Consider the following 57,671-nt stretch of genomic DNA (forward strand, 5'->3'; position numbering starts at 1 on the left):
CGGAGTATTTTTCTGTGTTGGTTGGAGTATTTGTTAAAGGGCTTACAGGAAAAGGATATTCAGACTAAAAATTATTTGCTGATTCTCGATAATGCCTCAATTCATAAAGGTCAAGCGATTGATGATTTAGCAGCAAAATATAAGACAAGAATCGTTTATCTACCTGCGTATAGTCCCGACCTCAATCCTATTGAAAAAGCATGGTCTGTCTTAAAAAGTAAAGTCAGGCACATCATTGCTCAGAACAATAAAACCATTCAGGAAGCTCTGGATATCGTATTTAAGATGATGTAGCTTATGTTTCATATTTGGCTATATATTGGAATTCATTCCAAGGAGTGTATTTATGCCGCATGTGGTTATTATCGGTTCAGGGATTACAGGTGTTACATCTGCCTATGAGCTGTCTCAACTGGGTTACCAAGTCACTGTCATTGATCGTCATCTATTCCCAGCGATGGAAACCTCCTTCGCGAATGGTGGGCAACTGTCCGCCTGCAACGCAGAAGTTTGGAATCAGAAATCGACTGTTTTAAAAGGCATTAAGTGGATGGCGCAAAAAAATGCACCATTACTGTTAAATCCATCTTTTAGTGTGCATAAATATGCATGGTTGATGGAGTTCCTGGGCAATATTAAACATTATGAAACGAATACCCATGAAACAGTGCGTTTGGCACTCTTGGCGCGTAAACGCTTATTTGATATTGCTGAACAAGAACATATCGATTTTGATTTGGAGAAAAGAGGAATCTTACATTTCTATCACTCAGAACAAGATTATATCTTTGCAACCCGTGTCAACGATCTGTTGTGTCATGGTGGCTTAGAGCGTCATGCCGTGACCTTAGATGAAATTCGAAAAATTGAGCCAAGTCTTACTGGGAATTATTATGGCGGATTCTATTGTCCGGGAGATGCCACAGGTGATATTCATAAATTTACAACGGGTTTGGCAGATGTCACCCAAAAAAATGGGGTCAATTACTTGTTTGGTATGGAAGTCATAGATGTTGAGCATACACCAAACAAGGTTTTCATTAAGTATCATCAAAGTACTGAAAATATGTTGCAAAACTCTGCTGTGGTTGAACATTTAGAAGTCGATGCTGTATTGGTTTGCGCTGGGGTAGGCAGTTATCAACTGGCGAATCAGCTGGGTGATCGGGTCAATGTTTATCCCGTAAAAGGATATTCAATTACAGTACAGTTGGAGGATCAGCACAGTATCGAAAATGCCCCTTGGGTCAGTCTGCTAGATGAAAGCGCCAAAATTGTAACGTCTAGATTAGGCGTTGACCGTTTGCGTATCGCAGGAACGGCAGAGTTCAATGGCTATAACCGTGATATTCGCTCAGACCGTATTCAACCATTAATTGATTGGACCAATAAGAACTTTAATATATCGACAGAATATTGTGTGTCATGGGCAGGACTTAGACCGATGATGCCGAATATGATGCCAGTCGTGCGTCGAGGCAAGCGGGAGCGAGTATTTTACAACACCGGGCATGGTCATTTGGGTTGGACTTTATCAGCCGCGACAGCCGCAATGATTAGTCAAGAAATTGCGACTGCTTATCCTATATAGGTCATCATTGCAATGTAAATGACCAATAGCTTGTTAAAAAGGCATCATGATGATGCCTTTTATGCTTTATTTAGTGCGATGATGCTTTTGAATTAGAGAACTGTAAAAATCTCTTCTTCCTTCAATCGTGATTTCGGCAATTTTGCATTGAAGTCATTTTCGCTTCGATAGCCTAAGGCTAGTAATACAGACGGAATTAAGCCTTTTTCGAATAATCCTAATTCCTCTGAAATGATTTCTTCATTGAAGCCACCAATGGGTGTGGCATCAATACCTTCAATACCAGCAGCCAATAAGATTTGACCTAAGGCAATAAAGGTTTGGTTTTCAGCCCAGCGTTGAATATCACCTTTTTCATTGCGATAAAAATCCACATAACCTGTTCTGGCATCTTGTTGAGCTTGTTTGGCAGTTTCATCTTTAAAGCGCCCACTTAGCTCATCTTGCTGAATTAGATTGTCCAAATGTTGTTCCGTAATATCAGCTTTGGTGCAGAACAAAATACTATGTGACGAATCTAAAATTTTAGGGGCATTGTAAGCATATTTGCCGACGAGTGATTTCGCGATGCGTTGTTTGGCTTGATTATTTTCTATAATAAAAAAATGCCAAGGCTGAATATTGATCGAAGATGGAGTAAGGCGAAGAATCTGAATGAGGCGATCAAATTGTTCTTGAGGAATTTTTTTTGAAGGATCGTATGCTTTTGTGGTGTAACGTGATTTAGAAATATTCAACAAATCCATGGTGATAATCTCAAGAAGAATGAGATTGATTTTACTGCATTATAAATGGCTTGCAATCAATAAGATTCAATATCGATATTCAATTTCTGTAGTCAAATGTTGTAATTAATTTTATGGGTAGATTGAGAAAGAATGAAGCCAAAAGATGGCCTCATTCTTACGACCTGATGGATTAGTACGCGTATTTTAAATCTGTGTATTGCTTCATCGCGGTTTGTACATTTTTGCTAATAAATTCTTGAATTTCTTCTGGAGTTAAAAGTTTACCCTGATTGGTAATCGCATTTTCCATCGGTGGTTTGCCTTCAGACGTTAAACGATAAACAAAATTGGTTTGAATTTTAAAATTAGATTCGGTTTTAATGATGCTGGTCACATAGCGATATTTATGTTCGAAATTATGGTCTGTGTGAGAAAAAATAAATTGATCAAAGAGTTGTAGTGCCTTGCCATCTTCTAGTGCTTTAAGCTCATCAACAATTGAACTCTCAAACTGTACGCCAAATTTTTCAGAAATGGGTTTACCATCGATCAGCAATGAAACTTTGTGGTCATCGTGGTTTTCAATAGTAATGTTGTTGAATTGAGACATAGCGTTCTCTGAAAATAAAAACTTCTGCAGTATGAACTGTGATCCGAAGATTTTAAAGCTCACAAAATGAGATTGATTAAATGCAATACAACTAGATTTGCAGATTGTCATGAAAAATGATGATAATTTTTGAGTTATAATATTCTCTAAACCTTCAAATATATAAATAGAATCTATGAAAAATATATTTATTTTATTTTTACTGTTCTTCAGTAGTTACACTCAGTCAAATGAACCTTCTCTTAATATTAACGAGGTTGAAGCGATGTTTTTAAATCGTGATAAAAATGTCAATGTGCTGGCATATAGTTCTAAAATTACGAATAAAGGTGAGGTATTTCAACAGATCGCGATTAGAAATAGGGATTTGGATAAAGGGCTGTCATTAGCATATAGCGTATATGAAAAGAATAAAAATAAGGATAAAACTGAGTATTCTAAAATTCAAAATTTTGCGAATTGTAAAACTTATAGCATGCTTTCGACGCGGACCAATTATAATGAAAAGGGCGGTTTTTTATTTAAACATAACCAAATTAATAAGTTAGCCTCAGATCATGATGTGGATTTCATTAAAAGAGGATGCCTGAATAGAAAGCTAAAAATTGAATAAATTTAAATTGAGGACATTGAATTAGTTTGATAAGAGGCAGTTTATGAGCTCAAATTTACCATGTTGATTAAATTCAAGAATCATTGCCTCCTGAGTACTTTCACGCCAATCACCGAGTACAATTCTCTTTTTTCCATGCACATCGTGAATCTCAGGACGATGCGTGTGACCATGGATCAAAATATCCGCATCATGAAGCGCATTTTCAACTGCATGTTGGTTTACATCCATGATGTCATAACTTTTCATTTGATTGGCTTGCTGACTTTTTTGTCGAAAACCATTGGCTAATGACTTGCGGAAAGAGAGAGGGGTGCGTTTGAGTAAACCCAATATAAACGGGTTCCGAATCACTTTGCGAAATCTTTGATAAGCAATGTCGTCGGTACAGAGCATATCACCATGTTCAATTCGAACTTTTAAATTGGCGATTGTTAAATAATCGACATCTGGAATCGATTGACCACCAAAGCGATTCAAAAATTTTTGTCCCAATACAAAATCACGATTGCCTACTTGGAAAAATATATGATTGCCAAACTGAGTAAATAACTGAAGTGAATTAACGATTTCATCTAGCCAATCTGAAGCGTCATCATCTCCGATCCATGCATTGAACCAATCACCAAGGATATAGAGCTGAGTGTTGCTGTTTTTATATTGTTCTAATAAATCTAAAAACCCCCGAACAAGTCGAGGGTGATCAGGTGACAAATGTAAATCTGAAATAAACAGATAGGTCACTTTTTTTCCTTTTTGAAATCGCTCCCAGCCTCCCTTTACGAAAGGGAGGAGAACCTAATTTTAAAAGAGGTTATTCCTTCCTTTATTAAAGGACTTGCGTAGCAGTGCTACTCAGGGAGGATTTACAATTATTCAGCAATAATTTTAGCAGATTCAATGACAACGTTTTCTAAAGGAACGTCAGCGTGATAGCCACGGTTACCAGTACGCACACCTTTAATTTCGTTCACAACTTCCATACCTTCAGTCACTTTACCAAATACTGCATAGCCCCAACCTTGTGCTGTTTTACCAGAATGGTTAAGGAAACCGTTGTTACCAACGTTGATAAAGAATTGAGCAGAAGCAGAGTGAGGTGCTTGAGTACGCGCCATAGCGATAGTACCCAAATCATTGGTTAAACCGTTGTCGGCTTCGTTTTCGATAGAATCACGCGTTGCTTTTTCTTTGAAGTTTTCATCCATGCCACCGCCTTGGATCATGAAACCGTCAATAACACGGTGGAAGATAACGCCATCATAAAAACCATCACGAACGTATTCTAAAAAGTTAGCAACAGTTTTAGGTGCTTTTTCAGAGTTAAGTTCAAGAACAATACGTCCTTTATTGGTGTTTAATTCGACTTGAGGAAAACTCATTCTATAATCTCCTGATCATGGACAAAAAAGCCATGGGTTTGTGGTTGAGAGAAGCATAAGCAAACTGTAAACTACAAGGCAAGCAAAAACGTTACTTTCTTTGTTAATAAACAAAAATTAGCGTTTTAATTATCCTATTTTATCTTATAGAAGTGATTTATCAACTATGAAGCCAAATGATGTTGTTTCATCCCTGCCAAATAACCCGACAACACAAAATCAATCTGTCGATGCTGCGCAGCAAGAACAACAGCCGGGCTTAGACTTTGTACGTCAAGTTATTACAGATGATCTAGCTGCAGGTCGTACACAACAAGTTGTGACGCGGTTCCCACCTGAACCTAATGGCTATTTACATATTGGTCATGTCAAAGCGATTTGCTTAAACTTTGGTATCGCAGATGAATACCAAGGCTTATGTAACTTGCGTTTTGATGACACCAATCCAGATGCAGAAGAACAAGAATATGTCGATGGTATTGCCAATGATGTGAAATGGTTAGGTTTTAACTGGAATGGCGAAACACGCTACGCATCGAGTTATTTTGACCAATTGTACACATGGGCGGTACAACTGATTCAACAAGGGGATGCGTACGTTGATTTACAATCTCCTGAAGAAATCAAATTGAACCGCGGTAACTTTGTAGAACCCGGTAAAAATTCACCACAGCGTGATGTCACTGTGGAAGAAAATTTAGCCCGCTTCGAGCAAATGCGTAATGGTGAGTTGGGTGAAGGGCAAGCAGTACTTCGCGCCAAAATTGATATGACGTCTCCAAACGTCCATATGCGTGATCCAATCATGTATCGTATTTTGCATTCTGAACATCATCAGACAGGCGATACTTGGAAAATCTATCCAATGTATGACTACGCACATCCATTGTCGGATGCGATTGAAGGTGTGACGCATTCACTGTGTACCTTAGAGTTCGTTGATCATCGTCCATTTTATGATTGGGTGGTTGAGAAAGTTAAATCTCCATCAGTACCACGTCAGTACGAATCAAGCCGTTTGAATATTGATTACACCATTACCTCTAAGCGTAAATTACGTAAATTGGTTGAAGGTGGCTATGTGAATGGTTGGGACGACCCACGTATGCCAACAGTTGTCGGTATGCGCCGTCGTGGCTTTACGCCAGAAGGTTTACGTGATTTTTGTAAACGCGTCGGTGTAACAAAGGTGGATGGTAGTATTGTTGATGTGGCAATGCTTGAGTTCTGTATTCGTCAGTCTTTGGAAAACACGGCAGCTCGTGGTATGGCGGTGTTAAATCCACTTAAAGTGACTTTGACCAATCTGCCTGAAGATATGGATTTAACCCATTCACGTCATCCAAACGTGGACATGGGCGAACGTATTATTCCATTGACCCAAGAAATCTATATTGATCGTAAAGATTTTGAAGAAATTGCACCGAAAGGCTTTAAACGCTTAATTCCAGAAGGTGAAGTGCGTTTACGTCATGCTTATGTGATTAAGTGCGATGAGGTGATTAAAGATGCTAATGGTGAAGTGGTTGAGCTGAAATGTTCAATCGATCCTGATACTTTAGGAAGAAATCCTGAAGGTCGTAAGGTCAAAGGCGTAATTCATTGGGTTTCAGCGACTAAAGGTGTCGAAGCAGAAGTGCGTATCTACGATCGTTTATTTAATGTCGCTGCGCCGGATGCTGACGATGATTTCTTACAACACTTGAACCCTGAATCTTTAAAAGTTGTTCAGGCAGTGATTGAGCCTGCATTAGCTCAAGCTCAACCTGAAGATCGTTTCCAGTTTGAACGTGAAGGGTACTTTGTTGCAGATCAGCATGATCATAAAGCAGAGAAACCGGTGTTTAACCGTATTCTAGATTTGAAAGATAGTTTTAAACCAGCGAAGTAAGTTTTAAACAGTTACATTGTCCAGAACCTCATCTTAGGATGGGGTTTTTTAAAATCTGATTTTTATACAATCCGATGCTTAGAAAGTAAATTTATGTAAATTAATTTTCTTGATTCATGTGAATATTCATTTTATTTTTTTAATTATGACACATCAATGACAACTAAGTCTTAGGGATTAAAGGATTTTATATTGCTTGTTAGGCATATTTAAATGATATTGTAGATCATTTAAATTGTTTAAAAACAGTAATTTGAGTTGACAATAGCGTCATCAGGACGCATATTGAAGTTGAACCGAAAGGTTTATTTTGAAACTATGTTTTCCTCGAAACCCTGCTTAAGCGGGGCTTTTTTTTGCAAATTTTTTAATTGTCTTTGTTTGAGTGCAACATAAACAGGTTTATTCAGTTTCTTTTGATCATTCAATTTTTTCTTAATATAAAACACCAGTGCAAAACAAGTTGTTGCTAGTGTGAGGAATAAGCTATTTAAATAGCTGACCAAAGAACTGATATAACCAATAGTGGTTAAACGGTTCATCATCTTAATCACTTGGGGACTAGATTCTACGCCTGTAATTGCCCAGCTACACAAGTGCTCACAATTATTAATAATCAGATGATAGTTATTTTCATGCATTCGGGAACGCATACGTCTAACCACAAGGCGGCCTTTATATTTGGGTGAATCATAATGTCTGACTGTGATTTTGCGGTTGCGAGCGAATTGTTGAATTGAAGTGATTTCAATGGGATGTTTTTTAAATAAATGTGCAAATCCTGAGTAGTGGATCACTCGTCCTTTACCTGCATAGATACCATGATGGCTATAGCCAAAATGATTGACAATTAAGTGATTGCCGACTCTAAACTTAGTGACGTGTTTGGATTGCATATTTGATTCCAATAAAGAGGGATTGCATAGTTTTATTGAAAAGTGAGTGTTGATTATAACAAATATATAAGCAGGATGATTCAAGAGAAGTGATTTCAGATTGGATGAAGGCTTATTAATTTCTTAAGACTGCTAAAGACAAAAAGGTATATTTGTCAATCTAAAAATTAAAATATAAATTTGTCCGAGATCGCTTTTAAATAATCAGATCAGGGTTATTGATCAGCTAGGTCTAAAAAGGAATTTTGCATTTTACAGGTTTCAATCGCTTGTTCTTTTGACATGCCTTTAATCTGGGCAATAAATTCATCTTTTTGAGCTTTCATTGCATCTTTAGGTATTCCACTGTCAATTGCCATTTTTTCGATCTTTTCCCAAGAGCTCTCACATTCAGATGGCATTTGACTACATGCACTTAAAATAAGTCCTGAAGTTAAAATTAAAACTAATAAATGTTCTTTCATAGTTATTCCTTAACGTTATAGTTATTTCCACATATGTATTTAAATATTTAATTTCTAAAGTAATTAATGAATGGTGACAATTTTCTCAATCATTTATAAAAAGAATAGCAATAAAAAAGCACTTATGAATAAGTGCTTTTTTAATTCAGTGACGACTTTGCAATTACTGAATAGGTGGTTTGGGTTGGATCAATGTCAATAAATCTTTACGATTATATCCTCTAGACATTAAAACTTTCTTGATCCCGAAAATCACATCTTCATCGGTCGCTTTTTGCAAAGCTGCAATGAGTTGATCATTCGTTTTACAAGAACAATCATTTTCAACACAAGCAATCTGATTTTTATGTTCATTTTGCTGTGGTGTGTTTAAAAACAACTTTTGCCAAAAACTCATATAGAGCCTTCACATACAACCTAACATAGAGTGAAATATAGCCAATCTAAAATATAAAACAAGTACCAAAATGTGCTGTGCGTCTCATTTCAACAGTTATTATTTCGATAACAAATATGAAGATAAACGAAATTATGACAATTTAATGACTTGATATTTTGTAGCTTATTGATTTTTCATTAGTAAATTTTATCGTATAAAAAAGCTACAAAATTATAGCTTTTTAAGTTAGGAAATAAATTGTTTAAATTTTAACTAATAAAACACCTGATTCCACATGATGGGTATAAGGGAATTGGTCAAACATCGCAAACTTTTCAATGCGGTGAGTTTGACTAAGTGTTTTGAGATTGTCATGTAGAGTATCTGGATTACATGAGATATAAATGATTTTCTCAAAACCTTGTAATAACTTTAAAGTATCCTCATCGATTCCTGCACGAGGTGGATCTACAAACACCGTTTCAAAGTCATAAGATTGGATATTAATGTCTGCTTCTTGTAAGCGTCTAAATTCGCGTTCAGCATTATAAGCTTGGGTAAACTCTTCAGCAGATAGACGTGCGACTTGAATATTGTCGATATTGTTTTGTTCAATATTCCATTGTGCAGCATACACAGAAGATTTTGCCAGTTCAGTTGCAAGTACGCGATTGAACTTCAAAGACAGAGGAAGGGTAAAGTTACCATTTCCACAGTAAAGTTCTAAAAGGTCTTTGTCCGATTTTTCTATGCTTGAACATGCCCATTCGAGCATCTTTTGACAGACCACAGCATTGGGCTGAGTAAAACTACTTTCGATTTGTTTGTATTTAAATGTACGATCAAAAACTTTGAGTTCTTCAACAACGAACTCGTCACTTAAAATCACTTTTTGACCGCGACTGCGACCAATCACTTTAATATTGAGTTTTTCAGCTAAGGTTTTAACCGCAATCTCCCAATCTTCTTTCAGTGTTGAGCGATAGATCATTGAAACCAGCATTTCGCCTTTTAAAGTGCTGAGAAAATGCACTTCAAATAATCGCTTGGACAGAATCTCTTGAGATTTCAGCTCTTCAAGCAAAATAGGCATTAAATCATTAATGCTTTTATCTGCGATTGGGAACTCATCTATACGAACAACGGTTTTGTGTTGTCCATCTTGGCTACGTTCAAACATTGCATAGAACATATCGTCTTCAGTATGCCAAATACGAAATTCTGCACGCATACGGAAGTTCATTTCAGGAGACGCAAATACCTCTAATTCAGGCGGATTATATTCGGCAAATTGTGAACGAATGCGATCAATTTTGGCATCAAGCTGTTGTTGGTAAGATGAATTCATAAAATAAAAAAACTAGCACAGAGCAGAGGCGATGGTATCAAAGATTAGCCATTTTTTCTGCATAAACTTAGCTTGAATTGAGTTTAGAATTATCTTTTGGTGAGATGTTCAACTAAATATTCAATGAACACACGCACTGCTGGGAGCAAGCCACGTCTTGATGGGTAAACTGCATGGAAAATACCATGCGGCGCTTTCCACTCTGGGAGAACTTTGACTAATTTCCCTGAGGCCACATAATCTTCTACGATATTGTCTGGTAATAATGAGATACCACAATTTTGAGATGCTAAATCTGCCAGCATCATCAGGTCTGAACCCATCAGAACAGGATTAATTTTCACTTTAATCGTTTGATTATTCTCGCCATTTAGAACCATCTGTTGATCAGTGAGTTCATCGACCATACTCAGGATGCGATGTTGAGTCAGATCTTCAGGTGTATTTAGCATACCAAATTCATTTAAATAGGCTTGGCTCGCGAATAAATGCTGTTCAATATTTTCAAACTTACGAACGATTAGGCTCGGATCATCATCCAAACTCGAACGTACACGAAGCGCAACATCAATCCCTTCATTGATAATGTCGACACGTCGATTACTCACGATCAATTGAACTTTAATCTCAGGATAAAGCTTTAAAAAATCGGGCAATACTTTCGCCATTTCACTTTGTGCAATGGTAACAGGTAGGCTAACTTTGATTAAACCACGCGGTTGTTCACTCAAGTGATCGACTAGATCATGTGCAGACTGCGCAGCATTCATCATGACTTTAGCATGTCTATAAATATTCATGCCGATATCGGTAACGGCAAAGTGTCTTGAGCTACGTTGAATCAATCGAACGCCTAGGCTTTCTTCTAGATTATAGACACGACGGCTGAGTTTTGACTTGGGAATATCTGTAGCACGTTCAGCTGCACTAAAGCCACCGTGTTCTACAACAAGCGCATAGCAATAAAAATCATCTAAGTCCGACAGCATTTCCCCATTCCATTGTTGCAACGATTTGGCTATTAAATGAAATATTGTCGCATGAGGTCAATATAAAGTTTGTTTTTAAATTCATATTTCTAGATTTGTTTACAGCTCTATCAGTTCTTGTATTAAATATTAGATCATTCAAATTAAAATCTATTTATTACTACTCTATGACAAGGGGAGTCGCTAAAATATCAAGCATTTTATTGATCATTTTAAAGTCCTGAATATGTCCTTTCAACTTGTCGAAGTTCAAACACCTCATGAAAATTTACTTTGCCCACACTGTCAGCGTGCTGTGTTGGATTGGGATCTAGAGCAATATATTCAGCCATGCGAACATACTTTATTTATTGCGATGGATTTAGGTTTTGAATATATCTCAGATGAGTTTGAGTCGACCATGCAAAAAACCGTCGATGAAATTCATGCCAATGATGAAATGATCAAGGTTATTGATGAAATCAAACAATCAACGTATTCTTCATTTTTGATTTATAAAGCTGATTTAGGTGTTGACGGTTATTATCGTTATACCGGTTTTAGTCAATGCGATTATCATTATTAAAACTTATTAAAAAAGCTTGATCGTTATTTCTATGGATCAAGCTTTTTTGTATTGTAATTTCAAAAGTGAAATTAATACTCAATTAACCAATCTGAATCTCAGTCTTGGGATGGCTTAAACGACTTTTCTTTGGTGTTGCAATCAAATAGGCAAGGGTTAAAGGTCCTAATCGTCCTGTAAACATGAGCAGCATGAGAATCATTAAGCTCATCGGCTGTAAGTCTGCTGTGATCCCACGCGATAACCCTACCGTACAAGCAGCTGATACTGCCTCAAACATGAGATCCAAAAAGCTTTTTTTCGGTTCTAAGATCAATAAACTAAAGAAACCTATAAAGATGAGCATTGAAGTAATCGAGACGACTGCGAAAGCTTTATAGGTAGTTGTGGCAGGGATGGAATGCTTGAAGACGCGTAATTCATCAGAACGTCTTAAGAAGGTTATTACACTTAAAACCATAATAATAAAAGTACCGACTTTAATACCACCTGCAGTACTCAGTGATCCACCCCCAATAAACATGAGTAACATCGTGACTAAGGTTGCAGGATCACTCATATTGTTCATTTCAATACTATTAAATCCTGAAGATCGTGGCACAGTGGCATGAAACCATGCATTTAAAGCTTGATCACCAAGGGACATGGGTGCAAGTGTTAGCGGATTACTGGCTTCAATACTCCATAACACGATAAAAGCAAATACGTTAATGCCTGCGATTGTTGATAGAATAAGTTTGCTGTTTGTGGAAAGCTTTTTCCAAGATTGAGAGCGCTTAATATCCATGAGAACTAAGAAACCGATCCCACCAATAATATAAAGTAGACTAATGGTGAGCGTCACCATATATTGCCCTGAAAAGCTCATTAAACTATTGGGAAAGAGTGAGAATCCACCATTATTAAAAGCTGAAACACTATAAAAAGCAGCATAGAACAGCGCTTGCTTAAACTCGTAAGTCGGCATCCACGCAATGGTTAAAATGATTGTTCCTATACCTTCGAAAAATAAGGAATAGAGCAGTACGCCTTTCATGGTAAATGTGGCATTGGCTAGGCTGGTTTGCCCGATGGTTTCTTGTGCCATCACTTGTTGTTTTAAACCGATTTTTGTAGACAGGCTAAGCGCAGCGAGAATCGCAAAGGTCATAAATCCTAAGCCACCACACTGAATTAACAGCATGATAATAAACTGTCCGAGTGTGGTATAGGCTTCACCGATATTGACGACAGACAATCCCGTAATGGTGACGGCAGATGTGGCTGTGAAGATTGCATCTAACCAACTGATGTCGCCATGATGTGAAAATGGCAATTTAAGTAAAAGAGATCCGATAATAATGAAGCTCAGAAAGCCCAGTGCCAATAAGCTTGGCGGGCTGAGATTGATACTATTGCTTTGTTTATTGACCAATCCCGCATAGAACTTCATCATTTTTGTTTAAATCTCGATGAAAGTTTACGCAATCGATCGACAGGGCCTTCGATAATTAAAATATCATCCGCTTGTAGTAACAGACCAGGGGCAACATCATAAATAATATGCGTACCGCGTTGTAGTAATAAGGGGTTAACACCATCGGTTTGATCGACAATTTCTTTAAATTCTATGCCTTTTAAATGTTCTTCAACTTCAATTTTAACAATAAAATGGTCATCGTTGAGTGCCATATATCGCCGCACCATAGGATAGCTTAAGGACTGTGCAATACGAATGCCCATATCTTCTTCTGGGTGGATAATTTGTTCAATCCCAAGATGCGACAGAATCATGTGATGTGACTTAGACTTAGCTTTGGCTAGAATTTTTTCTACGCCTAAATTTTTTAAATGTAGGACACATAAAATGCTGGCTTCAATATCATCACCGATAGCCACTACAACAGCATCACAATTTTGAACATTCAGTTCTTGCAAAACGTGCTCATCCGTCGCATCCGCAATCACTGCGTGGCTGATTTGTTCCGAGATATTTTCAACGAATTTTTTCTCAGTATCGATGCCGATAACATCATGTTTTAATTGAGTTAGCTCTAGGGCTACAGTTGCTCCGAAGCTACCTAAACCAATAACTGCAAACAGGGCCATAACTAAAATATTCCTGAGCTAAATTCGAGGTGAGTTTATATTTTGTCGTGATTTTATATTTTTGGCTGATAATTTGATAGATTGAGCACTGACTTTTATAAATTAAAAATCAATATAGAGAAGATCATCATGTCACAACACATTTACAGCGTATTACAATCCCTTATTCCTGAACTAAAACAACCTTTAGAGAGCCAACAGGATGACTTTGATTATTTCCGAGATTGGCTCAATCAAGATGCTGAATATTTACATTATATTGAGCTTCAAGAGTATTTTGATAATGGTATTGATGAAAATTACTATTTTAAAAAATTTAATGTCAATACACAGCAATTGAACAAGGACATTGATCAGCAACTTTCGAATTTATTTGAACAAAGTGAAGAGGGCTTTGGTGGAGATTCATTTGATCAAGAAATGGATCTCATGGAGCAAACAGAAACCATCCTTTTTGATAATATTAAAAAAGTTGCAGATGAGCATCAATTGTCTTTATTGGTTGTATATCGTGAGAATCCCTACTGGCTACTCTTACCTAGCCAAAATCAGCAACAACTTGAGATGATCGTCCAAGAATTCAATCAAGCTTTTAATGATGATGGAGATCTCAATATGGCGATTTATGAGTAATTTCGCCATAAAAAAAAGAGCTTCGAAGACGAAGCTCTTTTAAAATAATCGTGATGATTTATTTTAGGAAACGCTGATAACCCAAATTATTGGTAATTTCATCATATGGATAAGTAATATTTTCTAAAGTCTGAATCAGACCATCTGGATTTTGCTGAGCATCCGTCGCTTCTAAACCGACAAGTACACGACCTTCGGCAGCACCATGGTTACGGTAATGGAAGAGGGTAATATTATGTGTTGGGCCAAGGCGTTCTAAGAAAGTCAGTAAAGCTCCTGGACGTTCAGGGAACTCCACACGGAACAAGCGCTCATTTTCAATATCCGCATGACCACCAATCAAATAACGAATATGGAGTTTTGCGACTTCATCATCAGATAAATCATCGACATCATAATGGAATTTTAACGTATCAAAAATTTCATGACGTTCTTTTTCGCCACCTTTTAAGCTGATGCCGACAAAGACTTGCGCTGCTGAAGAATGACTTGCACGGTAATTAAACTCAGTAATGTTGCGACCTTGTAAGGCACGGCAGAAGTTTAGGAAAGAGCCTTTTTCTTCAGGAATCGTTACCGCAAAAATTGCTTCCTTACGTTCACCAAGTTCTGTCCGTTCAGCAATATAGCGAAGACGGTCAAAATTCATATTGGCGCCGCAGACAATTGACACAAGATTTTTATTTTCCAAACCGTGTTCAGCGACGTATTTTTTAATTCCAGCAAGTGCCATTGCCCCTGAAGGTTCTACGATGCTACGGCATTCGTCATACGTGTCTTTAATTGCAGCACAGATTTCATCCGTATTCACCAAGACCACATCACGTTCAACGATCGGGCCTGAATTGTCAGATTTCATTAATTGAATCACTTCAAATGGTTTTTCACCGATTTGAGCAACAGCTGTACCATCGGCAAATAAGCCAACAGAAGGGAGGACAACACGTTCACCCGATTCAAAAGCCGCTTTTAAACATGCAGATTCATCATATTCAACAGGAATCACTTTGACATGTGGTGCAACATCACCAAGGTAGGCAGCAACACCACCAATCAAACCACCACCACCTACAGCCACGAAGACATAATCCACATCACGCCATTGACGTAAAATTTCATTGCCGATTGTACCTTGGCCCGCCATGACCAATTCATCGTCATAAGGAGGAATAAAAGTCATGCCTTCATCTTTGGCACGTTGAATCGCGTATTTATTGGCAACATCAAAAGAGTCGCCGTGTAGTACAACTTCACCACCTAAACGCCTTACGGCCTGAACTTTAATGTCAGGCGTGGTTTTAGGCATCACAATAATCGCGCGAATTCCTAGTTTTTGACCAGACAATGCCACGCCTTGGGCATGGTTACCTGCTGAAGCTGTAATTACACCACGTTCTAGTTGAGATTTTGGCAGTTGGCTAATACGGTTATAGGCGCCGCGTAGCTTAAAAGAAAAGACAGGTTGTAAATCTTCGCGTTTAAAGCGAATGTTATTATTAAGCTTTTCACTAATTCGTGGCGCTGCTTCGAGTGGAGTTTCGATTGCAACATCGTAGACTGTTGCTTGTAATATTTGTCGAACCAAACGAGACAGCATGTTAATTTTCCATCTAACAGTTTAAAATAGGGCTTTATTGTAACAAACCCCTGTGCATTTGGGCTGTAAAATCAGCATCAAATGTCAAAAAATAGTTGAGCCAAGTTATGAGTCTGTATGCAACCCAAGATGAAAAGAAACAAGCTGCTGCACAAGCTGCTTTAAAACACTTGCCTAAAGGCGGTATTTTGGGTGTTGGTACAGGAAGTACTGTTAACTTCCTAATTGAATTATTACCTGAGCTTCAACTTGAAGCAGCTGTAGCAAGTTCAGAAGCGACAGCGCAACGCCTTAAAAAATTAGGCATTGAAGTTGTGGATATGAACCATGTTGGCGGTTTAGATGCTTATGTTGATGGTGCTGATGAAATCGATCGTCATATGCACATGATCAAAGGTGGTGGTGCAGCATTAACACGTGAAAAAATTGTGGCATCGATTGCGAAGAAATTCATTTGTATCGTCGATGATTCTAAGTGGGTCGATCAATTGGGTCGTGGCTTTGCACTTCCAGTTGAAGTGATTCCAATGGCACGTTCTGCTGTAGCACGTAAAATTGTGTCTATGGGGGGTGATCCTGCGTATCGTGAAGGCGTGGTGACAGACAACGGTAACGTCATCTTAGATGTTCATAACTTGAATATATTAAATGCTTTACAGCTTGAAAAAGATATCAATGACATTCCAGGTGTGGTGTGTAACGGTATTTTTGCAATCAATAAAGCGGATGTAGCTGTGGTGGCAACTGACAATGGCATTGAAGAGCGTACTGCAATCTAATTCATATAAATAGTCATTTGACACTTTAAAACCTCCTTTTTGTAAAGGAGGTTTTTCAACCATAAGAATAGATTGAAAAAATAGGATTTTGAAAAATAATACGATGACTTTAGCAGACCTTCCTGAAATCCAAATCGTTCGTAATGTTCGATCTACCCGTTTAAGACTGCGAGTCGAACCGCATCAGATTCGCTTAACTGCTCCTGTATTTTGTACCAAATCCCAAATTCAGAAGTTTATAGATCAGTCTGAAAGTTGGTTGCTTGAAACATGGAATAAACAACAAAGTCGGGTAATTCAGAAGAGTGAGCCGAGAGTACTTCCGACTGAGTTAAAACTATTTAATCAAAATGTACCTTTACAGATTTCTTATACGACGCAAAAACAAAATTTTATCTTAGACATAGATGCATTACATTTGTCAGTTTCAGATCGACAACCTGAAGTTTATTTAAAAGCTTTTGTCATACAGTATGCCAAAGATTATTTGCCCAATTATTTAAGTCAGATTGCTCAGGAGTGTCATTTACCTTATGGAAAATGTTCGATTCGGCAGCCGAAGACACGTTGGGGGAGTTGTACCTCTAAGCATGACATTATGTTGAATAGTGGTTTAGTGCTTTTCCCTAAAGAAATCACGCGATACGTTGCTGTACATGAGTTGGCACATACGAAGCATTTTGACCATAGTCAGCGCTTTTGGATTGAAGTTGAAAAGCATGATGTGAATTATCAACAGCATCGAAAAATATTAAAAACAAGTTCGATGCCGTGGTGGTGGACGAAAAAATAAACATAAATATTGTGAGAAGAAAAATTGAATAATAAAAATAAGGAATATGTTGAAGATGAAAACAGCGGACTTAAATTGTCAGATCTTATAAAATTTTTTGGTTTTATTGTTTTTTTCCAAACAATGATTTTGTCTGGCTGTATTTTATCAAATATTAATCATTATAAGATGGTTGATAAAGGAACATATGAAGTTGTTACTTTTAAGCAATCAAAAGATACATCTTTGGTAAAGCATATTAATACTGTAAGAGGTGATGTATATGCACACTTTTATGTTCATGGTTATCAATATAAAAGCTATACCTGTGAAGGTATATTGAAAAAAAGGGATCAAATTGAAATTTGTAAATTAATACGTGATGAGAATAATAAAATTTTAGAGATTGAAACTGATCAGAGAATCAATCAGCAAAATAATAATGTAACTTATGAAATCAGAGAAATTATCTATCAAGATGCAACTAACAAAACTAAAAAGCTAGTAATAAAGAAAATTAATTATTCTGAACAACAGTTATTATACCAATATAAAAATAAAGTCATTCTTTATGTAATACTTGATTCAATTTTATTGTTACTTGCATGTCTTGTTTTTTATAAGTGTCGATATAGCGATAATTATAAAAAGAACAGTAAATTTACAGCAAAACTTTTTGATATTTGCCGTGTTCTGATCTTTATTTTTATTGCTTTTCAATTTGCACTGATTTGGCAGCTTTTGCTGAGTCTGTAATAATGATCACGACATTTAGGTTTAAATATCTTAATTGATAGTTCAGTTAACAGTTCAGAAAACACTAACTTCCTGTCATACTACGCGATGTAAATGGATACTTTTGATTAGAGGTTAAGATCGTGATTTCAGTTGGTATTGTAGGTGGTACAGGTTATACAGGCGTTGAATTGCTACGTATTTTGCTCAGACACCCAAACGTACGTGTAGATGTATTAACATCTCGAACTGAAGATGGTCGCCGTGTTGACGATATGTTCCCAAGCTTACGAGGGCATACAGATCTTTGCTATTCAGATTTAAATATCGACGCCCTTAAAAAATGCGATGTTGTGTTTTTTGCAACGCCTCATGGTGTAGCGATGAAGCATGCGGAAGAATTGGTCGCTGCCAATACCAAAGTGATCGACTTAGCTGCGGATTTCCGCCTACAAGATTTAGAGCAATTTGAAAAATGGTATGGCATGCGGCATGCTTGTCCAGAACTATTAAAAGATTCAGTGTATGGTTTATCTGAACTCAACCGTGAAAAAATTAAAAATGCACAAGTGATTGGTAATCCAGGTTGTTACCCAACTACGGTTCAGTTGGGTCTTGCACCTTTATTTAAGCAATCTGAAACCTTAGTTAAACCTGAAAGTATTATTATTGATGCGAAATCTGGAGTGTCTGGTGCAGGTCGTAAAGCCAGTTTAGGCATGATTTATTCTGAAAATGCAGATAATTTTAAAGCCTACGGCGTAGCAGGTCATCGTCATCAACCTGAAATTGTAGAAGCATTGGAAAATATTTCAGGTCTAAAAGATGTGTTTGATCACATTGTATTTGTTCCACATTTGGTTCCCATGATTCGTGGTATGCTCAGTACGATTTATGTGGATTTAACCGATGCAGGTGATCAAGCAGACTTACAAAGTTTATATGAAGATTTCTATGCCAATGAAACCTTTGTCGATGTGATGCCAGCGAACAGCTCGCCTGAAACACGTTCAGTGCGCGGAGCCAATCAGTTACGTATTGCATTGTATAAACCACAACCGAAGAAATTAGTGGTACTTTCAGTTCAAGACAACTTGGTGAAAGGTGCAGCAGGTCAAGCGGTTCAAAACATGAACTTGATGTTTGGTTTTGCAGAAGATGCTGGATTGCAAGGTATCGGATTATTACCATAAAAAACGCTTTTCAACTTCACACACATTTAACTTTAGCGTTAAATGTGTGTTTTGATACTAAGAATATTTAGAGATAACGATGTCGAACGCAGAAATTCATAACTTACCACAACCGAATAAGAAGGCTAAAAAGTCATTCTTAAAAGGAAATACGCCACTTTTGGTCGGTGGAGTTGTTCTTTGCGCAGGTAGCGTATTGTTAGGTTATACGGTCGGTCATCGCCAAGGTTTAACTGTTGTTGGTTATGATGCTGATGCTGAACAATTGGTTGAAGTGGTTGCTAAACAAAAGCATGAATTGTCAGAACTCAATAAAAACTTGAATTTGGCAGTGCAAGAGCGTGACGTAGCAGTTGCGAATTCGAATGATTTGTTTGCTTCATTTAACCAAGCCAAGGCAGATAAGGTTCAAGTTGAAGGAATGAGTGCGATTTATCGTGAAGTTCTTCGTCAACGAGGTGGGTTAAGTTTAACTGTACAAAACCTTGCGATTTTACCCTTACCTGAAAATATTTATGAGTATCAAATTGATTTAGTACAGGTGAGTCCAAACAAACGTCGTGCTGCAGGTGAGATTGAGTTACGTTTAATCCAAGGTACCGAAGTATTGGTTGTTCCGATTTCTGAAAATCGTTATAACTTTGAAGACTTTCAGCGTTTAACGGGTCGTTGGACCATGCCTAAAGGCTTCAGTCCTCAGTTCATTGAAATTCGTGTGAAAGGTGCTACGCCTGTGACTAAGCGATTTAGTTGGGGGCGTGGTAAAGCAATCGAAAACAGTCCTACGGTGGCAGCGGATGTACCGCAAGCTGCTGCTAACTCTCAATAATTGTAGATTTATAGAATTATGCGTAGAAATAAGCGTCATATGAGCTTAAATGAAATCAAATCATCATTTCATCAAACGGGTTATGTAGATTGGCACTTTAATCCACGCTTAGGTGATACACAAAACAACGATGTAGATCCAGATCATTCAGAGGGTGATTTGGCAGTTGAAACTGCACCGCCTCAATTTAAGCGTCCACCTTTATATCATGTAGTTTTACTTAATGATGATTACACACCAATGGATTTTGTAATTGAAATTTTACAACAATACTTTGGATTGAATCTTGACCAAGCGACCGAAGTAATGCTAACAGTACATTATGAAGGAAAAGGTATTGCTGGTGTCTATCCAAGAGACATCGCCGAAACCAAAGCCAATCAAGTTAATAATTATGCTCGCTCACAAGGTCATCCATTACTTTGTCAAATCGAGCCACAAGAATAAGGGGATCTCATGCTCAGTCGTCAATTAGAAGTTTCTTTACGTTTGGCTGTAAGCATGGCTCGTCAAAAGAGACATGAGTTTCTTACGGTCGAACATTTATTATTAGCATTATTAGACAATGACTCTGCCGTAAATGCATTGAAAGCATGTGGCGCAGAAATTGTAAGTCTACGTAAAGAATTAGAAGAATATGTAGAGCAACATACTCCAAAACTTGGTGAAAATAGCGAACAAGCACCGCATCCTACAGAAAGCTTTGACCGTATATTACAGCGTGCGATTTTCCATGTTCAATCGAGTGGTGGAGATCGTACTGTTGAAGGTGCAGATGTTTTAGTTGCAATGTATTCTGAGCGCGATTCATTCGCTGTGTATTTGCTTAAACGTCACCAAATTAACCGTTTAACATTAACTCAATATCTTTCTCACGGTGGTCGTAAGGAAGAAATTCACGTTGAGGAAGAAGTTGAGGATCTGGATGGTGAGTCGGGTGCTTCTGCAAATGCAGGACCTCTAGAACTCTATACGGTGAACCTAAATGTGGAAGCACAAAAGGGGAAAACTGATCCTTTAATTGGTCGTGAAAAAGAAATTGAGCGTGCTGCTCAAATCCTATGTCGTCGCCGCAAGAATAATCCGCTTCTCGTCGGTGATCCAGGTGTAGGTAAAACGTCTATTGCTGAAGGTTTGGCTTGGTTAATCGTCAATGGTAAAGCACCGAAACCTTTAGAAAATGCTGAAATTTTCAGTTTAGATATTGGTTCATTGGTTGCAGGTACAAAATACCGCGGTGACTTCGAAAAGCGTTTAAAACAACTTTTAAATGCTTTGAAAAAGAAACCAGATGCAGTGTTATTTATTGATGAGATTCATATGATTATTGGCGCTGGCTCTAGTATGGGCAGCACAATGGATGCATCGAACCTGATTAAACCAGCATTGGCGAATGGTACTTTACGTTGCATCGGTTCAACGACCTTCCAAGAATATCGTCAAGTGTTTGAAAAAGATCATGCTTTATCCCGTCGATTCCAAAAAATTGATGTGAATGAGCCATCAATTTCTGAAACAATTGATATTCTTCGTGGTTTGAAATCAAAATTCGAAGAATTTCATCATGTTGAGTATGAAGATAAGGCTTTAGTGTCTGCTGTGGAGCTATCTGCAAAATTCATTAATGATCGTTTCTTGCCAGATAAGGCGATTGATGTGATTGATGAAGCTGGGGCGCAACGTCGCTTGAAAGCTGAACAGGATGGCACTGTCATCACAGTTGAAAATATTGAAGATATCGTGTCTAAAATTGCACGTATCCCACCTAAAACTGTGTCTAAAGATGATAAATCAGTACTTGAAAACATTGAACGTGATTTGAAACGTGTGGTATTTGGTCAAGATGAAGCAATCACAGCCCTTGCATCTGCAATCAAGTTGTCTCGTGCAGGTCTAAAAGCACCAGACAAACCAGTCGGTAATTTTGTATTTGCAGGTCCGACAGGTGTGGGTAAAACTGAAGTCACCAAACAACTGGCTAAACTGCTCGGTGTGGAGTTAGTTCGTTTTGATATGTCTGAATATATGGAACGCCATGCGGTGTCACGTTTAATTGGTGCACCTCCAGGTTATGTCGGATATGACCAAGGTGGGTTGCTCACTGATGCGATTCATAAAAATCCGCATTGTGTTCTTTTGCTGGATGAAATTGAGAAAGCACATCCAGATGTGTTCAATTTATTGCTCCAAGTGATGGATCATGGTTCATTGACGGATAACAATGGCCGTAAGTCAGATTTCCGTAATGTGATTATTGTGTTGACGACCAATATTGGTGCTGAAAGCATTTCACGTACCAGTATTGGATTCACAGAACAAGATAATAGTAATGACAACCAAGAAGCGATGAAAAAGGCATTCTCTCCAGAATTCCGTAACCGTCTAGATGGTGTAATTCAGTTTAAAGCATTACCAACCACGGTTATTGAATCTGTTGTGGACAAGTTCTTAACTGAACTTCAAGCACAGTTGGATGATAAAAAAGTTGTACTTGAAGTTGATCAGTCTGCTCGTGATTGGATGGCAGAGCAAGGCTATGATCGTCTGATGGGTGCACGCCCTATGCAGCGTCTCATTCAAGAGCATTTGAAAAAGCCATTGGCTGAAATGATTCTGTTCGGTGAGCTGGCTGAAAATGGTGGTAATGTTGCAGTTACAGCGAAAAAAGAGAATGGCAAGTCTGTTGGCTTGAATCTTGAAGTATTTGAAGATCAAGCTGCTGAACCCGCTTAAGTCTGATTAAATTTAATAGCCCGTGCTTGCACGGGCTATTTTAGTTTTAGCTTAATGAAATTTTGATGAGAGCGACTTTAATAAGTTTTGTTTTAATCTAATTTTTCCTCAATCATTTGACCCAATTATTTGATCTAATTTTGAGATAAGTCACTATGGAATTTCAGTTCACAAAATTCATTACGACTTGTGCATTGTTTTTTATAACCGCATTGATGGAAATTTTAGGGTGTTATTTTCCGTATTTGATTTTAAATCAAGGAAAAAGTCACTGGTACTGGGTTCCAACAGTGTTGGCTTTGACAGTATTTGTGTGGTTACTGACTTTGCATCCTGCGGCATCTGGTCGTATTTACGCGGCTTATGGTGGAATTTATATCTTTAGTGCATTGATGTGGTTGAGGTTCGTAGATCAAGTTGATTTGACGTGCTGGGATATTTGGGGTGGTGCGGTGGTTTTAGTAGGGGTGGCACTGATTATATTACAACCACAAGGTTTGATTCGATAATTACGTCTTGTGGTTGCGCGGTGTAAGGAAAGGACTGAAACAGGAATTATTGGAACTTACATTCAGTGTTTTTGATATTAATATCATAAACTTGACTGCTTGATGCAAGTTTTAGATTTAAATCATACGGATTAACACGCTGAAAAGTGTGTTCAAAAAGTAAATCGCAATTTTTCAGTGAATTTTTTTTGATTAAATCCTTCACAGCTTTTATTCCAACGTCTTTTTCAAACTGTTCAAAGTCTGAAGTGGTGATCACGCCTTCAATTTGAATATGCTCAGCATTGGAAGTCATTTTTTCCATAATCATGTTTTGGTCAACTTGATAAGGTAGGGTACGTGAATCCTCTTCGCTCATCGCCGATAGAATTTCATTGAGTGCAGTTTTGTTTTTGATCTTAAATTGCGGATCTAAAATATTCTTTTCAATCAAATATTGGTCAAATTCAGTGCCTGCGGTGTCTGCTGCGTTAGTTGTACTTACAATGGAAAAGCAGCCAATGGATAAAACTAAAGATAGTAAACGCATAATCCCTCAATCCCTGATTTAATTTATAGATTGATTATAGTCATAAATAACTTCAAACGAGAATAAAAACCTGATATTGATTTAGTATTTGCAACACGTATTTAATTTATTGAAAAATATAAAAATTATAGATGGATGAACCTAACAAAATCATTTCTAGATTAATTATGTAAGTTTTTAGGCAGATTTATTACGATAAATATACTTTGTTAAAAACCATTTAAGACCAATATTTAGCAGTGGAATTGAGTCATTGTATATCCCTTAATTTTTTAATGGGACAAGAAAAATATAACAGATAATTTTTTAAGATTACGGTTCATAAAAATGACAATTCAATTTCCATGTTTTGTATATAGTTTTGCACATAGCTTTGCATATAGTTTTACACATAATATTTTACAAGGATGCATATATGGGTCAGGTTTATTCCAAGCAAGAAAAATCAAGTCGAATAAAAGGTATCGTCGGCGCTGCCTCGGGTAATTTGGTCGAATGGTTTGATTTTTATATCTACGCGGTATTTGCAGTTTATTTTACTAAAGCACTAACTGCACCAGATATGGATTCATCGACTCAAGCAATTTACGTTTGGGGTGTGTTTGCAGCTAGTTTTTTTATGCGTCCAATTGGCAGTTGGTTGTTCGGTCACATTGCTGATAAGCATGGACGAAAGAAATCCATGGTGATTTCGATTTGCTTAATGGCAATCAGTTCTTTTTTGTTTGCAGCACTCCCAACTTATGAGCAAGTAGGTATGGCGGCGCCATTTCTTTTGCTTTTGGTACGTTTACTGCAGGGCTTATCGGTCGGTGGTGAGTACGGCGCAGTAGCTACCTACATGAGTGAGCTGGGGCTCAAAGGACAGCGTGGTTTTTTCTCATCTTTTCAATATGTCACTTTAACAGGCGGTCAACTTCTAGCCAGTCTATTGGGTGTTTTGTTCTTGGCATTTATGTCGGAACAGCAGTTACTTGATGGTGGATGGCGTATTCCGTTTGTGATTGGCGGTGTGGCAGCCATTATCTCTTTGTTAGCGCGTAGTCGTTTAGAAGAAACATTATCCAATGAAGATAGTGATAAAGAAGAATCGGGAACCTTAAGAGAGTTATTTAAAAATCATTGGAAAACATTTTTGCTTGTTGTGGGGTATACCTCAGCAGGTTCATTAAGTTTCTATGTGATTACCGTTTACTCTAAAACGTACTTGACCAATATTGGAATGGATTCAAAAACAGTCGGTCTGATTATGACTGGCTGTATTTTTGTGTTGATGGTTGCTCAACCGTTCTTTGGTGCTTTGTCTGATCGCATTGGTCGACGTCTATGTATGCTTTTATTTAGTTCATTGATGGCGATTTCTATCTATCCTGTGATGGCAATTGGTATGCGTTACTTTAGTGATACCCCAATAATGGTTGCCGCACTACTAATCTTCTTGATGTTACTGCTCAGTTTGTACACTTCGATTGGAGGAATTGTAAAAGCTGAAATGTTCCCAACGCATGTACGTGCACTGGGAGTTGGTTTTTCTTATGCAGTGGGTAATGCCATCTTTGGTGGCTCAGCGCCATCGGTAGCTTTGCAGTTCAAATCGGCAGGCATTGAAAATACCTTCTTTATTTACGTGATTGTGATGCTGATTATTTGTTTCTTTTGTAGTTTGAAACTGCCTAAAGAACCTGAATATTTGAAAGATGATCACTGATTCCTAAAATTAATCCAATAAAAAGCCCACATTAATATGGGCTTTTTATTGGATTAATTTTAATGAGAAAAGATTATTTCAAATTTTCATTAATCAAGAATTCAACCAATGCTTTTTGTGCATGTAAGCGATTTTCAGCTTCATCCCACACCACTGCATTTTTGTGATCAAGCATGTTTTCTGAAATTTCTTCGCCACGGTGTGCAGGCAAGCAGTGCATAAATAAGCAATCAGAGTGAGCAAGATCCATGAGGCGCTCATTCACTTGATAGTCAGCAAATGCTTTTTCACGAATTTTTTGCTCTTCTTCTTGACCCATGCTCGCCCATACATCAGTTACGATCATATCCGCATTGACAGCAGCGTCTTCGGCTGAGTTAACCACTTCTGCACAATGCGCAAATTCAGCTAAAAATTCTGGCTTAGGTTCATAACCCTTAGGTGCTGCAATTTTCAGTTTGAAGCCCCACATATGTGCAGCCTCAATATAAGAATTGCACATATTGTTGCCATCACCAATCCATGCAACTGTTTTACCTTCAATAGAACCACGATGCTCTACAAAAGTTTGGACGTCTGCTAACAGTTGGCAAGGGTGGTGATCATCTGTTAAGGCATTAATTACGGGCACTTTAGAATATTCAGCGAAACGTGTCACAATGTCATGACCAAAGGTACGAATCATCACAATATCAAGCATGCTTGAGATTACACGTGCAGAATCTTCAATCGGTTCACCACGACCCAACTGTGTATCGCGTGATGAGAGGAAGATGGCACTACCACCAAATTGGCTCATACCTGCTTCAAACGATACACGAGTACGCGTACTCGATTTTTCGAAAATCATTCCCATTACTTTACCAACAAAGGGTTGGTAGACAACATGATTATGTTGCATGCGTTTGAGTTCAATCGCACGTTCGATGATACGGTTTAATTCTGCAGTAGAAAGGTCACGTAAAGTAAGAAAATGTCGTAGAGCCATGGTTACTCCACAATAATTGTACCTTCAAAGCCGGATATGGCATTGAATAAGGACAATTGATTGTTGGTTGGTAAGAAAATCAAAGAATCGACTAATATACTATAAGATGTAGGAATTGCAAAAAAACTAGACTTTTTGATGAGCGTCTAAGAAGCGTTCAACGCAATAAGTAATATAACTGGTTACTTCTTCGTCATTTTCAGCGATTGGAATCCCCATAATGATTTGCCATTCAATATTTCTCAATATTCCAAAGAAAAAGTGTGCTGAATACAGAGGTTGCTCGCATAAAATTAAACCATTTTGATGCGCATTGCTGAGGGCGACCGCAATCGCGGATTGGATCTCTTTGGGACCTTTTTCATGAATGTTCAGTGCAAGTTCGGAATTACGCTGTGCCTGTTCCATGATAAGGTGAATGAAGGCAACGTTTTCAGGTAGTTTAATATGTGCATAAAAGTTGAAAAGCGTACTAATTAAATAAGATTTTAGATCAAAGGTTGTAGGATCATGCGAGCTACAGATATCTTTAAAAAATAACTCACGCCTATAGTCACAAATTGCTGAAAATAAGCCTTCTTTACTACCAAAATACTTATAAATCGATGCTTTAGAACCGCCTGCATGTTGAACAATATCATCTAAAGACACAGCATCATAACCATGTTTCAAAAACAATGTATTAGCACTTAGCAAAAGTGCCATGCGGCGCTCAAGTCCACGGCGGGTCTGGGGGAGATCGCAACCCACCGTTTCAATTTGTGCTAATGGATTGATCATAAAAGTGTATATCAATAAATATTCTAGGGTTATTACGATTATAGCAAAGTTGTCAATCAAAATCTGAATATAAACATGATTCAATTAATGAATGAAAATTCACTTTATATGACTAAAGTTTTAGAGCAAAAGCACTATTGGGTCATTTTTCAGCAAAAATTTATGGTTATACTCAAAGTTCGAGAATTATAGAACAACTGTGGAAAAGGATATGACAGAACAAACGTCTGCAGGCTTAAGATTTAGAAAAGCATTAGAAATTGAAAAGCCATTACAAATTATGGGCACTGTAAATGCTTATGCTGCCATGATGGCAACGCAAGTCGGTTATAAAGCGATTTATGTATCTGGCGCAGGTGTTGCAAATTATTCTTATGGCTTACCTGATTTGGGTATGACCAGTTTAGATAATGTACTTGAAGATGTTCGTCGTATCACTGAACGTGTCGATACACCTTTGTTAGTCGACATTGATACCGGTTGGGGTGGCGCATTTAATATTGCTCGTACTGTGAAGCAGATGATTGCTGCAGGTGCTGCAGCAGTGCATATTGAGGATCAAGTTGCGCAAAAACGCTGTGGTCATCGTCCAAATAAAGAAATCGTGACTCAGCAAGAAATGGTTGACCGTATTAAAGCGGCTGTAGATGCTAAGACAGATTCTAACTTTGTTGTAATGGCGCGTACCGATGCATTGCAAAAAGAAGGTCTTCAAGCGGTCATTGATCGTGCATGTGCATGTGTTGAAGCAGGTGCAGATGCAATCTTTGCTGAAGCTATGACCGATATCACCATGTATAAAACAGTTTGCGATGCGGTAGGTGTACCCGTTTTAGCCAATATTACTGAGTTTGGTGACACACCTTATTACACCACTGAACAATTGGGTGGGCAAGGTATTGCGATGGTGCTTTATCCTTTGTCGGCTACACGTGCGATGCAAAAAGCGGCTTTAGAAGTGATGCAATCTGTACGTCAAAATGGCACGCAAGTGAATGTATTAGACATCATGCAACAGCGTAAAGAGTTGTATGAATTTTTGGATTATCACACTTTTGAAAACACATTAGATAAACTCTTTACGGAAGGAAAATAAAAAATGGCTGAAGGAAAAGTACTCACTGGCGCAGGTCTGCGCGGACAAGTTGCAGGAAAAACCGCACTATCTACCGTTGGTAAAAGCGGTGCTGGCTTAACATATCGTGGTTATGATGTGCGGGATTTGGCTGAAAACTGTCAGTTTGAAGAAGTGGCTTATTTAATTTTCTTTGGTGAGTTGCCAACGACAGAACAGCTTGCTGCTTATAAAGCAAAATTAAAATCTTTGCGTCAGCTTCCACAAGCGCTTAAAGAAGTCCTTGAGCGCATCCCTGCAGATTCTCATCCGATGGATGTGATGCGTACAGGCGTTTCAATGCTGGGTAATCTTGAAACAGAGCAATCTTTTGATCAACAGCAAGATGTAGCGGATCGTATTCTGGCAACATTACCTGCAATCATCTGCTATTGGTACCGTTTTAGTCATGATGGTGTACGTATCAATGAAAACACGGATGATGATTCAATTGGTGCGCAATTCTTGCATTTACTTCGTGGTGAAAAGCCAAACGAGTTGCATGAGCAAGTGATGAATGTGTCATTGATTCTTTATGCAGAGCATGAATTTAATGCTTCTACGTTTACTGCACGTGTTTGTGCTTCAACTTTATCTGATATGCATTCATGTATCACAGGTGCAATTGGTTCGCTTCGTGGTCCATTGCATGGTGGTGCAAATGAAGCTGCAATGGAAATGATTGAGAACTGGACGTCTCCTGAAGAAGCTGAACGTGAGATGCTAGGCAAGCTTGAGCGTAAAGAGAAGATCATGGGCTTTGGTCATGCGATCTATAAAGACAATGATCCACGGAATGACATCATTAAAATTTGGTCTGAAAAATTGGCTAAAGATGTTGGTGATACAGTGCTTTATCCAGTTTCCGTACGTTGTGAAGAAGTGATGTGGCGTGAGAAGAAATTATTCTGTAATGCTGATTTCTTCCATGCATCGGCATATCACTTTATGGATATTGCAACCAAATTATTCACACCAATCTTTGTGATGTCGCGTGTGACAGGTTGGGCGGCACATGTAATGGAACAACGTGCGGACAATCGTATTATTCGCCCAAGTGCGGATTATACAGGTCCTGAGCTGCGTAAAGTTGTACCGATCGCTGATCGTAAAGCGGCTTAATACTAAAGAGCCTTGATCTTAAAGCGTCCAATGAATCTCCTTGGGCGCTTTTTTGCATATAAAAGGAAATATAGAGTGTTTTAAAATCTGATTCAAAATTATTGAATATCGAAATCAAAATAAAGATGAATGAAGTGAATGGTGAATGGGGCATCAACTGTCAGAGATAAAAATGAACTTGAATGTAATTTCAACAGAACGTCAAGATGGTACGTTGATCAGGTTGATTGATATTCTGAATTTGATTCCAGACAATAATTACTCTTGGTCAATTTTAGAATATGAGGGTATTGGTGGGTTGGGAATTAATGATTTTAGTTTCGAGCAAGTCTGTAAATATGCCCAGTCAAATTCGCAAGGATTTATTCTTAATTTTAATGATTTAAAAGTTTTTGCCAGTACGCTTAATCAAACATTAGATTGTTTGATTGTGGCGAGTAGAAGTACTGAGGATTTTTTATTGGATCGAGCACAGGTTGAAAATTTTTATCATACTGCGTTCTTGATTGAGGTTTGGGATGGATATAAGTGGTTAATTGGGGCGCAAGAGGCTTTAAATATAGATGCTTTAGAATAATCGCTATGAATATGTTCTTTATCATTAATTTTTTAGGCGACAGCTAAAGCCTTAATTAAGCATTTAGCTGTCAGTCGCTTTAAAAGTTACTCTGCTAACGACACAATTTCTTCTTCCTCTTCATCGACCGTGTCCATGCCTAGCTCTTTGAGTTTACGAGTCAGTGTATTTCGACCCCAGCCCAATAGTTCAGCGGCATGACGTTTACGACCGCGGGTTTGTTGCAGTGCCGCATTGATTAAAGTGCGCTCAAACATTGGAGTGGCAATATCAAGTAGCTTCATTTCGCCATTTTTCAGCTTTTGAACCGCCCATTGATTGAGTAATTCATCCCAGTGTTGAATCACCACGCGTTCAGGATGGTTTGCTGAAAGGTTGTCTTCAGACTTATGGATTGGCAATTGTTTAAGTTCTGATGGCAAATCTTCAGGGTAAACTTCACGACCTGTAATCATCACTGTTAACCAGCGACAGGTGTTTTCGAGTTGACGTACGTTACCTTGCCAAGGCAATTGTTGCATATATTCAACAGTTTCAGAGCGTAAAATTTTTGGACTGACACCAAGTTCTTTACCTGCGCGTGCTAGAAAATGCTGAGCCAGCATTGGGATGTCTTCAGAGCGATGTGCAAGCTTGGGAATATGAATACGAATTACATTTAAGCGATGATATAGATCCTCACGGAAGCGCCCATCAGTCACTAACTTTTCTAAATCTTGATGGGTTGCGGCAACGATACGTACATCCACACGCACTGGAATATGCCCACCAACACGGTAAAACTCTCCATCTGCAAGTACGCGTAATAGGCGCGTTTGTGTTTCAAATGGCATATCACCAATTTCATCGAGGAACAGTGTTCCACCGTTGGCTTGTTCGAAACGACCTTGACGCTGAGAATTTGCACCTGTGAAAGCCCCTTTTTCATGTCCAAAAAGTTCTGTTTCGATCAGGTCTTTTGGGATCGCTGCCATGTTTAAAGCAATAAAAGGTTTGCTACCACGTGGTGAGTGGCGATGTAATGCATGCGCAACCAGTTCTTTACCTGTACCTGATTCACCATTGATTAATACAGTAATATGAGATTGTGATAATCGTCCAATGGCACGGAAAACTTCCTGCATAGCAGGTGATTCGCCAATGATCTCAGTAGATTGAATCGGTTGAACTGTTTTAGCAGATTCTTGCTGCTGAAGTTTATTGAGATGCATGATGGCACGATTGACCAATGCAAGAGCTTCATCAATGTCAAAAGGCTTTGGTAAGTATTCAAAAGCCCCTGTTTGATAACTTGAAACCGCGGATTCCAAATCTGAGTGAGCGGTCATGATGATGACAGGAAGGTCAGGGTAGTTTGCTTTCACTTTTCCTAGAAAAGTTAGACCATCAATACCGGGCATGCGGATATCAGTGAGAATCACATCAGGGGTATTATCCGCCAACTCATCCAATGCAGATTGTGCTTCTTCAAAACTGGTAACTTCAAAACCTTCTTCTTTGAATGTTTTTTCTAATACCCAGCGCATAGCACGATCGTCATCAATGACCCAAATTTTATTTCGTGACATGTTTAAGCTCCCAAGGTATGTAAAGGCTAAATATTGTTTTTCCTGGAACGGATTGGCATTCAATCATTCCGTTATGTTGATGCATAATATTCTGGGCGATACTGAGTCCAAGCCCAGTTCCTTTTGCTCGTCGAGTAACGAGTGGATAAAAAACAGATTCTAAAATATCTTCAGGCACGCCCGGTCCATTGTCTTCAATATCAATACGGACTGTAGAACGGTGGGTAATACCATTGATGGTGACGAGGCGCTGAATACGCGTTCTTAAAATCAGTTCAGGTTGTTCTTCTGTGAAAAATTCTTTGTTTTCGGTCATGGCTTGGACGGCGTTGACACTGATATTCAACATGACTTGAATGAGTTGATCGCGATCAGCATATACATCGGGTAATGAAAGATCATAATCACGAGTGATTTTAATTTTCTTTTTAGTTTGGTTGATAATTAGAGATCGAACCCGTTCTAGAGGTTCATGTACATTTACGGGTTCGTAGCTTGGTAGTTGACGGGACCCTAGCATGGTATCGGCAAGATTTCTTAAACGATCCACTTCACTGATGATAATGTCAGTGAATTCTGCATATTGAGGGTCATTGAGACTACGAGCAAGCAGTTGAGTTGCACCACGAATACCACCTAAAGGATTTTTAATTTCATGGGCGACACCTCGAATCAATTGTCGCGCAACTTGATGTTGTTGGAGCAGATTCTCTTCTTTAGAAATTTTCAACATGCGATCAATGGGATTTAATTCAATCAATAGCAGAGGGTGATAGGACTTGCCTGAACTGAGTCGAGCAACTGAATAATCGACATGAACATCTTTAAAGTTGATGGTAATGGTTGCATCACGGCGTGTATAGGCTTGACCATTTTCAAGTGAGTTGAGTAAGGCTTCATGCGTATTAAAGGTATCTGTTGGTGCTTCAAGAATATTGAGTACAGGTGAGCCTTGCGCTCGAAGTAAGCTGATGTCAAAAAGCGCTTCACAAGAAGAGTTAAGGTAAAAGATATTAAGCTCTGCATCGACCAAGAGAACGGCTGTAGCTAAGTTGTCTACCAGTAGTCGATAGTCGATGGGTGGTCGTTGATCCATTTACTTTAAAATCCTGTATTAAAATAGCGCAATCGCAGTAATGCCCTTTAAAAATTGCTCATTAAGAGGGAGGTGTTTGCATAAAGCGTCCTCAAATAAAGCAAAATATGAGCCAACTTTAACTTAAAAGTATTTTATTCTTCATTCGTTATCGAAATGATCAAAACTTAAAACAGATTTATATGATTTATTGCGGAATGTCACTCTATCAATAGCATTTTGCACTATATAAGTGCAAGAATATTATTTTAATAAATAATTAGAATTATTTTGGTGCGTTGCATATTCTCATAGCGTATCGGCTATTTTTATGAATCGAAAAGTCTTACAATACGCGCATTATAGTGGAGTGCAGATTCATGAAATCCCCCAAAGTCGGTTTTGTTTCTTTAGGTTGTCCTAAGGCATTGGTCGATTCCGAACGAATTTTAACTCAGTTGAAGACTGAAGGTTATGATGTAGCGTCTGATTATGACGGTGCTGATTTAGTTGTTGTAAATACCTGTGGTTTTATTGAATCTGCGGTACAAGAGTCTTTAGATGCAATTGGCGAAGCCATGAGTGCCAATGGTCGTGTTATTGTGACAGGCTGTTTGGGTAAAGATGAAGACAAAATTCGTGCAATGCATCCAAATGTTCTCAAAGTGACAGGTGCGGCAGCATATCAAGAAGTAATGGAAGCCGTACATCAATATGTACCTGAGCCACCAAAACATAATCCTTTTATTGATTTGGTACCTGAACAAGGTATTCGCTTAACCCCAAAGCATTATGCATATTTAAAAATTTCAGAAGGTTGCAACCACCGCTGTACATTCTGCATTATTCCAAGTATGCGTGGTGATTTAGTCTCTCGTCCAGTCGGTTCGGTATTGTCTGAAGCGCAAGCCTTAAAAAATGCAGGCGTAAAAGAAGTTTTAGTCATCTCTCAAGACACGTCTGCTTATGGTGTAGATACCAAGTACAAACTTGATTTTTGGAACGGTCAGCCAGTTAAAACCAAATTCTATGATATGTGCGAAGCACTGGGTCAGTTAGGTATTTGGGTGCGTTTGCATTATGTCTATCCGTATCCACATGTGGACGCCGTGATTGATTTGATGGCGCAAGGTAAAATTCTTCCGTACTTGGATATTCCTTTTCAACATGCCAGTCCACGCATCTTAAAATTGATGAAGCGACCAGCCCATAGTGAAAATACTTTAGAGCGGTTGAAGTTGTGGCGTGAAAAATGCCCTGAACTTGTCATTCGTTCAACTTTTGTTGTTGGTTTCCCGGGTGAAACTGAAGAAGATTTTGTTCAATTGCTTGACTGGTTGAAAGAAGCTCAACTTGATCGCGTGGGTTGTTTTACTTATTCACCTGTTGAAGGTGCTACAGCAAATGATTTACCTGATCATGTGCCTGAAGACATCAAACAAGAACGTTACGAACGTTTTATGGAAGTTCAACAAGCAATCTCTGCTGCCAAACTTCAAAAACGTATTGGTCAGACCATGACAGTATTGGTGGATGACTTGGATGAAGAATTCCCAGTTGCGATTGCACGTTCATATGCAGATGCACCGGAAATTGATGGTAATGTTTTTGTTGAAGACATCGATAAGAGTCTCATCAAAGCTGGTGATTTGCTTGAAGTACGAATCACGGATGCAGACGAATATGATTTATTTGCTGAATTGATTCAAATTAAATCAGCATAATTGAAACAATGAACAGCAACGCAGAATACATTAAATAAATAGATATCGGAGCTTGAGATGCTAGATTCAAAAAAACCACGCTTTGGGCGTATCTTGTTGAAATTGTCTGGTGAGGCATTGGCAGGTAATAAAGACATGGGTATTGATGCTCAAGTCCTTGATCAAATGTCGTTATCGATTGCACACTTGGTGGGTTTAGGCGTTCAAGTGGGTATCGTGGTGGGTGGTGGTAATTTATATCGCGGTAGCCAATTGCAAAAAGATGGTTTAGTGGGTCGTGTGACTGGCGATCAAATGGGTATGCTCGCAACTGTCATGAATGGTTTGGCGCTACGTGATGCATTGGTGCGCCGTAATATTAAAACTCGTTTAATGTCTGCTTTACCGATTGGTACTGTGGTTGAGTCTTACTCAAGCCGTGATGCGATTCGTCATTTAGCGCGTAATGAAGTTTGTGTATTTGTTGCAGGGACGGGTAATCCATTCTTCACAACAGATACAGCGGCTTGTTTACGTGGTATTGAGATTGAGGCGAACCTCATTCTTAAAGCCACTAAAGTTGATGGTGTGTACAATAAAGATCCAAGCAAATATGAAGATGCTGTTAAATATGACACGCTGACCTTCGATCAAGTATTAGATGAAAAGTTGGGTGTCATGGATTTGACGGCAATTTGTCTATGTCGTGATCATAATGTGCCATTACAAGTATTCGATATGAATAAGTCAGGTGCGCTACTTTCAGTGGTTATGGGTGAAAAAGAAGGGACTCACGTTACAAACTAATGTACGTGAGGGCTAAAGCTCTTTATACTAGCCTGAATTAAGCTCAACACTTTAGATAAATTAAGTAAGGAAGATCAGATGATTAACGATCTTAAAAAAGACAGCGAAGACCGTATGAACAAAACTCTAGAATCTCTAGAGCATGGGTTTGCAAAAGTTCGTACAGGTCGTGCGCATCCATCAATTTTAAATAATGTTATGGTGTCTTACTACGGTTCTGACGTGCCACTGAATCAAGTTGCAAACGTCGGTGTTGAAGATTCACGTACATTATTGGTTCAGCCATTTGAGCGTTCAATGGTTGCTGCTATTGATAAAGCAATTCGCGAGTCAGATTTGGGGCTCAACCCAATCAGTGCTGATGCGATTCGTGTTCCTATGGCTGCATTGACTGAAGAAACGCGTCGTGATATGCAAAAAGTTGCACGTAATGAAGCAGAAAATGCAAAAGTTGCAATCCGTAATATCCGCCGTGACGTTCTAGGTGATATCAAAGCATTGTTGAAAGAGAAAGAAATCTCTGAAGATGATGAACGTCGTGCTGGTGATGATATTCAAAAAATCACGGACAAATTTGTAGCTGAAGTTGAAAAACGTTTAGCTGCTAAAGAAGCTGAACTGATGAAGGTTTAATCTCTCGGATGACCATTTCTGAAGAACAGATTATTCCTCAACATGTTGCCATCATTATGGATGGCAACAATCGTTTTGCCAAAAAGAAAGAAATGCAAAAAGGTGATGGGCATCGTGAAGGTAAACACGTCCTTGATCCGATTGTAGAGCATTGTCGTAAAGTCGGTGTTAAAGCCCTAACGGTTTATGCTTTTTCTAGTGAAAACTGGAATCGTCCCCAATACGAAGTTGATTTGCTGATGCAATTGTTGAAAGAAACAATTCATGAGCAGATTCCTCGTATGATCGAATTTGAAATTTCCTTGCGTTTTATTGGTGATCGTAGCCGACTCTCTTCAGAGTTGCGTGAATTAATGTTGCACGCTGAAGAAAGGACTGCTAAGTTTACCAACATGACGCTGACTATTGCAGTGAGTTATGGGGGGATGTGGGATATTGCACAGACTGCTCAAAATCTTGCGAAAATGGTTAAAGAACAGCAGCTAGATGTCGAGCAAATTGATGAAAAACTCTTTGCTCAGCAGATTAGTTTAGGTGATTTGCCTTCAGTGGATCTTTTGATTCGTACGGGTGGTGATTATCGCTTATCTAATTTCTTATTGTGGCAGTCCGCTTATGCAGAGTTATATTTTACAAAAACTTTGTGGCCTGAATTTACCACGGAAGAACTGGATCATGCCTTCGGAGTGTTTTCAGGGCGTGAAAGACGGTTTGGTAAAACGTCAGAGCAAATTCAACAAGAGAAAATAGAGAACGAATAATGTTTGAGCGGATAATTACCGCCTTGGTTTTGGTTGCTATTGTACTAAGCTGTATGTTTGCTACAACATCACCTGATCCAATGTTGGTGTTAATGATTGTCGCTGCGGGGGTAGGTGGTTATGAGTGGTTTAAACTCATGCCACGTCAAACTGATCAAGTGAGTAAAATCAAAGCAGGATGCTTTGGCATATTAACTGCCTTTTTTTCTGGTTTAGCATTATATTTTAATGATTTAGCACTGCTTTTATGGAGTGCATCCATTGTTACATGGTTGATTAGTCTCTTTTGGGTCAGAAGTTATCCATCGAATGATGGATGGTATAACCCAAGTCTTAATTTTATTGGCTTAGTGATTATCAGTGCTGCTGTTACAGCAATCTTTGAGGTATGGTCAAGTTCACCTTGGTGGTTAATGTATTTATTCCTTCTTGTTTGGGGGGCTGATAGTGGCGCTTACTTTGTTGGACGTAAATTAGGAAAGCGTAAATTAGCGCCTGAAGTGAGTCCAAATAAGTCAATTGAAGGGTTGGTTGGTGGAATCATTACCGCCGCAATAATCATCGTAGTAGTTCAATCGCTATATCTAAATTTGTCTTTAACACAACACATCTTGTTCCTGATTCTTTCACTTGTCACTGTATTTAGTTCGGTATTGGGTGATTTGTTTGAGTCGATGATTAAGCGTCGAGCTGGAATAAAAGACTCAGGTCGTGTATTGCCAGGTCATGGTGGCGTACTAGATCGAATTGATTCATTGCTTGCTGCGGCGCCAATTTTTGCAGCAGGTATGTATGTTTTAAAACTTATTGGTGTAGATTTATAGATGTCTCAATCTGTTTGTATATTAGGTGTCACAGGTTCAATTGGTCAAAGTACGTTAAGAATTTTAGATCAGCATCCAGATGAGTATTCAGTCTTTGCTGTTTCGGCATTTAGTCGACTTGAGCAGTTGAGTGAAATATGCAAACAGTATCAACCTAAGATTGCTGTAGTTCCTTTAAATAAAGTGGATGAACTACAAGCAATTTTTAAGCAAAAAAATATTCAAGGCGTTGAAGTTTTAGCAGATGAAGCGGGTTTAATCGCTGTTTCTGAGCATGTTGATGTTGATGTGGTCATGGCAGCGATTGTAGGTGCTGCAGGACTCCTGCCAACATTGGCGGCTGTAAAAGCTGGAAAGCGAGTGCTGTTGGCAAATAAAGAAGCATTGGTGATGTCTGGTGACATTATGATGCAGACTGCTCGTGAACATCATGCATTATTGCTTCCTGTAGATTCGGAACATAATGCAATTTTTCAGTGCCTCCCTCAGAATTATTTAGAAATCGAAAAGAAAGGTCAGCCAACCTTAGGTGTTGCTCAAATTTTATTGACTGCATCAGGTGGCCCATTCCTTAATCATAGCTTAGAACAACTTAAACAAGTGACTCCTGCGCAAGCATGTAAACATCCTAATTGGTCTATGGGTCAGAAGATTTCAGTCGATTCAGCAACGCTGATGAACAAAGGCTTGGAGTTAATTGAAGCCTGTCATTTATTTTCAATTGAAGAACAATTTGTTACAGTCGTTGTTCATCCGCAAAGTATCATTCATTCTATGGTTCAATATGTGGATGGTTCAACTTTGGCGCAAATGGGAAATCCTGATATGTGTACGCCGATCGCGCATGCTTTAGCGTGGCCGAAGCGTATTCAAACCGATGTGCCTGCTTTAAATGTATTTAATACTCAGCTCGATTTTCAAGAACCCGACTTACAGCGTTTTCCATCACTCAAACTCGCGCGTGATGCAATGCGTCAAGGTGGTGTGGCACCTGCAATTTTAAATGCTGCGAATGAAATGGCTGTCGAAGCATTCTTAAGTGAACGTATTGGCTTCCTTGATATTCCACGAGTGGTTGAACATAGCTTAAATAAAATCGAAAATATGGCTGCAACTAGTATTGAAATGATTCTCGATATAGATCAACAATCACGTCAAATTGCTTCACAATATATTGCTAAGTTGAGCAGTTAATATGAATGTTCTATTTATTATCGTCGCTGCAATTTTGCTATTAGGGCCACTTATTGCCATTCATGAATTTGGTCATTATTGGGTGGCAAGAAAACTAGGTGTAAAAGTCTTGGTTTACTCCATCGGCTTTGGTCCAACGATTCTAAAATGGACATCAAGAAAATCAGGAATCCAGTATCAGCTTTCCGCATTACCACTGGGTGGTTATGTCAAAATGTTGGATGAGCGTGAGGGAAATGTAAGTGCAGAAGACTTACCTTACGCATTTAATCGACAATCACCATGGAAACGTATTGCGATTGTCGCGGCTGGCCCTTTGGTTAATCTGATTTTTGCTGTGCTTTTATTTTGGATTCTATTCTTACCTGCTCAAGAGCAATTGAATACTCGTATTGGTAAAGTGATTGAGAATACACCAGCCGCGTCTGTTCAAATGAAAGCTGGCGATAAAATTGTAGCTGTCGATGGTCAAGACACTCCAACTTGGGAAAAACTCAACTATGCGCTGGTTGATCGTGTAGGTGAGACAGGTTATATCCATTTAGAAACTTTACGTGATGGTCAGGCTCAAAATGTTCAACTGCCTATTCATGATTTTTTAAAAGATCAGTCACAGTCACCACTAGATATTTTAGGTTTTACACCATATCGACCCGTTATTCCTGCTGTTGTTTACAAATTAAGTGATGATGGTGCGGCAGTACGCCAAGGGATGAAAGAGGGAGATAAGATTATCTCTATCGACAATCAACCAATGAAAGATTGGTTTGATGTGGTTGATGTGGTTCAAAAATCGCCTGAAAAATTGTTGGCTATTTCTGTTTTACGTGAAGGTAAGATTGTAAATCTTCAGGTGATGCCGCAAGGTAAACGTGACAATATGGGGAATACAACGGGTATGTTGGGCGTTCAAGCGCAAACATCTCAAATCAATATTCCTGCTGAATATAAGCAAATGATTCAATACAATCCAGCTGAAGCTTTTGTGGTTGCTGTTGAAAAAACAGGTCAGCTTTCTTCGATGATTTTAAACTCGATTGTTAAAATGGTTCGAGGTTTAATTGGGTTGGATAACTTGTCTGGTCCTATCACGATTGCAAAAGTTGCAGGTCAAAGTGCTGAAATGGGTTGGAAAACATTCATTTCATTTATGGCGCTGATGAGTGTAAGTTTAGGGATCTTAAATTTATTACCGATCCCTATGTTGGATGGTGGGCATCTTGTCTATTATTTTATTGAATTAATTCGTGGTAAACCTGTTTCTGAACAAATACAATTGGTTGGATTAAAAATAGGTATGTTATTGTTAGGAAGTATGATGTTCCTTGCAATATTTAATGATTTTATGCGTTTATAGCGTTTGATTGAAAAATTAACTTACTGGAAAACAATAGGCATGCAGCACAAACATTTATTTATGCCATTGGCACTCGTTAGCGCAATGGCAGCAGTACAACAAGTATATGCAGCAGACGAGTTTATCGCACGGGATGTGCGTGTAGATGGCTTGGTACGACTTACTCAAGCCAATGTTTTGGCAATGTTGCCAATCAATGCGGGAGAGCATGTAAATGATCCTGCGATTGCCAATGCGATTCGTGCTTTGTATGCCTCTAATGCCTTTGATGATATTCAAGCTTCTGAAGAAAATGGCGTTTTGGTCTTTAAAGTGGTTGAGCGACCAATCATTGCTAAAATCAATTTAAAAGGAAACAAGCTCATTCCAAAGGAAGCATTGGAAGAGGGTTTGAAGAAAATGGGCTTAGCTGAAGGTGAGATTTTCACAAAATCAGCAGTTCAAACTTTGGAAACAGAATTAGAACAACAATATGTTCAGCAAGGTCGTTATGATGCCGATGTAAAAGTTGAAACAGTTGCTCGTCCGAATAACCGTGTTGAGTTGAATGTCGACTTTAATGAAGGTAAAGCAGCAAAAGTTTTTGACATTAACATCATTGGTAATACTGTTTTTAAAGAAGATGATATTAAGCAAGTATTTGCTGTTAAAGAAAGCGGTTGGATGTCAGTAATTTCACGTAATGATCGTTATGCACGTGAAAAAATGGCAGCGAGTCTTGAATCTTTACGCGCTCTGTATTTAAACAAAGGTTACATTAATTTTGAAATTAACAATTCAAATTTAAATATTAGCGAAGATAAGAAAAAGATCTTTATTGAAGTGTCTATTGAAGAAGGTCAACAATTTAAATTCGCTGAATCTAAATTCTTGGGTGATGCACTTTATAAAACCGAAGAATTGGAAGCGCTTAAACTTTATAAAGAGGGTGATGTTTATTCTCAAGAGAAAGTAAATGCTGTTAAGCAATTGCTTCAAAGAAAATATGGCAATGCCGGTTATTACTACTCTGAAGTCAATGTTGTTCCTGAGATTGATCAGCAGAACAATACGGTTGCGTTGAATTATTATATTAATCCGGGCTCGCAAGTCACTGTGCGTCGTATTAACTTTAGTGGTAATACCAAGACTGCAGATGAAGTATTGCGCCGCGAAATGCGTCAAATGGAAAGTGCGCTAGCAAGTAATGAGAAAATCGAGCTTTCTAAAATTCGTTTAGAGCGGACAGGTTTCTTTAGTAAAGTCGAAATGAAGTCTGTTCGTGTACCAGGTGCGCCTGATCAGGTCGATCTGAATGTTAGTGTTGAAGAGCAACACTCAGGTACAAGTACCTTGGCAGTAGGTTATTCTCAAAATGGTGGTATTACTTTCCAAGCGGGTTTAAGTCAAACCAACTTTTTGGGTACTGGTAACCGTGTTTCAGTGGATTTCTCCCGTTCTGAAACTCAAGATTATTATAACCTGAGTGTTACAGACCCGTACTTCACGATTGATGGTGTGAGTCGTGGTTATAATATGTATTACCGTAAAACAAAGCTTGATGATGACTACAACGTCAACAACTATGTCACAGATAGTTTTGGTGGTGGTTTAACCTTTGGTTATCCAATTGATGAAAACCAAAGCATCAGTGCAGGTTTGAATGTTGATAATACTGAAGTGACTACAGGCCCTTACGTTTCTACCTATGTACGTGATTATTTGCTTGCCAATGGTGGTAAAGGGTCAGGTAAAACAGGAATTTATTGTCCAACAGGTTTGTGGAATGAGACTGATAAAGTTTGTGGTGTAAATGATGAGGGGTGGGAGTCTTTTGAAAATGAATTTAAGGGTGAGTTCTTAACCTATAATTTGAATTTGGGTTGGTCGTATAATACTTTAAACCGTCCAATGTTCCCGACCTCAGGTATGTCACATCGAGTGAATGCTGAAGTTGCACTACCAGGTAGTGATGTTGAATTCCAAAAAGTGACTTATGATGCACAGGCTTTCTTTCCTTTAGGAAAGGACTTTGTACTTCGTGGATATGGTAAGTTAGGTTTTGGTAATGATTTACCTTTCTACAAAAATTATTATGCGGGTGGATATGGCTCGGTACGTGGTTATGACAACAGTACTTTGGGTCCAAAATATCCAGGTGTAACATTTAATGAGCAGAACCAGTTAGATCGTGATCCAGAAGAAGTGGGTGGTAACGCCTTAGTTCAATTTGGTACTGAATTGGTTTTGCCTGTTCCATTTAAAGGTGATTGGGCTCGTCAGGTTCGTCCTGTGATCTTTGCAGAAGGTGCACAAGTCTTTGATACCCAGTGCGATATTCCAAATGGTAATTTATATTTAAATGAAGCAAATCCAACTGTAGATGCTAAACAATATTGTAAAGATAATTTTGGCTTTAAAACCGACAATATGCGTTATAGCGTAGGTGTTGGTTTTACTTGGATTACCATGATTGGCCCATTATCTCTGAGTTATGCATTCCCATTAAATGATAAGTTGGGTGATGAAACCAAGAATGTCCAATTCGAGATCGGTCGTACTTTCTAAGTGCGATCGCTACTTATTCAAAAATCGATTTAATTTGATTTGTGGAAGAGGCGATATAACAATGAAAAAATTAAGCTTAGCAATTTTGTCGCTTAGTTTATCTGCAGTAGTGAACGCGGCTGGTTATGGTGTGATTGATCTTGAAAAAGTTGTAGAGAGTAGTCAGTACTTGAAACAACAAAATGCAAGTTTAGAAGCATCTATTAAGCCTCAGGCCACCAAGCTTGAACAGTTGAACAAAGAGTTGTCAGCTTTGCAACAACAGTCTCAAGCGAAAGGTGCAAACCTAAAGCAGATCGAAACACAATACCAAGCTAAAATGACTGAATTTACGACATTGCAGCAAAGTGTCCAATCGCGTGTTCAAACGACGATTCAGAACACCAATAAGACATTTGAAACCCGTGTAAAACAAGCAGCAGAGCAGCTTCGTCAAGAAAATGGCCTTGATTTGGTTTTAAATAAAAATGCTGCACTGGCGTTTGACTCTAAATATGATTTAACTGCTAAAATGATTCAAAAGGTCAATGCAATCAAATAAGCAATGAAATCAAATCAGTTTCAACTCGATCATTTGGCTCAGCTTGTTCAAGGTGAGCCAATTGGTCAATCTCATCTCAAGCTGGTCGGTCTTGCTAGCTTAGGTCAAGCACAATCACATCACATTTCATTTGTAAATGCTGAAAAGTATTTGGATGAGGCGTTATCCTCTCAAGCGGGTGCGCTCATCGTCACTGCTGAAATGAAAGAAAAGTTAAGTACACATCAAAACTTCATTGTCGTTAAAAATCCATATCTTGCTTTTGCGATTCTGACGCATGCCTTTGAATCTAAAGTGACCAAACGTGGCATTGAAGCCACAGCTCAAATTGATCCATCCGCTATCGTCGCTGATGATGCTTATATTGGTCATTATGTAGTGATCGGTGAAAATGCTGTTGTAGGATCAAATACTATTGTTAACTCTCATACTAAAATTGATGAATATGTAGAAATTGGTCGTGATTGCTTTATTGATTCTCATGTCACTGTCACTGGCGAATCTAAAATTGCTGATCGCGTACGTATTCATGCTAATACCGTTATTGGTAGCGAAGGTTTTGGCTTCGCACCTTATCAAGGAAAATGGAATCGAATTGCACAACTGGGTTCGGTGATCATTGGAAATGATGTTCGAATTGGATCAAATTGTAGTATTGATCGGGGTGCACTTGATGATACCGTGATTGAAAATGGTGTCATTATTGATAACCTTGTGCAAATCGCCCATAACGTAAAAATCGGTGCTCATTCAGCATTTGCTGCTAAATCCGTTATTGCAGGCAGTACAACAATTGGCAAAAACTGTATTGTGGGTGGAGCTTCTGCAATCTCAGGACACTTAAATATCGTTGATAATGTAACATTGACAGGAATGTCAATGGTGACAAATAATATTTCTGAGGCTGGAACTTATTCTTCGGGAATCGGATTATTTGAAAATCAGAAATGGAAACGTACAGTTGTTCGCCTTCGACAATTAGCAGATGTGCCATTGACCAAACTTGTGAAAAAAATAGATGATATGCAGTCTCAAATCGAGTCAATCGAATCAACTTTAAATTTGCGTAAATAATTATGACTGAGTCTTCAACTTTACCTTTCGCGGTTCCTGAATTACCGATGCAGATCCAAACGATTCGTGAGTATCTTCCACATCGTTATCCATTTTTGCTTGTAGATCGTGTGACTGAAGTTCATGAAAACAGTATCGTGGGCTATAAGAATGTTTCCATAAACGAAGAGTTTATGCAGGGACATTTTCCTGGATATCCAATTATGCCAGGTGTGTTGATTGTGGAAGCGATGGCGCAAATCTCAGGAGTACTTGGTTTTATTATGAACGATGAGAAGCCGCGACCAGGTTCTTTGTTCTTATTTGCGGGTGCTGAGCGGGTTCGTTTTAAAAAACAAGTCGTTCCGGGTGATCAACTCGTGTTAAAATCAGAACTCATTATGCAAAAACGCGGCATTTACAAATACCAATGTACTGCCAGTGTTGATGGTGTGATGGCAGCGACAGCTGAAATTATTATCTCTCATCAGAAACTAGAGCAGGCATGAGTAAAAACGACTTAATTCATTCTACTGCAATTATTGATGCTTCAGCAGTTATTGCTGACGATGTCAAAATTGGTCCCTTCACGATTATTGGTCCAAATGTTACTATTGGTTCAGGCACGACAATACACTCCCATGTAGTGATTGGTGGTTACACACGTATTGGAAGCGGAAATGAAATTTTCCAATTCGCCAGTGTGGGCGAAGTTTGTCAAGACCTTAAATATTCAGGTGAAGAAACCTGGCTGGAAATTGGTGACAACAATAAAATTCGTGAGCATTGTAGTTTGCATCGTGGCACTGCTCAGGATAAGTCGTTAACTAAAATTGGTAGTAATAACCTGTTAATGGTCAATACGCATATTGCACATGATTGCGTTGTTGGAAGTAACAATATTTTTGCAAATAACGTGGGTGTTGCTGGCCATGTTCAGATCGCGGATTACGTGATTGTTGGTGGTAACTCTGGGATTCATCAATTTTGTAAGGTGGATTCTTATAGCATGATTGGTGGTGCATCTTTAATTGTTAAAGATGTTCCTGCCTATGTTATGGCGTCTGGAAATCCTGCACATGCGTTCGGTCTTAACCTTGAAGGTATGCGTCGTAAAGGTTGGTCTAAGCAAGTGATTAATGGCTTACGTGATGCTTTTAAACTAATTTATAAATCAGGCTTGACGACTGAACAAGCGATTGAACAAATAACAGCTGATATTTTACCAAACGTTACTGAAGTTCAATTATTGATTGACTCATTGATTGAATCTAAGCGCGGTATTGTGCGTTAAGTTATGTTGTAACTACTCTTTGTTGAAAAGCTCTTTTCATATTTTATATGGATATAAAATATTGATTTGCAATAAATGGGTAGTGAATAAAAAAGACATCTTCGGATGTCTTTTTTAATGTCTAGTATTTCTGACTAAGCTGATTTAGCTATTTTTAAAGAAACCCGCTTCTTCAGATTGTGGATAGGTCGCAATCAACTTGTTTTTATAGACTTCAGCCGTTTGTGTGTTTTTATTTACATCTTTCGCAATGCTGTAGAGTTGGTAAAGTGATCTGGGAGCTTTGCTAGAATCTGGAAATTTGGCCGCTACCGTTTCATAGTTTTTTTTAGCTTCATCATAATTGGGTGGTTCAATCGCTAGATTGAATTCAGCCAACCAAAAATAAGCATTCCCAGTGTAGACACTATTTGGATTGTTCTTCACGAAATTTTGCATGGGCGCTATGGCTTTTTTAGCACCACCTTGTTTATAAGCTTCTAGTGCAACCGTATAAGCAGCTTTATCTAATTCGGCTTGATTGGTGCTACTTACAGTTTGATTGCCTGTTGATGCAGGTGTAGAGTTGCTTACTGGCTCTGAATTATCTAGCGGTGAATTGTGACCAGAAGTGGGATTTGTTTCTTCAGACTGACTTTCAGGAGCAGTTTCATCGGTTGGATCGATTTTTTGCTGTAGTAATTCTAATCGTTGGTCTAGATCAGTATAGCGATTGGTTAATTCTTTATTGAGTTGATCTATTTGGTGATCTTGTTCTTCAATTTTTCCACGTAACTCACGTAATTGATTCTCTAAACGCTGATTTTGCTGAATTAAATCCCAGCTGGTATTGGTTGGGGTAGGAGTAGCTTGTGGCGTATTAAAGGTTCCTGAGCTACTTTGGCTCAGACCGCGGGATTCAATTGGAATATTGGCATAAACTTGCCCGATACCGATGAATGTAAGAGAGAGGGCAAGTAGCGTATGCTTAATGAGCATTTTATTAATCCAAAATATCAAATATTTAATCTGTAGGTTAGATTAAATGTGAAAGTCAAAATTTAATCCAATGTAAAACAGCTTAGGATTGAATTGCAATACGTATTTACAATGTTGGTATACAAATTAAATAGATGAAAATTCACGAGTTGAATTTGAAGATTGCTTTAATTCTACATAGGTTGTTTGTAAAATAATCAGTTGAATGAAACACTTGGATATATTGTAAAAAGACTCTTGCAAGATTGCTAAAAGTCTCTATACTCTGACCTTGCAATGGTAGCCCCGCTGGTGGCTTCGCAATTGTACTCTGAAAACCCCGCCAGGACCGGAAGGTAGCAACGGTATCAGAAATACGATGTGCCGAAGTTTTGCTAGTGGGGTTGCCACCAGTTTCTTATAATAATATTATTTAATTCTAATTTATCATTTCACAATTTTTGTTTTAGCTTGATCTCGATTTAAACTTTATTTTTTATTCATGATCACTTTCTTTACGTGAAATCGCTTTCATAATCGCATCCATTTCAAACCCCCGATATTGTAAAAATCTGATCTGTTTGGCTTTAATTTTGGGATCTTTAGAAACGTCAATTCCATATTTTTTGACTTTTAATTGATAAGCTTCTTCATACCAATCAATTTCATTCATGTCATTTTGAGCAAGCTCTTTATCTATACTCTTTGCACGTAGCGCGAGTTTGATCCGATTCGGTCCTTTGCCTTTGCGTATTTGGCTTCGTACCACCATTTCAGCAACTCGTTGATCACTTTGGTAATTTTCTCTTGAAAGCTCATCGACGAGAGTAATTACTTCTTCACGGTTATCGGCATATAAAGCGAGTTTTTCAATCAAATCTTTCTTTGAATATTCTTTACGGGTTAATACTGCAAAAGCGTAGGATCTTAATCGTGTGCCTGTTAATCCAGGTCGCTTAGTTTTTTGACCTGAATTCTCGGTATCTTCTAAAGTATCATCACTCGTATTGTTGGTTTTTTTTGAAAATGATTGATGATCAAATATTAATTCTGAGTGTGTTGAATTTGATAAATCTGAGGAGTTTGAATCTTTTGAGCTTAATTCATCACCATATTGATCTTTAAGTTTTTGGTAATCGATGAATTGAGGGAATTTAGCATCTTTTGAAGAGTCATTCATAACAGGATCTGCTCAAGTACAAATAAAATAAAACGCCCAAAAGGGCGTTTTATAGTTTAACGATATATGATGAGTTTAAACATCTAGAAAGTCAGTTTCTTCTTCTTTTTCATCAGTAGGTGCTGGAGTTGCAGTTACAAGTAGACGTTCGCGAATCATGCGATCGAGCTCGATTGCTATTTCAGGGTTTTCTTCCAAATGGCGTATCACGTTGTTTTTACCTTGGCCGATCTTATTGCCTTGGTATGAATACCAAGCACCTGCTTTTTGAACGAGTTCTTGCGCGACAGACAGGTCAACGAGTTCACCCAAATGATTCACGCCTTTGCCGTACATGATTTGGAAAACAGCTTCACGGAATGGGGGGGCCATTTTGTTCTTCACTACTTTCACACGTGTTTCAGAACCAACAATCTCATCGCCTTCTTTGACTTGACCAATACGACGAATATCAAGACGAATAGAGGCATAGAATTTCAGTGCATTACCACCAGTTGTTGTTTCTGGACTACCAAACATCACACCAATTTTCATACGAATTTGGTTAATGAAGATCACCATACAGTTTGAGCGTTTCGCATTACCTGTAATTTTACGCAGTGCTTGACTCATAAGACGTGCTTGAAGTCCCATATGCGAGTCACCCATTTCGCCTTCAATTTCGGCTTTAGGGGTGAGTGCAGCAACAGAATCGACAACGATCATGTCTACAGCACCAGAGCGTACAAGCATATCTGCAATTTCAAGGGCTTGCTCACCATGGTCAGGCTGAGAAACTAATAGGTTATCGAGGTCTACACCCAGCTTGCGCGCATATTGTGGATCTAATGCGTGTTCAGCATCGATGAACGCACACGTTCCGCCTGCTTTTTGGCATTGAGCAATCGCTTGTAAAGTCATTGTGGTTTTACCTGAAGATTCAGGACCATAGATTTCTACAATACGACCTTTTGGAAGTCCGCCAATACCTAATGCAATATCAAGTGTTAAAGAGCCTGTTGATACAGCTTCAACTGCTTGAACAGTATTGTCACCCAAACGCATCACTGAGTTTTTACCAAATTGTTTTTCAATTTGACTTAAAGCCGCAGTGAGCGCTTTGCTTTTGTTCTCATCCATCTCGTAACCTCAAAAACGATGTAATATCACTAATAACTTAAGTGGATGTATTAAATAAATTCTCATGTCCACAAGGCTTATAGTGACAGAAAAAAAATATGTATTCTATGTCATTCTAATGAGCTACGACATAAATTGTCGTGCTATTAGTCGTCATCATAAGACCACTGCTGATCGAACTGTTGACCATTTTCTTGTCTAAACTTACTGATATCTCGACGATCTTTTTTACTTGGTCGGTGGTCAGGTCGTGCAAGATTATGCAATTTTCTTTGCGAAGAAAGCAACTCGCGTTTTGCAATACTGGCTTCAGTCTCTTCATATAAGAGTTGTGCTGATGGAGCGCCACCGCGTACAGCGGAGAGTGCTTTTACCACGACAGTCTTTTTTTCAAAACCTTGTTGGATGGTAAGTTCCATACCAATACGAACTTCACGAGAAACTTTAATACGGTCATTATTGTGGTGAACCTTACCACCTTCAATCGCATGCTTGGCAATCGAGCGTGTTTTAAAAAAACGAGCTGCCCAAAGCCATTTATCGATGCGCATTGATTCATTCAGTTGCTCAGGCTGTTTTGACATTTAATTCCTTAAATTCAATCATGTCTAATAAGTTGAGTAATTCTGTAAGATTGTTAATCGCAGAGTATCCCAATTCATCAATATTGCGTTCTGGTCGATCACTCGACGGTTGGGTAATCGTCACCAAATGCTGAAGCCCAAATTTTTCAGCGCCTTTAAGCACTGGTGCAGTGTCATCAACGAGCATGGCATTGTTTGGATCGAATGGGAATTTCTGCTGGAGGATTTGCCAAAATTCAACAAATTCTTTGGAATATCCAATTTCTTCGCTACTGATCATGACTTCAAAATATGGGCTGAGATCGACATTTTCAAGTTTAAGTTTTAAACCTGCGCAATCAGCATTGGTCAGTAACCAACAACGATAGCCTTGCTCATTAAGTGTTTTTAATAGTTCAAAACATCCTTTGCGTGGACGGATTTTATCTTTAAAGTCGTGTTGAAGTTGAAGAACATCAACGCCCACTTTAGCCGTCCAGTAGCGAGATGAATACCATGATAATGTATGCTTGTGTTCTTGATAGAATGCATACAAAGTGTCATGACTTTGCGCTAAAGTACATTGATGTATTTGCGCGTGACGTTCTGGGAGTTTGATATTCCAGATCGAATCATCGAAAGCAAGGTCGAGTAAGGTGCCATCCATATCGAACATGATAATTGGCTTGGTTAAATCAGACATAAAATAGGTTTTTATCCATGTTTATTACAACTCAAGCACCACAAGATCAACAAATTTTAAATTTAGTTCCAATCATGGCGTTTGCAAGTAAAATTCTATTGGAAGAATACCAAAATTATTGCGCTGGGCGTGAGTTTAAAATTATAGAAAAAGATGATCATTCGCCTGTGACACAAGCGGATTTAAAAGTGAATGCTTATTTAATTGAACAATTGGCTATTTTAACCCCTGACATTCCGGTGCTTTCAGAGGAAAATGATCACTCTGAACGTCATACGTGGTCAACCTGTTGGATGCTTGATCCTTTGGATGGTACAAAGGAGTTTATTCATGAACGGGATGAATTTACGATTAATTTAAGTTTGATTGAAAATAATCAAACGGTCTTTTCTGTGATTGCTGTGCCAACCGAACAAGTCATGTATGTCGGGTATTTAACTGAATTACCTTATAAATATTCATTTAGTCAAAAAACGTGGGAACGTTACTGTAAGTTTAAAGATAATGAAACTGATGCGATTCAAGTCGGTTTAAGCCACAGTAGTAAAAATCCAAAATACCAACAATATATTGAATATCTCGAACAAGACAATCCTGTGATTCGTCGTGAGGCGGGGAGCGCATATAAGTTTTGTATGATGCTTGAAGGTGAAATTGATATTTATCCTAGATTTCACCCGACTTCAGAATGGGATACCAGTTCTGGACAGGGATTGTTAGAAAGTATTGGTGGTGGTTTGGTGAGTTTAAGTGCGATTCCCTTTACCTATAATCAAAGAGATACAGTTTTAAATGATGGATTTATTGCCTTTAGAGATAAAGATAACCAAAAAATAGCATTAGAGGCCCTTACTAACGTCGTATTGTGAACTGGTTTACTGAAAAAGCCATGCTATAGTGTGTATTGATTAGACTAGTTTACAATTTTTATGTCGCTGAAGTTGTTACCACCCAGCATGTTACATGCTTTGGATTTGTTACCAGATCCAAAAATTCCTGTCACTTTATTCACACGTCATTCTGTGCGTGAGCAAGTCGCTGGGCAGGGGTTGGCGGGGTATGACTTACAGTTAACCGAATCCGGGCGTGAACTTGCGCAAGCTTGGGGGCAACATTTAGTTGAAAATACTGATCGGGTTATTCAGCATTGTATTTCAAGCCCGATCCAGCGTTGTGTTGATACAGCTGCCTTGATGATTGAAGGTGCTGATCAGATTATTCAACCGAATACGCATCATATTGAAATTGTTGAACAAGGGCTATTGGTTGAACCTGGAAGTTTTGTTTTGGATATTCAGCAGGCAGGGCCTTATTTTCAAGACCAAGGTGCTTTGGGTTTTATTAATAGTTTTGTGAAGAATGCTTTACCTGGCATGAAGCATCCCATTGGCGGGGTGATTGATGTGCTTGAGTTGATTTATAACACTCACCCACAGTGTAACAATGGTCTAAGCTTGGCTGTGAGTCACGATACCATTTTGGCTGCGATTATTACGGTCATCTCGGGCAGAACAAGTTTAGATCAAAGAGACTGGCCACAGATGATGGAAGGTTTGTTTGTGTGGTTTGAAGGTGATAAATTTCTAGATTCTAAACTGCGCTGGATTTGGCGTGGCGAACGGCACGAATTGGCAATCCGTAATTTTAAAAATTTATCTTTGCAATAAAGTTCAATATTAGCTTTTCTTCTTCATCAATTAAACTATTTGAGCATGATTAAAGTGCGAATAGCTTAAGTGGAGTGTAATTTTGACTATTTGTTTGTAAGTTAAATGGTTTAAATTATAAATTTTAGATATAAAAAAAGCCCTTAAAAGGGCTTTTTTACAATGCAACTTAGTTAGCAGCTAAAGCTTTAACTTGTGCATTTAAACGGCTCTTGTGACGAGCAGCTTTGTTTTTATGGATGATACCTTTATCAGCCATACGGTCAATTACAGGTACTGCAGTTTTGTAAGCTTCAGTAGCTGCTGCATAGTCACCAGCTGCGATAGCTGCAACTGTGCGTTTAAGATATGTACGAACCATTGAACGTAAGCTAGCGTTGTGTTTACGTGCTTTAACGTTTTGACGAGCACGTTTTTTAGCTTGAGCAGAGTTTGCCACTCGTGCACTCCTTGAAAATAGATTGGTCTGGGCGGGCTGAAATTACATCTAAAAATCTTCATCAGAAGAATTTTCACCAGCCCGTAAACAAGTGCCACATTGTGATTAATTGAGTCGGTAAAGTCAAGTCTTGACATGCTTTGACAACATTTAAGATGCATATAAAATCAATATAATCCGCTAAATTACATGAATCCAAGAGGGAATGATTAAAAAATGACTAAATTGATAAATAAAGCGGTCGTCATTGGAGCAACAGGATTGGTCGGACGAAAGTTGGTAAATGAATTACAAGACTTAGCTATATGTAAAGCTATATTGGTTATTGTTCGTAAAGAAGACGAGCAATTTAAACAGTTGAGCAAGGTTGAGCAATTGGTTATTGAAGACTTTCTGATGCTGAATGATCAGGATGTGGCGGGATGTAGCCATGCTTTTAGTTGTTTAGGCACTACGATTAAAAAAGCAGGTTCTAAAGCCAATTTTTATGCCATAGATTTTGAGATGAATGCTCATTTTGCAGATTTGTTTGAAGCCACCGAAACACATTATTTAGTGGTGAGTACTGAAGGTGCGAATACAAATTCTCCATTTTTCTATAATCAAGTGAAGGGTGAGCTCGAAAATCATCTAGAGCAATCAGCATTGGCGCGTATTTCTATTATTAGACCTTCTTTGTTATTAGGAGAGCGTAACGAGTCACGTACTTTAGAGGATGTTTCACAGGCTTTATTTAAGCGTGTATCGCATTTTATGCCGAAGTCTTTTAAATATAAGCCAGTGACAGCAGATCAAGTGGCTCATACTATGGTCGAGGTGGCGCAGTCACAAACTGAAAAATTCAAAATATATGATAATTTACAGATCCAAAATATCAAATAAGAGGGAATTCAACAGTGTCTAATCCAGCATTTGTGACATGTGATTTATTAGATGATCATCCAGAGCATGATTTTCAAGTGGTTTCCCCATCGATTGATGGTAAGTTTTTCAAAAGCTATGGCGCTGTAAAGAGCTTTGGTGGACAAGTCGTTACTGTTAAGTGTTTTGAAGATAATTCACGTGTTAAAGAGCTATTGGCCACAGATGGTCAAGGTAAGGTCTTGGTTGTCGATGGTGGTGCTTCTATGCGCTGCGCGTTGATGGGTGACATGATTGCTGAATCAGCAGTGAAGAATCATTGGAATGGTGTGATTATCTACGGTTGTGTCCGTGATGTGGACGCAATTGTTGAATTAGATCTAGGTGTCCATGCCTTGGCTGCCATCCCTCAAAAGAGTAATCGTAAAGGTTTGGGTGAGGTCGATGTTAGTTTGAGTTTTGGCGGTGTCACTATTCATTCAGGTGATTATGTCTATGCGGATAATAATGGCATTATCATCGCAAAGGAAAAGCTTGTTGATCTGTAATATTGATTGATAGACAGATAGATTGAAAGAATCAGTTGGTAATAAAAATTAAAAGGACAATAAAATGGTAAATCATCAAATTAAAGTGGTGCAGGCTTTGCTCTCAGGTTTAACTGAAGGTGGTCGTGGTGTTTCAGGTACACCATTTCCGAAGCAACCTGAAAAAGCATTAAAGCTTTATGAATTTGAAGGTTCGCCATTTTGTCGTCGTGTTCGTGAAGTGTTGACCACCCTAAATTTGGATTATGAGGTTTATCCATGTCCTAAAGGTGGAAGAAAGTACCGCAAAGTTGTGAAGGAGCTAGGGGGCAAGACACAATTTCCATTTTTGCTGGATGAAAATACAGGTGAAAAACTGTATGAGTCTCAAGACATCATTCATTATCTTTTTAAACATTATGGCAATACAGGCCGTACACCTGTGAAATTCTCCCATTACCCGAAGATTCCTGTTGCAGCATTTGCAGGAACTTTAGTCAATGGTGCGCGTGGTGTGTTTATTAATAAGAACATTCTTGATCGTAAAGCACCTGAACAGCTTATAGAGTTATGGGGGTTTGAAGCGAGTCCTTATACACGTGTTGTTCGCGGCGTGCTCACAGAATTAGAACTCCCGTTTAAATTCCATAATGTTCCTAAAGAGCGCTGGCAAGACCAAGGTCCAGCCATATTACGTTTAAAACCAGGCAAATATATCCCTTTAGCTGGCGGTAAGCGTGAAAGTGTAGTGAAGGTGATGAATCGTGAAGCACAAGATATCCAAGTACCCTATTTAGTTGATCCCAATACAGCAACAAAACTGTTCGAATCTAAAAAAATTGTGGACTATCTTCTGCATCAATATGGTGAGTGATGATTCTTTTGTTGTTCATTGCTGATGGTTAAGCTATTAGAAATCATTTGATTGGAGATAAAGCGTTTGCTTTAAAAGGTATTTGTTAAATTTGATGGCAGATTCATGGTGTGATTTCGATTAAAATCCTAAATTAGTCTTTTACTAATCGTGTCTATCATTATGTTGAATAAGCTTGCGCAAATTTTCAGTAAAAAACCTTCTGGGGAACAGGTTTACTTAAAGCAAAATCGAATTGAGTTTAATGATAGCCAAGGCTTTGTTGTGGATGGTTTTGTGTTGAATGATCTGTCCGAGCGATTAGAGTATTTTTCAAACCGTAAACTTAAGAAATTTGATGATCTGAAAGAGCTTTACTTCAAATCAATGTTAATCAATGAAAAAATTGATTTAGAAATTGCCAATCAGCGATTTCTCGCACGATTGGGCAATACAGAAGAAAACTTACTACAGCTCAAAGCCTATATTGCATTATTGAATGATTATTACCGTCAATTTAAACGCGAAAAATAAAAATAACGTTGCTTATTCCATTGTTAAGCACTTTGATTGAGCATAATCTCATCTTAATTTCTAAAGGTGGATCACTATATTTCAGCATGTAAAATTCACGCATGGCTGGAATTCAACATGATAAGATAGCGCACATGTGATTTAGACCATAAAGCGATCTTCATGTTTCAGAATGAAATTTCACAACTTAATATAAAACAACTTAAATCGAATGAAAAAAGATGGGTCGGTACCATTCAGGGATCTGCCGCAGCTTTGTTATTTAAAGAAATAGCGGAAAGTTCGGATCGCTTATTTGTATTGGTTGCTCGAAATAATCAACATTTAGGTCAGCTTGAAAGTGAATTAGAGTTTTACGGCATTAAACCCACGATTTTTCCAGACTGGGAAATTCTTCCTTATGACCGTCTATCACCGCATCAAGATATTGTCTCTGAACGATTAGCCATTTTGTCAAATATGCCTCAAAAGGGGGTGTTATTGCTTTCGAGTACAACCTTAGCACAGCGAGTTGCACCAACGTCTTGGGTATTGGGTGAGCACTTTGATATTCAAGTGGCTCAAAAATTTGATTTGGAACAACAGAAGCGACGCTTGATACAAGCAGGATATCACTTGGTGGATACTGTTTATGATCATGGTGAGTTTGCTGTTCGCGGCAGTATTATGGATATATATGCTTCGGGGCAAGCTGCCCCGATTCGTATTGATCTATTTGATGATGAGGTAGAAACTTTAAAGTTCTTTGATCCTGAAACACAAAGAACCAGCAACAAAATTGAAGCTTTTACTGTATTACCTGCCAAAGAATTTCCACTAAAAGAAGGACGATCCGTCTTTAGAGATCGTTATGCAGAAGCATTTCCAAATTCAAATCCGAAGAAAAATCCCATTTATCAAGATGTCATGGAAGGCATAGCATCGCCAGGATTAGATTTTTATTTCCCCTTGTTTTTTGATAAAACAGTGATGCAAAGTCAATCGAGTATTACATCTTACTTACCAAGTCATTCCGTTGTCATTACAGATAAGAGCATTGATGATGGTTTAACAGGGTTTTGGAAAGAAGTTTATCGACGTTATGAAGACCGACGCCATAATGTTGATCAGCCTTTATTAGCACCTGAAGATCTATTTTTTCAACCCAATCAAGTTTTTGAACAGTTAAATCAATTTTCTCGAATCATCGCTACACCTGAACCCATTGATGAAAAAGTAGGTGCAATCAATTTAAGTACTTTGCAGTTACCACGTCTTCCTGTCGATCCAAAGCATGAAAGACCATTTCACTTGGTCAAAAGCTATATTGATCAAGCCAATCATCCTGTTTTATTGGTGGCTGAGAGTGCGGGTCGTCGTGAGTCTTTAAAGGATTCTTTACGTGCCAGTATGGGTGATATTCCTGTTGTTGAGAACTATGATCAATTTATTCAAAATCAATATTCTGTAGCGATTACCAATGCGCCTTTAGAACGTGGTTTGGTGGTTGTAGATAAACTAACGGTCATCTCAGAAAACCAGTTGTATGAACATCGTGTTGTTCAGCGCCGTCGTAAGCGTCAACATGAAGTGTCTGAAGAGTTCTTGATCAAGAGCTTAACTGAGTTAAGTTTAGGTTCACCTGTCGTTCATATTGATCATGGTGTGGGGCGATATGCTGGCTTGGTGACGCTCAGTATTGATCAGCAAGATCATGAGTTTCTGCAATTGGATTATGCAGATGCAGCTAAGGTGTATGTGCCTGTTACCAATTTGCATTTAATCAGTCGTTACAGTGGTGGTGATCCAGATTTAGCACCATTGCATAAATTAGGGACAGATGCATGGAGTAAGGCAAAACGTAAAGCTTTAGAGCAGATTCATGATGTGGCGGCAGAGCTTTTACATATCCAAGCGCGTCGAAAATCAAAACCAGGGATTAGTTTTGAGGTGGATCAATCCGCATATATGCAATTTGCCAGTGGTTTTGCTTATGAAGAGACCTTAGATCAGGCTAATGCGATTGATGCAACTTTACATGATATGCAACTTGCCAAACCCATGGATCGTTTGGTATGCGGTGATGTGGGTTTTGGTAAAACGGAAGTCGCAATGCGCGCGGCATTTGTTGCTGTGCAGAACAATAAGCAAGTGGCAGTTTTGGTTCCGACCACATTACTTGCGCAACAGCATTATGAATCGTTCAAAGATCGTTTTGCGGATTGGCCAATTCGTATCGAAGTCCTTTCACGCTTTGGTTCGAATAAAGCTCATCTTAAAATCATCGAAGATCTTATCGATGGTAAGGTAGATATTGTCATTGGTACGCATAAAATCTTGCAGGAAAATGTTCAATTTAAAAATTTGGGCTTAATGATTGTCGATGAAGAGCATCGCTTTGGTGTGCGTGATAAAGAGCGTATTAAAGCGATGCGTGCCGATGTTGATATGCTGACATTGACTGCAACACCGATTCCAAGAACGCTGAATATGGCATTTTCTGGAATGCGTGATTTATCCATTATTGCCACACCGCCTGCGCGTCGCTTAGCGGTCAAGACGTTTGTCAATGAACATACTGAAGCCACCCTGAAAGAAGCAATTTTGCGTGAATTGCTTCGTGGTGGACAGGTTTATATCTTACATAATGAAGTCGATACCATAGAACGTGCTGCTGAAAATGTCCGTGTGCTTGTGCCAGAAGCACGTGTCGCGGTCGCTCATGGTCAAATGCGTGAACGTGAACTCGAACAAGTGATGCAGCAGTTTTATCATAAAGAATATAACGTA

At 38.5% G+C, this 57,671-nt stretch carries 60 protein-coding genes and 1 other RNA gene (1 of these 61 running past the window's edge); 38 read left to right on the forward strand and 23 right to left on the reverse strand.

Annotation, left to right across the window (positions count from 1 at the left end; translation table 11 throughout):
• Together AC5YD2_RS04640 and AC5YD2_RS04645 are read left to right on the forward strand one after the other, a co-directional pair.
• A partial coding sequence (locus AC5YD2_RS04640) for a transposase (RefSeq protein ID WP_496125194.1) occupies positions 1–294 on the forward strand: 294 nt, incomplete at its 5' end.
• Between the two features lie 52 nt (positions 295–346).
• Positions 347–1,591: a D-amino acid dehydrogenase gene (locus AC5YD2_RS04645; RefSeq protein WP_496125195.1), complete on the forward strand. Its 1,245-nt coding sequence runs from the start codon at positions 347–349 to the stop codon at positions 1,589–1,591.
• Positions 1,592–1,683: 92 nt separating this feature from the next.
• On the opposite strand, the gene nfsB is transcribed toward AC5YD2_RS04645, so the two are convergent.
• On the reverse strand, positions 1,684–2,337 hold the full coding sequence (nfsB, locus tag AC5YD2_RS04650; RefSeq protein WP_496125196.1) for an oxygen-insensitive NAD(P)H nitroreductase: 654 nt from the start codon (positions 2,335–2,337) through the stop codon (positions 1,684–1,686).
• A 172-nt stretch (positions 2,338–2,509) separates the two neighbouring features.
• Positions 2,510–2,929 (reverse strand): hypothetical protein, encoded by a 420-nt coding sequence (locus AC5YD2_RS04655; protein ID WP_496125197.1) that lies wholly within the window; start codon positions 2,927–2,929, stop codon positions 2,510–2,512.
• 265 nt (positions 2,930–3,194) lie between these two features.
• On the opposite strand from AC5YD2_RS04655, the gene AC5YD2_RS04660 reads away from it, so the two are divergent.
• Positions 3,195–3,542: a hypothetical protein gene (locus tag AC5YD2_RS04660; RefSeq protein ID WP_496125198.1), complete on the forward strand. Its 348-nt coding sequence runs from the start codon at positions 3,195–3,197 to the stop codon at positions 3,540–3,542.
• 21 nt (positions 3,543–3,563) lie between these two features.
• On the opposite strand, the gene AC5YD2_RS04665 is transcribed toward AC5YD2_RS04660, so the two are convergent.
• Entirely contained in the window at positions 3,564–4,286 is a 723-nt protein-coding gene (locus tag AC5YD2_RS04665) for a UDP-2,3-diacylglucosamine diphosphatase (protein ID WP_496125199.1), read from the reverse strand.
• Between the two features lie 128 nt (positions 4,287–4,414).
• Positions 4,415–4,924, reverse strand: coding sequence for a peptidylprolyl isomerase (locus AC5YD2_RS04670; protein ID WP_496125200.1), 510 nt, complete (start codon positions 4,922–4,924; stop codon positions 4,415–4,417).
• A gap of 166 nt (positions 4,925–5,090) precedes the next feature.
• On the opposite strand from AC5YD2_RS04670, the gene AC5YD2_RS04675 reads away from it, so the two are divergent.
• Positions 5,091–6,815: a glutamine--tRNA ligase/YqeY domain fusion protein gene (locus tag AC5YD2_RS04675; protein ID WP_496125201.1), complete on the forward strand. Its 1,725-nt coding sequence runs from the start codon at positions 5,091–5,093 to the stop codon at positions 6,813–6,815.
• Positions 6,816–7,120: 305 nt separating this feature from the next.
• Here AC5YD2_RS04675 and AC5YD2_RS04680 read toward each other — a convergent pair whose 3' ends face one another.
• From AC5YD2_RS04680 to AC5YD2_RS04700, 5 genes are all read right to left on the reverse strand, one after another.
• Positions 7,121–7,711, reverse strand: coding sequence for a lecithin retinol acyltransferase family protein (locus AC5YD2_RS04680; protein ID WP_496125202.1), 591 nt, complete (start codon positions 7,709–7,711; stop codon positions 7,121–7,123).
• A 215-nt stretch (positions 7,712–7,926) separates the two neighbouring features.
• A complete protein-coding gene (locus AC5YD2_RS04685; RefSeq protein ID WP_496125203.1) occupies positions 7,927–8,175 on the reverse strand; it encodes a hypothetical protein in 249 nt (82 codons plus the stop codon).
• Positions 8,176–8,338: 163 nt separating this feature from the next.
• Complete coding sequence (locus tag AC5YD2_RS04690) at positions 8,339–8,572, reverse strand: hypothetical protein (RefSeq protein WP_496125204.1); 234 nt, start codon at positions 8,570–8,572, stop codon at positions 8,339–8,341.
• Between the two features lie 244 nt (positions 8,573–8,816).
• Positions 8,817–9,902 carry a tRNA (uridine(54)-C5)-methyltransferase TrmA gene (trmA, locus tag AC5YD2_RS04695; RefSeq protein WP_496125205.1) on the reverse strand — a complete coding sequence of 362 codons (1,086 nt, stop codon included), beginning with the start codon at positions 9,900–9,902 and terminating at the stop codon, positions 8,817–8,819.
• 89 nt (positions 9,903–9,991) lie between these two features.
• Positions 9,992–10,891, reverse strand: coding sequence for a LysR substrate-binding domain-containing protein (locus tag AC5YD2_RS04700; protein WP_496125206.1), 900 nt, complete (start codon positions 10,889–10,891; stop codon positions 9,992–9,994).
• A 226-nt stretch (positions 10,892–11,117) separates the two neighbouring features.
• Here AC5YD2_RS04700 and AC5YD2_RS04705 point away from each other — a divergent pair, with 226 nt between their 5' ends.
• Positions 11,118–11,456, forward strand: a complete 339-nt coding sequence (locus tag AC5YD2_RS04705) for a hypothetical protein (protein WP_496125207.1) — start codon at positions 11,118–11,120, stop codon at positions 11,454–11,456.
• 82 nt (positions 11,457–11,538) lie between these two features.
• Here AC5YD2_RS04705 and AC5YD2_RS04710 read toward each other — a convergent pair whose 3' ends face one another.
• Both AC5YD2_RS04710 and AC5YD2_RS04715 read right to left on the reverse strand, forming a co-directional pair.
• Complete coding sequence (locus AC5YD2_RS04710) at positions 11,539–12,888, reverse strand: TrkH family potassium uptake protein (RefSeq protein WP_496125308.1); 1,350 nt, start codon at positions 12,886–12,888, stop codon at positions 11,539–11,541.
• The gene (locus AC5YD2_RS04715) at positions 12,888–13,544 is read right to left on the reverse strand and encodes a potassium channel family protein (protein WP_496125208.1); all 657 of its coding nucleotides are present in this window, start codon (positions 13,542–13,544) and stop codon (positions 12,888–12,890) included. Before AC5YD2_RS04715 ends, AC5YD2_RS04710 begins: the two co-directional genes overlap by 1 nt.
• Before the next feature lie 129 nt (positions 13,545–13,673).
• Between AC5YD2_RS04715 and AC5YD2_RS04720 the strand changes: the two genes are divergently transcribed.
• Positions 13,674–14,177, forward strand: coding sequence for a hypothetical protein (locus AC5YD2_RS04720; protein ID WP_496125209.1), 504 nt, complete (start codon positions 13,674–13,676; stop codon positions 14,175–14,177).
• Between the two features lie 58 nt (positions 14,178–14,235).
• Here AC5YD2_RS04720 and ilvA read toward each other — a convergent pair whose 3' ends face one another.
• Positions 14,236–15,774 carry a threonine ammonia-lyase, biosynthetic gene (gene ilvA / locus AC5YD2_RS04725; protein ID WP_496125210.1) on the reverse strand — a complete coding sequence of 513 codons (1,539 nt, stop codon included), beginning with the start codon at positions 15,772–15,774 and terminating at the stop codon, positions 14,236–14,238.
• Between the two features lie 107 nt (positions 15,775–15,881).
• On the opposite strand from ilvA, the gene rpiA reads away from it, so the two are divergent.
• From rpiA to AC5YD2_RS04765, 8 genes are all read left to right on the forward strand, one after another.
• Complete coding sequence (rpiA, locus tag AC5YD2_RS04730; RefSeq protein ID WP_496125211.1) at positions 15,882–16,553, forward strand: ribose-5-phosphate isomerase RpiA; 672 nt, start codon at positions 15,882–15,884, stop codon at positions 16,551–16,553.
• Between the two features lie 103 nt (positions 16,554–16,656).
• On the forward strand, positions 16,657–17,346 hold the full coding sequence (locus AC5YD2_RS04735) for a YgjP family zinc-dependent metalloprotease (protein ID WP_496125212.1): 690 nt from the start codon (positions 16,657–16,659) through the stop codon (positions 17,344–17,346).
• A 24-nt stretch (positions 17,347–17,370) separates the two neighbouring features.
• Entirely contained in the window at positions 17,371–18,081 is a 711-nt protein-coding gene (locus AC5YD2_RS04740; protein WP_496125213.1) for a hypothetical protein, read from the forward strand.
• Between the two features lie 122 nt (positions 18,082–18,203).
• Positions 18,204–19,253, forward strand: a complete 1,050-nt coding sequence (gene argC, locus AC5YD2_RS04745) for an N-acetyl-gamma-glutamyl-phosphate reductase (RefSeq protein WP_496125214.1) — start codon at positions 18,204–18,206, stop codon at positions 19,251–19,253.
• 79 nt (positions 19,254–19,332) lie between these two features.
• Entirely contained in the window at positions 19,333–20,082 is a 750-nt protein-coding gene (locus AC5YD2_RS04750; protein ID WP_496125215.1) for a DUF6776 family protein, read from the forward strand.
• 18 nt (positions 20,083–20,100) lie between these two features.
• Complete coding sequence (clpS, locus tag AC5YD2_RS04755) at positions 20,101–20,529, forward strand: ATP-dependent Clp protease adapter ClpS (RefSeq protein WP_496125216.1); 429 nt, start codon at positions 20,101–20,103, stop codon at positions 20,527–20,529.
• Positions 20,530–20,538: 9 nt separating this feature from the next.
• Entirely contained in the window at positions 20,539–22,815 is a 2,277-nt protein-coding gene (gene clpA / locus AC5YD2_RS04760; protein ID WP_496125217.1) for an ATP-dependent Clp protease ATP-binding subunit ClpA, read from the forward strand.
• A gap of 155 nt (positions 22,816–22,970) precedes the next feature.
• Entirely contained in the window at positions 22,971–23,324 is a 354-nt protein-coding gene (locus tag AC5YD2_RS04765) for a YnfA family protein (protein ID WP_496125218.1), read from the forward strand.
• A gap of 46 nt (positions 23,325–23,370) precedes the next feature.
• Here the strand turns inward: AC5YD2_RS04765 and AC5YD2_RS04770 are convergent, their stop codons facing one another.
• Entirely contained in the window at positions 23,371–23,853 is a 483-nt protein-coding gene (locus AC5YD2_RS04770; protein WP_496125219.1) for a hypothetical protein, read from the reverse strand.
• 415 nt (positions 23,854–24,268) lie between these two features.
• On the opposite strand from AC5YD2_RS04770, the gene AC5YD2_RS04775 reads away from it, so the two are divergent.
• A complete protein-coding gene (locus AC5YD2_RS04775; RefSeq protein ID WP_496125220.1) occupies positions 24,269–25,561 on the forward strand; it encodes an MFS transporter in 1,293 nt (430 codons plus the stop codon).
• 73 nt (positions 25,562–25,634) lie between these two features.
• Here the strand turns inward: AC5YD2_RS04775 and argF are convergent, their stop codons facing one another.
• Together argF and AC5YD2_RS04785 are read right to left on the reverse strand one after the other, a co-directional pair.
• Positions 25,635–26,549: an ornithine carbamoyltransferase gene (gene argF / locus AC5YD2_RS04780; protein ID WP_496125221.1), complete on the reverse strand. Its 915-nt coding sequence runs from the start codon at positions 26,547–26,549 to the stop codon at positions 25,635–25,637.
• 126 nt (positions 26,550–26,675) lie between these two features.
• Positions 26,676–27,329: a TetR/AcrR family transcriptional regulator gene (locus tag AC5YD2_RS04785; RefSeq protein WP_496125222.1), complete on the reverse strand. Its 654-nt coding sequence runs from the start codon at positions 27,327–27,329 to the stop codon at positions 26,676–26,678.
• Positions 27,330–27,540: 211 nt separating this feature from the next.
• Between AC5YD2_RS04785 and prpB the strand changes: the two genes are divergently transcribed.
• The 3 genes from prpB (at position 27,541) to AC5YD2_RS04800 (ending at position 30,142) form a co-directional block, all read left to right on the forward strand.
• Positions 27,541–28,425, forward strand: coding sequence for a methylisocitrate lyase (prpB, locus tag AC5YD2_RS04790; protein ID WP_496125223.1), 885 nt, complete (start codon positions 27,541–27,543; stop codon positions 28,423–28,425).
• A 3-nt stretch (positions 28,426–28,428) separates the two neighbouring features.
• Positions 28,429–29,565 (forward strand): bifunctional 2-methylcitrate synthase/citrate synthase, encoded by a 1,137-nt coding sequence (gene prpC, locus AC5YD2_RS04795; RefSeq protein ID WP_496125224.1) that lies wholly within the window; start codon positions 28,429–28,431, stop codon positions 29,563–29,565.
• Between the two features lie 172 nt (positions 29,566–29,737).
• The gene (locus tag AC5YD2_RS04800; protein WP_496125225.1) at positions 29,738–30,142 is read left to right on the forward strand and encodes a hypothetical protein; all 405 of its coding nucleotides are present in this window, start codon (positions 29,738–29,740) and stop codon (positions 30,140–30,142) included.
• 86 nt (positions 30,143–30,228) lie between these two features.
• On the opposite strand, the gene glnG is transcribed toward AC5YD2_RS04800, so the two are convergent.
• Positions 30,229–31,710, reverse strand: coding sequence for a nitrogen regulation protein NR(I) (gene glnG, locus AC5YD2_RS04805; RefSeq protein WP_496125226.1), 1,482 nt, complete (start codon positions 31,708–31,710; stop codon positions 30,229–30,231).
• Positions 31,697–32,806, reverse strand: a complete 1,110-nt coding sequence (gene glnL, locus AC5YD2_RS04810; RefSeq protein ID WP_496125227.1) for a nitrogen regulation protein NR(II) — start codon at positions 32,804–32,806, stop codon at positions 31,697–31,699. The genes glnG and glnL overlap by 14 nt, the downstream gene beginning before the upstream one ends.
• Positions 32,807–33,165: 359 nt before the next feature.
• Here glnL and rimO point away from each other — a divergent pair, with 359 nt between their 5' ends.
• From rimO to lpxA, 12 genes are all read left to right on the forward strand, one after another.
• Positions 33,166–34,509, forward strand: a complete 1,344-nt coding sequence (rimO, locus tag AC5YD2_RS04815) for a 30S ribosomal protein S12 methylthiotransferase RimO (RefSeq protein WP_496125228.1) — start codon at positions 33,166–33,168, stop codon at positions 34,507–34,509.
• A gap of 57 nt (positions 34,510–34,566) precedes the next feature.
• Entirely contained in the window at positions 34,567–35,295 is a 729-nt protein-coding gene (pyrH, locus tag AC5YD2_RS04820; RefSeq protein ID WP_496125229.1) for a UMP kinase, read from the forward strand.
• A 78-nt stretch (positions 35,296–35,373) separates the two neighbouring features.
• Entirely contained in the window at positions 35,374–35,928 is a 555-nt protein-coding gene (gene frr / locus AC5YD2_RS04825; RefSeq protein WP_496125230.1) for a ribosome recycling factor, read from the forward strand.
• 8 nt (positions 35,929–35,936) lie between these two features.
• A complete protein-coding gene (gene uppS / locus AC5YD2_RS04830) occupies positions 35,937–36,689 on the forward strand; it encodes a polyprenyl diphosphate synthase (protein WP_496125231.1) in 753 nt (250 codons plus the stop codon).
• A complete protein-coding gene (locus tag AC5YD2_RS04835; RefSeq protein WP_496125232.1) occupies positions 36,689–37,513 on the forward strand; it encodes a phosphatidate cytidylyltransferase in 825 nt (274 codons plus the stop codon). Before uppS ends, AC5YD2_RS04835 begins: the two co-directional genes overlap by 1 nt.
• Positions 37,514–38,707 (forward strand): 1-deoxy-D-xylulose-5-phosphate reductoisomerase, encoded by a 1,194-nt coding sequence (ispC, locus tag AC5YD2_RS04840; RefSeq protein WP_496125233.1) that lies wholly within the window; start codon positions 37,514–37,516, stop codon positions 38,705–38,707. It abuts the gene before it with no gap.
• Between the two features lies 1 nt (position 38,708).
• On the forward strand, positions 38,709–40,064 hold the full coding sequence (rseP, locus tag AC5YD2_RS04845) for an RIP metalloprotease RseP (RefSeq protein ID WP_496125234.1): 1,356 nt from the start codon (positions 38,709–38,711) through the stop codon (positions 40,062–40,064).
• A gap of 39 nt (positions 40,065–40,103) precedes the next feature.
• Entirely contained in the window at positions 40,104–42,611 is a 2,508-nt protein-coding gene (gene bamA, locus AC5YD2_RS04850) for an outer membrane protein assembly factor BamA (RefSeq protein ID WP_496125235.1), read from the forward strand.
• A gap of 61 nt (positions 42,612–42,672) precedes the next feature.
• Positions 42,673–43,152 carry an OmpH/Skp family outer membrane protein gene (locus tag AC5YD2_RS04855; RefSeq protein ID WP_496125236.1) on the forward strand — a complete coding sequence of 160 codons (480 nt, stop codon included), beginning with the start codon at positions 42,673–42,675 and terminating at the stop codon, positions 43,150–43,152.
• Between the two features lie 3 nt (positions 43,153–43,155).
• Complete coding sequence (lpxD, locus tag AC5YD2_RS04860) at positions 43,156–44,226, forward strand: UDP-3-O-(3-hydroxymyristoyl)glucosamine N-acyltransferase (protein WP_496125237.1); 1,071 nt, start codon at positions 43,156–43,158, stop codon at positions 44,224–44,226.
• A 2-nt stretch (positions 44,227–44,228) separates the two neighbouring features.
• Complete coding sequence (fabZ, locus tag AC5YD2_RS04865) at positions 44,229–44,714, forward strand: 3-hydroxyacyl-ACP dehydratase FabZ (protein WP_496125238.1); 486 nt, start codon at positions 44,229–44,231, stop codon at positions 44,712–44,714.
• On the forward strand, positions 44,711–45,499 hold the full coding sequence (gene lpxA / locus AC5YD2_RS04870; RefSeq protein WP_496125239.1) for an acyl-ACP--UDP-N-acetylglucosamine O-acyltransferase: 789 nt from the start codon (positions 44,711–44,713) through the stop codon (positions 45,497–45,499). Before fabZ ends, lpxA begins: the two co-directional genes overlap by 4 nt.
• Positions 45,500–45,643: 144 nt before the next feature.
• Here lpxA and AC5YD2_RS04875 read toward each other — a convergent pair whose 3' ends face one another.
• Positions 45,644–46,477, reverse strand: a complete 834-nt coding sequence (locus AC5YD2_RS04875) for a YbgF trimerization domain-containing protein (RefSeq protein WP_496125240.1) — start codon at positions 46,475–46,477, stop codon at positions 45,644–45,646.
• A gap of 286 nt (positions 46,478–46,763) precedes the next feature.
• Here AC5YD2_RS04875 and ffs point away from each other — a divergent pair.
• Positions 46,764–46,860, forward strand: an RNA gene (ffs, locus tag AC5YD2_RS04880) — signal recognition particle sRNA small type.
• Between the two features lie 92 nt (positions 46,861–46,952).
• On the opposite strand, the gene AC5YD2_RS04885 is transcribed toward ffs, so the two are convergent.
• The 4 genes from AC5YD2_RS04885 to AC5YD2_RS04900 all read right to left on the reverse strand — a co-directional run bounded on the left by AC5YD2_RS04885 (position 46,953) and on the right by AC5YD2_RS04900 (position 50,021).
• The gene (locus tag AC5YD2_RS04885; RefSeq protein ID WP_496125241.1) at positions 46,953–47,636 is read right to left on the reverse strand and encodes a regulatory protein RecX; all 684 of its coding nucleotides are present in this window, start codon (positions 47,634–47,636) and stop codon (positions 46,953–46,955) included.
• 75 nt (positions 47,637–47,711) lie between these two features.
• Positions 47,712–48,755, reverse strand: a complete 1,044-nt coding sequence (gene recA / locus AC5YD2_RS04890; protein ID WP_496125242.1) for a recombinase RecA — start codon at positions 48,753–48,755, stop codon at positions 47,712–47,714.
• A gap of 146 nt (positions 48,756–48,901) precedes the next feature.
• The gene (locus AC5YD2_RS04895; protein ID WP_496125243.1) at positions 48,902–49,339 is read right to left on the reverse strand and encodes an RNA-binding S4 domain-containing protein; all 438 of its coding nucleotides are present in this window, start codon (positions 49,337–49,339) and stop codon (positions 48,902–48,904) included.
• The gene (locus AC5YD2_RS04900) at positions 49,323–50,021 is read right to left on the reverse strand and encodes an HAD-IA family hydrolase (RefSeq protein ID WP_496125244.1); all 699 of its coding nucleotides are present in this window, start codon (positions 50,019–50,021) and stop codon (positions 49,323–49,325) included. Before AC5YD2_RS04900 ends, AC5YD2_RS04895 begins: the two co-directional genes overlap by 17 nt.
• A 17-nt stretch (positions 50,022–50,038) precedes the next feature.
• Here AC5YD2_RS04900 and AC5YD2_RS04905 point away from each other — a divergent pair, with 17 nt between their 5' ends.
• Together AC5YD2_RS04905 and AC5YD2_RS04910 are read left to right on the forward strand one after the other, a co-directional pair.
• On the forward strand, positions 50,039–50,890 hold the full coding sequence (locus AC5YD2_RS04905; protein WP_496125245.1) for a 3'(2'),5'-bisphosphate nucleotidase CysQ family protein: 852 nt from the start codon (positions 50,039–50,041) through the stop codon (positions 50,888–50,890).
• A gap of 60 nt (positions 50,891–50,950) precedes the next feature.
• A complete protein-coding gene (locus AC5YD2_RS04910; RefSeq protein WP_496125246.1) occupies positions 50,951–51,688 on the forward strand; it encodes a histidine phosphatase family protein in 738 nt (245 codons plus the stop codon).
• Positions 51,689–51,857: 169 nt separating this feature from the next.
• Here the strand turns inward: AC5YD2_RS04910 and rpsT are convergent, their stop codons facing one another.
• Positions 51,858–52,127: a 30S ribosomal protein S20 gene (rpsT, locus tag AC5YD2_RS04915; RefSeq protein ID WP_067659159.1), complete on the reverse strand. Its 270-nt coding sequence runs from the start codon at positions 52,125–52,127 to the stop codon at positions 51,858–51,860.
• A 216-nt stretch (positions 52,128–52,343) separates the two neighbouring features.
• On the opposite strand from rpsT, the gene AC5YD2_RS04920 reads away from it, so the two are divergent.
• The 5 genes from AC5YD2_RS04920 to mfd all read left to right on the forward strand — a co-directional run.
• On the forward strand, positions 52,344–53,009 hold the full coding sequence (locus tag AC5YD2_RS04920; protein WP_496125247.1) for an NAD(P)H-binding protein: 666 nt from the start codon (positions 52,344–52,346) through the stop codon (positions 53,007–53,009).
• A 14-nt stretch (positions 53,010–53,023) separates the two neighbouring features.
• A complete protein-coding gene (gene rraA / locus AC5YD2_RS04925) occupies positions 53,024–53,536 on the forward strand; it encodes a ribonuclease E activity regulator RraA (protein WP_496125248.1) in 513 nt (170 codons plus the stop codon).
• 64 nt (positions 53,537–53,600) lie between these two features.
• The gene (locus AC5YD2_RS04930; protein WP_496125249.1) at positions 53,601–54,389 is read left to right on the forward strand and encodes a glutathione S-transferase N-terminal domain-containing protein; all 789 of its coding nucleotides are present in this window, start codon (positions 53,601–53,603) and stop codon (positions 54,387–54,389) included.
• A 162-nt stretch (positions 54,390–54,551) separates the two neighbouring features.
• Positions 54,552–54,902 (forward strand): hypothetical protein, encoded by a 351-nt coding sequence (locus AC5YD2_RS04935; RefSeq protein ID WP_496125250.1) that lies wholly within the window; start codon positions 54,552–54,554, stop codon positions 54,900–54,902.
• Between the two features lie 162 nt (positions 54,903–55,064).
• Positions 55,065–57,671, forward strand: partial view of a transcription-repair coupling factor gene (gene mfd, locus AC5YD2_RS04940; protein ID WP_496125251.1) — the 5' portion only. 858 nt of this gene lie beyond the right edge of the window; only the first 2,607 of its 3,465 coding nucleotides appear in the window; it begins with the start codon at positions 55,065–55,067; its stop codon lies beyond the right edge, outside the window.

This window comes from Acinetobacter sp. CY73 (assembly GCF_059515865.1).

Excerpts from the sequence above, each read along its gene's own strand:
- AC5YD2_RS04645 (WP_496125195.1), top strand. The coding sequence starts at position 347 with ATGCCGCATGTGGTTATTATCGGTTCAGGGATTACAGGTGTTACATCT.
- nfsB (WP_496125196.1), bottom strand. The coding sequence starts at position 2,337 with ATGGATTTGTTGAATATTTCTAAATCACGTTACACCACAAAAGCATAC.
- AC5YD2_RS04655 (WP_496125197.1), bottom strand. The coding sequence starts at position 2,929 with ATGTCTCAATTCAACAACATTACTATTGAAAACCACGATGACCACAAA.
- AC5YD2_RS04660 (WP_496125198.1), top strand. The coding sequence starts at position 3,195 with ATGTTTTTAAATCGTGATAAAAATGTCAATGTGCTGGCATATAGTTCT.
- AC5YD2_RS04670 (WP_496125200.1), bottom strand. The coding sequence starts at position 4,924 with ATGAGTTTTCCTCAAGTCGAATTAAACACCAATAAAGGACGTATTGTT.
- AC5YD2_RS04675 (WP_496125201.1), top strand. The coding sequence starts at position 5,091 with ATGAAGCCAAATGATGTTGTTTCATCCCTGCCAAATAACCCGACAACA.
- AC5YD2_RS04680 (WP_496125202.1), bottom strand. The coding sequence starts at position 7,711 with ATGCAATCCAAACACGTCACTAAGTTTAGAGTCGGCAATCACTTAATT.
- AC5YD2_RS04685 (WP_496125203.1), bottom strand. The coding sequence starts at position 8,175 with ATGAAAGAACATTTATTAGTTTTAATTTTAACTTCAGGACTTATTTTA.
- AC5YD2_RS04690 (WP_496125204.1), bottom strand. The coding sequence starts at position 8,572 with ATGAGTTTTTGGCAAAAGTTGTTTTTAAACACACCACAGCAAAATGAA.
- trmA (WP_496125205.1), bottom strand. The coding sequence starts at position 9,902 with ATGAATTCATCTTACCAACAACAGCTTGATGCCAAAATTGATCGCATT.
- AC5YD2_RS04700 (WP_496125206.1), bottom strand. The coding sequence starts at position 10,891 with ATGCTGTCGGACTTAGATGATTTTTATTGCTATGCGCTTGTTGTAGAA.
- AC5YD2_RS04705 (WP_496125207.1), top strand. The coding sequence starts at position 11,118 with ATGTCCTTTCAACTTGTCGAAGTTCAAACACCTCATGAAAATTTACTT.
- AC5YD2_RS04710 (WP_496125308.1), bottom strand. The coding sequence starts at position 12,888 with ATGAAGTTCTATGCGGGATTGGTCAATAAACAAAGCAATAGTATCAAT.
- AC5YD2_RS04715 (WP_496125208.1), bottom strand. The coding sequence starts at position 13,544 with ATGGCCCTGTTTGCAGTTATTGGTTTAGGTAGCTTCGGAGCAACTGTA.
- AC5YD2_RS04720 (WP_496125209.1), top strand. The coding sequence starts at position 13,674 with ATGTCACAACACATTTACAGCGTATTACAATCCCTTATTCCTGAACTA.
- ilvA (WP_496125210.1), bottom strand. The coding sequence starts at position 15,774 with ATGCTGTCTCGTTTGGTTCGACAAATATTACAAGCAACAGTCTACGAT.
- rpiA (WP_496125211.1), top strand. The coding sequence starts at position 15,882 with ATGAGTCTGTATGCAACCCAAGATGAAAAGAAACAAGCTGCTGCACAA.
- AC5YD2_RS04735 (WP_496125212.1), top strand. The coding sequence starts at position 16,657 with ATGACTTTAGCAGACCTTCCTGAAATCCAAATCGTTCGTAATGTTCGA.
- AC5YD2_RS04750 (WP_496125215.1), top strand. The coding sequence starts at position 19,333 with ATGTCGAACGCAGAAATTCATAACTTACCACAACCGAATAAGAAGGCT.
- clpS (WP_496125216.1), top strand. The coding sequence starts at position 20,101 with ATGCGTAGAAATAAGCGTCATATGAGCTTAAATGAAATCAAATCATCA.
- clpA (WP_496125217.1), top strand. The coding sequence starts at position 20,539 with ATGCTCAGTCGTCAATTAGAAGTTTCTTTACGTTTGGCTGTAAGCATG.
- AC5YD2_RS04765 (WP_496125218.1), top strand. The coding sequence starts at position 22,971 with ATGGAATTTCAGTTCACAAAATTCATTACGACTTGTGCATTGTTTTTT.
- AC5YD2_RS04770 (WP_496125219.1), bottom strand. The coding sequence starts at position 23,853 with ATGCGTTTACTATCTTTAGTTTTATCCATTGGCTGCTTTTCCATTGTA.
- AC5YD2_RS04775 (WP_496125220.1), top strand. The coding sequence starts at position 24,269 with ATGGGTCAGGTTTATTCCAAGCAAGAAAAATCAAGTCGAATAAAAGGT.
- argF (WP_496125221.1), bottom strand. The coding sequence starts at position 26,549 with ATGGCTCTACGACATTTTCTTACTTTACGTGACCTTTCTACTGCAGAA.
- AC5YD2_RS04785 (WP_496125222.1), bottom strand. The coding sequence starts at position 27,329 with ATGATCAATCCATTAGCACAAATTGAAACGGTGGGTTGCGATCTCCCC.
- prpB (WP_496125223.1), top strand. The coding sequence starts at position 27,541 with ATGACAGAACAAACGTCTGCAGGCTTAAGATTTAGAAAAGCATTAGAA.
- prpC (WP_496125224.1), top strand. The coding sequence starts at position 28,429 with ATGGCTGAAGGAAAAGTACTCACTGGCGCAGGTCTGCGCGGACAAGTT.
- AC5YD2_RS04800 (WP_496125225.1), top strand. The coding sequence starts at position 29,738 with ATGAACTTGAATGTAATTTCAACAGAACGTCAAGATGGTACGTTGATC.
- glnG (WP_496125226.1), bottom strand. The coding sequence starts at position 31,710 with ATGTCACGAAATAAAATTTGGGTCATTGATGACGATCGTGCTATGCGC.
- glnL (WP_496125227.1), bottom strand. The coding sequence starts at position 32,806 with ATGGATCAACGACCACCCATCGACTATCGACTACTGGTAGACAACTTA.
- rimO (WP_496125228.1), top strand. The coding sequence starts at position 33,166 with ATGAAATCCCCCAAAGTCGGTTTTGTTTCTTTAGGTTGTCCTAAGGCA.
- pyrH (WP_496125229.1), top strand. The coding sequence starts at position 34,567 with ATGCTAGATTCAAAAAAACCACGCTTTGGGCGTATCTTGTTGAAATTG.
- frr (WP_496125230.1), top strand. The coding sequence starts at position 35,374 with ATGATTAACGATCTTAAAAAAGACAGCGAAGACCGTATGAACAAAACT.
- uppS (WP_496125231.1), top strand. The coding sequence starts at position 35,937 with ATGACCATTTCTGAAGAACAGATTATTCCTCAACATGTTGCCATCATT.
- AC5YD2_RS04835 (WP_496125232.1), top strand. The coding sequence starts at position 36,689 with ATGTTTGAGCGGATAATTACCGCCTTGGTTTTGGTTGCTATTGTACTA.
- ispC (WP_496125233.1), top strand. The coding sequence starts at position 37,514 with ATGTCTCAATCTGTTTGTATATTAGGTGTCACAGGTTCAATTGGTCAA.
- rseP (WP_496125234.1), top strand. The coding sequence starts at position 38,709 with ATGAATGTTCTATTTATTATCGTCGCTGCAATTTTGCTATTAGGGCCA.
- bamA (WP_496125235.1), top strand. The coding sequence starts at position 40,104 with ATGCAGCACAAACATTTATTTATGCCATTGGCACTCGTTAGCGCAATG.
- AC5YD2_RS04855 (WP_496125236.1), top strand. The coding sequence starts at position 42,673 with ATGAAAAAATTAAGCTTAGCAATTTTGTCGCTTAGTTTATCTGCAGTA.
- lpxD (WP_496125237.1), top strand. The coding sequence starts at position 43,156 with ATGAAATCAAATCAGTTTCAACTCGATCATTTGGCTCAGCTTGTTCAA.
- fabZ (WP_496125238.1), top strand. The coding sequence starts at position 44,229 with ATGACTGAGTCTTCAACTTTACCTTTCGCGGTTCCTGAATTACCGATG.
- lpxA (WP_496125239.1), top strand. The coding sequence starts at position 44,711 with ATGAGTAAAAACGACTTAATTCATTCTACTGCAATTATTGATGCTTCA.
- AC5YD2_RS04875 (WP_496125240.1), bottom strand. The coding sequence starts at position 46,477 with ATGCTCATTAAGCATACGCTACTTGCCCTCTCTCTTACATTCATCGGT.
- AC5YD2_RS04885 (WP_496125241.1), bottom strand. The coding sequence starts at position 47,636 with ATGAATGACTCTTCAAAAGATGCTAAATTCCCTCAATTCATCGATTAC.
- recA (WP_496125242.1), bottom strand. The coding sequence starts at position 48,755 with ATGGATGAGAACAAAAGCAAAGCGCTCACTGCGGCTTTAAGTCAAATT.
- AC5YD2_RS04895 (WP_496125243.1), bottom strand. The coding sequence starts at position 49,339 with ATGTCAAAACAGCCTGAGCAACTGAATGAATCAATGCGCATCGATAAA.
- AC5YD2_RS04900 (WP_496125244.1), bottom strand. The coding sequence starts at position 50,021 with ATGTCTGATTTAACCAAGCCAATTATCATGTTCGATATGGATGGCACC.
- AC5YD2_RS04905 (WP_496125245.1), top strand. The coding sequence starts at position 50,039 with ATGTTTATTACAACTCAAGCACCACAAGATCAACAAATTTTAAATTTA.
- AC5YD2_RS04910 (WP_496125246.1), top strand. The coding sequence starts at position 50,951 with ATGTCGCTGAAGTTGTTACCACCCAGCATGTTACATGCTTTGGATTTG.
- AC5YD2_RS04920 (WP_496125247.1), top strand. The coding sequence starts at position 52,344 with ATGACTAAATTGATAAATAAAGCGGTCGTCATTGGAGCAACAGGATTG.
- AC5YD2_RS04930 (WP_496125249.1), top strand. The coding sequence starts at position 53,601 with ATGGTAAATCATCAAATTAAAGTGGTGCAGGCTTTGCTCTCAGGTTTA.
- AC5YD2_RS04935 (WP_496125250.1), top strand. The coding sequence starts at position 54,552 with ATGTTGAATAAGCTTGCGCAAATTTTCAGTAAAAAACCTTCTGGGGAA.